We start from the raw sequence: 57,671 nt of genomic DNA on the forward strand, positions 1-57,671 counted from the left end.
CAATATGTTTCTAATTTAATATCAGGAGACAATGGGAGGAAATCGGCCATGTCAATTTCAATCGTTTTACACCACTGATTAAGAACTACAATACTTTTGAGATTTCCCCATAACCACAAAGTTATTGTTCCACCATACCCCATGCCAATAACAAGATGGGTATAGTCTCCTTTTGAAAGTTCATTTGCCAAAAGTTCTATTGGAAGTTCTTCATTATAAGAATAGAAAGTTTTTTCAATAACAGACAGCCAAACTATGTCCAACTCTTTTGGACATCCTAATGGAATATTGTCCAAAATATGTGTAGAAAGTGGCTGTCCCCAGCTTCCCTTGAAAGGATAACGCTTGGGGATTTCGCAACATTGTCCTTTACCGTCTTTCAGAAGGCCAAAGAGCAAATCTGCCGGATAGAGAGAATGTGCACTCCCTGTTATAAACAATGTGTTAGTGTGGAAATCCATAATCAGTTGAACTTTTCATCATTCTCTACATCAATCTTCAAAGTTGCAGCTTTCTTGCTTCCATTTCCAAGACCACAGAGATATACATCGTTTGCTCCTTTTGAACTTTTACCATGATAAATACGTCTGGATACCAGAAGACGGTTCTCATCAAGTGGTTTCATGGACAAGCCATTAACAATGCCATTATCAGCAGGTGACAATATCTGCTGATTACTTGAAAAGTGCAAATATTTACATCGTATGTGCCTGTATTCTTCATAGTTACCTGGTTCACAGAAGAAACGTCCGGTCTTTTTTGACGCTTCATATATTACATTATATAAGTCTTCTAAATCTTTTGGGGTCTCATACATACCCAGTGGTATGGAATTGAATAATTTGTCATTATTATTTGCCCAGCCTGCCATTATCCGAAGTGAAATGTTTGTATACCCAACATTTGAATATTTATAAATAGCGACATTGTCAATTTCTTTATTTCCCCACGTTTTTGTTTTGTCTACCAAGACTGTTTCTGAATCGTGCTTCTTTAGGAAATCAGATTTGGCACGTCCTGTAGATGTCTGGTTCTTACGGTCACATATCACGCCGTTATATGGCGCCCATCCTAAATTCCGTAATGCAGCAACACTGACATCCACAATTCTATCTTCCTGAGGGCTCGCATGTGGGAAATCATTGAGCAAACAGATATTACGAGTATCACTTTCTATTAATAATTTTCTCTTCGGGCTATTCACCGTATCACTAATGGAACGACAAATGTTTTGTGTAAGTATGTATATAGACTTGAATTCGTCCAGCATCTCATTCATCTCATCTGAGATTACCCGCATAAGAGTAAGATCTTGCCCACTGTTTTTCAAGTTCAGCCTTACTTTTTCTATTGAACCATTAATATCTGTGATAAAATCTCCAATCTTACTTGCAGTTTCAATGGAACTCCCGACTATATCTTTTGCACTATCAATTGCATCAGAAGCATTGTCCACCACATCTTTACCTGATTTTCTTCCCTTAATTCCTTCGATTGCTTCTTTTATATTTGATGCATCATCAAACATATTGTCTACAGCTTGCTTTATGCCATTCAATTCTTCGCTACTGTTTGTAACAACATTTATAGCTTTTTCTATGAGACTTTCTCTCTCCATTTTACCTATTGCATCTTGTGCAGCTTGCTCATCAACCGTTTTTATTTGATTGCCTGCATCAACAATAAGTTTATTTACATCTGTTGCTAACTGATAGCTATTAACAAGAGTTTCTTTTGCCGAAGCATAAGAGTTTCGTGCATTCTTTATAGTAGCCAATACTCCTACAACAGCACCGACACCGGAGGAAGTCACAGCAATACCTTGCATCGTTTTCCTGACATTCTTCACAAGGGCCAAAACAGAATCCAACGTTGCCTTTGCCGAACGTGCAACTTCCACTCCTTGCTTTATCTTATCATAAGCATCACTAAAGATTTCTTCTTTATTTGCTATATAACGGTAATTGATAATCTTAATTGAATCTTGCCCTAAAGCACAGCCTCCACCTATATCTGTATGGCATCCCGGCATAAAAATCTCAGTGCCTGTATTAAGAGAGTTTTCTATATCGACAAGAGCAAAATTTGCCCGATTCTCATCTAGTGCACATATATGCAACAAGTTGTTTGCTTTTTCTGTGGAATATAATCCAAAATCTGAAACATTGTCATCATGATATATTGATTTTCCATAGGAAGCAAATTCTTCTGCAGCAGCAAGATTCATCTTATCTGCCAATATTTTGTTTATCCCATCCCTTAATATGCCAATTGATGACACTGTATCAAAAATACCCAAGCATCTAACCTCTTTCGATTCAAGTTTTCCTGCAAAGTTTTCTTTTTTACTCGGCAAAAAGACATTTTCTGTCCCAGTGAGCAGTTTATAATCATTTTTGCATATATTGTAAGGTTCTTTGCCCTCACCGGAAGGGTTTAGGATATAGGTAAACATACGAGCGGTTGTAGCACCTCTGCTAAATCCGAACACATCGAAATGAAGCCTTATTACATTTATATTAGTGTTTTCATTATAAATTTTGTATATCCTTTTTATTTGCTCACATATTCTACGGCACTTTTCAACCACTCCCTTACTGCCTATTCCGAATCCTAACCCGGAAACTATACCATCAGGAGCTACCTTTTCCGATGGTTGATTTGAGGCTGGAGCATCGCTAAAATCTTCTTCAACACTTGTGACAATATTTTTTTTGAATCTTCCCAATTCATCTGTAAGTGACTTTAAATGCTGTATAACATTTAAGTCTGTATCTGCTCCACTACCTTCTATATATAAAGAATGATGGAACTCTCTTATATTACTTCCTACATTCTTTTTTGCTGTAGCATCATCCGTAGTTTTATATAAACTTTCCAATATGGCTACATTTGTGTAAGTTGAGCCTTGGGAAAAAGACATTGAGAGCGATTTGTCTTGAAAAAAATCATTCATCTTGCCAAGAATTCCCTCTGATTGCCCACCATTAGCTACGCGCTTCAAATTATTTTGCTGAAATGAGGATGTATTATCTTCGGCAATAGATGACCAGCTAAAATCCGTATTACCAGCTGCAATGCTATTTTCAAAAACATTGTCACCTGTTCCACGCACACCATACAATATGTCTAACTCACTTTTAGAAAACACATTTTCTTTTTGCTTTTCCCAATATGCCCGAGGGACACCTAAAACACTCTGTACTGTATCAAAAGAGGTATTATTGTTTTTATTAAAAACCTTCAGTTTCTTTTTCTTGTCTTTAAGTATCTCCTTACGACGAACAGTCTGTCCAATCATCGATTGAACCTTGTTATTATTGGTTCCATCGAAAAACACACCTATATAAACATCCGCCTCAATAGTCTGAGGGACATTTCCTACAGAATCAGCAATGCCTTTTGCTCCTACAAATCCGCTACTCATTTCTGTCCGTCCTTAGTGATTGTTATTATTCCACCCCAACAGCATCTGCAATAGGATGATTTAAGAAGTGCGGCATCACCTTTTACAAGTACATCGTTTTTGCCGTTCATCCAATTAGATTGCGTGCCTGGCACGCATGGCATAGGAGTGAGTTTGCCATGGGCGGCAGCCGTGGCAGCTCCGGTTGGAGGATATGCCGTGGTACGGCATCTTCCGAAAGCTGCTATATTATATAAGGAGATGTGGTCAGTGATGTTCGCCATTGGCTGCCCTGTAAGATAAACTGTACGGTCTGGATATACCGTAAGTCTGGCAGATGCAGAGCCAAAACTGCATTTCATCGTTGCTCCGGAGCATACATAAGAGTCCGCATTGCCACCTGAGGAACTATCGTCCTGAGATTCTTGGGGCGTTTCTTTGCTTTGTGGCGTTTCTGCCTTGGATGCTGCATTTGAGGTTTGCGAAGTTGCAGAACCGTTTTTTGCTAAATGCCCATCCTTGAACACCGCTTTGACATCGTCTGCAACTTTCTTGCCCGCTGCAATTGTTCCTTTAATGTCACCCTGCTTTAACGCACCTGTCAAACCACCCACATCGGCTGCAAGCACTCCGCCCAATGCCACATTATTTGCAGCATTAGCAGCCCCTTTAAGAATCTTCTGCACGCCCTCAACAGCTTTATTGGAAGACAAATTGCCTAAAGCATCAAGGGCTGCCAATCCGGGAGCACCTTGCATTGTGCCCTTGCTTTGGAAGAGTTGGACTATCTTGTTCAACGACTTAGCCATCTGCTCTGTCGACTTGACAATCTTATCAACTCCATTCTTGATTTTGTTAATTGCCTCTACAGGGTTCCTGTAACTTCCGCCGAATGAATCTATTCCGCTCTTGAAAGTTCCTATTGCATTTAGAATGTTAGGTGTCTCATTCTTTATAATGCTGCCTGTATTGAATACATTTGCTCCAAAATGGTCAATCGCAAATGTTTCAAGTATGTTGACCTGACTTTGATTCGTGCCTCGATTAAAAACGGTATTTACAGCCGCAGCCCATTTATCCCAGTTCTTGTCAAAATCCGTGAACAGTTTAGTAAAATCACCTGACTTGAAATCCGCGATTCCACTCACTGCCAAAGTTTTGGTAGCATCATATAAGTCAAGATAATCGCTACTGTTATTCTTTATGCAGCTTCCGAACTTGAATGCGCCTTCACCAAAATGTTCTTTGGCGAATTTTTCCAGCATATTGGTATGTCCTTCGCTTGTATCAGCATTGAAGGCCTTATCAAAGGCTGCCGCAAACTTGTCCCAATTACCATCAAAATTGGTTATCAGCTTTGAGAGGGAATCGGCAGACATCCCACCGGACATATCGGATGTCACGGATGATACCACATTCTTTCCCGCCTTATATACTTCGCTGCAACTTTTTATTTTCTCAGCCTCATCCTTGAACTCTGCTTTGAGTTCATTGGACAAGGTTTTAAGGTTGTTTGCTCCGTCCTTCAGACTATTTACCAATGATGGGAACAATGCTGCCATAAATTAAGATTAAACTTTTGTGCTTCGGATAGTGTCAGAGTACTATCTATTTCGAGATTTAATTTATCTTTGTTTTATTAGCCTTAATGTCTATCTGGTTGCCGGCATTAATGGCAATGGTTGCAGAAGCTTTCTGTTGGTGGGTAGTAGAATACTCCATGAATGCGGATTTAGCCTCCTCACGAATGTTGGTTGCTGTTACCTGCAAGTTGTTTTTCACCTGTTCATCCTTATTATCATTGACCTTGACAAACTGGTTGCTTTCTACGGTCAGCGAGTCATTGCGGTCTATGCTTGTGCTACGGTCATTGCCGGCATGTTCACGGATGTCATTATCGGCAGTGCGCTGCATATCATGACCTGCAGCCATGAAGATGTCGTTATCTGCACTGGCATTGATGTCGTGTCCGGCGTGCATGATTATATCGTTCTTCGCATATAATTCTATGTTGCCTGTTGACTCCAGTTTTATCAGCTTTTGGTCGGTGGAGAAAGTTAGGATATAGTTCTCTTTTTCATTGTCATAGATACGGATATAGCCATCATTCCCTTCATCATGTATTTCAATGGTGTGACCATTGCGGGTACGGATAGCCTTGACTTGGTTGCTGCTGTTATTGTTCGGCAGCCATGCTCCGTCCGGGTCACCTACACCATTATATAATGTACCCTTCACAAAAGGGCGCTCAGCATTGCCACCCTCAAAGTCAATCATCACCTCCTCACCAATTTCCGGGATGAAGCTAAAGCCTTTTCCTCCACCGGCATAGGGCTGGGAAAGACGAAGCCAAGGAGTCATCATGCTGTCGTCAAGCTGTGCCTGCCAATCAAACTGCACACGTATTCTGCCAAGGTTGTTAGGGTCTTCATTATCAGTAACCTTTGCGCGACAAGATGTGGCAACAGGATAGACATCACTGTCAGAATAGGGTGGGTAGTCGCAAGCTGAAGGGATTCCAACGAAATGGTTACTATACATGTCATCAGAGGAGAAATAGTGCGCCATTTCGATTATAAGGATTTCATCCTGGTCCACATCACTCTTGGCGTTAGTGGATGAGTTTGTTATATAGTTGTCCTCAATGACAAGTACCGCACCTATTTTCAACTTTGAGCAATAGGTATTGCCTGAATAAGTAAGCATTTGTGCCTTCTCACCGCGAGCCTGCGTTTTCGTTGATGCGTTGAGGACGGTTTCCCTGCCATCATCATCTGCAAAACCACCGGAATGCAGGTTCTGCAATGTCGGTTTTATGAACTGTTCCTGTGAAGCGGCAAACACACGTTCACTCAGACTGTTGTACTCACGCTGCATTTCCTCAACACCTTCCTTCTGATTGGCATCATAGGCATTGTAGGATGATGCCACATGGCTGAAAGCAACAGGCTGCAGGCGTAGTTCCACATTGTAAGATGAGATATCGTTCTTGGTATAGTTCAGTCGCACGGAATCTGCCTGCACAAGATTGCCGAACACAAGTTTGTCACCATCGTTGTACAGCCATTCTCCGTATCTGCGCGCCAAACGTTGCAGGAACTGATAATTGGTTTCGTTATATTGTACGCAGTAAGGAATTGTTTCCGCAAATCGTGCGTCAATACATGTTTCCAAATGCTGGCTGTAATCATCCACCACATCCTGAACAATGTCATTGAGTGTCTGCTTCTCAAATGACTTGCAAGTCGGGTTATCAAACAACAACGCATCCCAACTGCGCGCCTCTACGTTGACAACATACTCACCCATGCTGCGGCTTCCCGACGCTGACACTATCACACCATGGAAAGAAATATCGGCAGTCTTATCGACAGAACCGAACATGGATGACAATGTCTCTGTATAATCAGTGGAAACCTCAAGCATTATCTCTTTGCCGATGATATTGCCACAAACAGCAAATTCCGTATCGCCCAACATTTCCTGCGGTCCTTTGCGCATGGTGAATGTCAGTGAATCCGGAGACAATAATGACTGGTGCAAAGAGAAATTATCAACACGGAACGATGTTCCGCCTATCTCTATGTCATACTTCGACGACTGTACGCCATCGACAGACATTTTTATGGAACGAATAGTTGCAGACACGTTTCTTCTTTAATATTCAAGATTAAAAGACTCATAGAGCGTATTCAAAGACGACATGGCACTCATCACACTGTTTTGAGACCACTCACGGTTGAATGTCGCACTTTGAGCAGAGCCAATGCGAATTATCTCCGCACTTAATGTAATCGTAGTGTACATGAGTTTACTGTCGTTATCATTGAAATAATCTTTCAGTCCGACACAATAGGCGTTGCCGAACGCCACACTCTTATAGACAGCCTTGTTGTCATTGGAATAGATACGGAAGCGGAAGATTCCTGAATTGACCTGTGTCTTATCAAACATCCAACGATAGAAAAACAGGTCATCATCGCTTGTTGCAGGCATGACAAACTTTATCGTTCCACCCATCGTGCGTGAAGACGGCTTGCCTGTCTCGTCTGTTGACTGTGAGAAATCGAATTCACACTCAACAACGCTGTAAGTCTTGCCGGCAATTTTAAGTTTTCCTTGTATAGCCATATTTGCCAAAGTACAACCTTCAGCTTAGATGCCTGCAAGAATGCAGACAATCTAAGCCAAAAGTTATTATGCGACAGATTATTTGTCAATTGTCCAGCTGTTGTTATGAACAGCATTACCTACCTGAATTTCCTTAGCAGTGATGGTGAACTCTTCATACTGCTGCACCTCATTCTTGTCATCATAAGTTTCAGAGTACTCCACAACATATCCGTTCTTGAAGTTCAGACGCTTCATCTCGCCACCATCCTTGTCTGGATAAGAGATTACACCATTCTTGCTCATGTAGGTGTCACACATCCACTCAAGAAGTTCTGTGTTTCCGTCATTCTTGGATTTCACCTTCAGATGAATCTTGCCACCACGTGTACGTCCTGTAGGCTGTCCCTCCACATCTGTCTGCTGATTGAGCTCGTAACGCACATACATTACCTCACGCTCCTGAATGCCATCGGCATTGATGGTCACAGTTCTTGTCTCTGCCATAATTTCTTTCTTTTTTGTAGTTAATATTAATGTTTATTGAAAAAAGTATTTGCTTTATGCATTTTTTGTATTTTGTTCCCAATCCACACCTGCATTAGTGTTCTTGCCCGTCAACTCAATGAAGAAGTTCTGAGCAGCAAAGTAAGGTGTGATCTCCACATTGATTGTGATATCCTTTGTCTGAGGATTCTGGTCCACTTTCAGATTGGTGTACTTCTCGATAATACCACCCGGACCTTTGTAGTCACTGAGGAAGTTGTGGATGTCAGACGTAATCTCAGACTTGATTTGAGGAGTCCAAATCTCCATTGCATGGTCGTTACAATAGTTCTGGAAAACCTTTCCTATCCAATCGAACACGCGAACGATAGAGTACTCCTGCAATCCCTTTGATGCACCGTTGTAGAGTGTATGGTTGGAGAATGCCATCGTACGTCCATCCTCTTCCACCATAGGAATGATTCCTTGGTCGATAAGGGTTGCTATCTCTGACTTGCGCAAGTCCATACGAGCACCCTTCACATTGTCAAGTGTGCCATAGCGCTTGCCCGCTGCTGCCTGTGCGATAGTCACCTCTTCTGTGTTTGACATGCGTCCTGCCAATGCTCCGGAAGCCGGAATGTAAAGGTCTTCATCCTCCCCTGCCAATTCTGATTTTGCACGACCAAGGATATAGTTTGCAGTCATAACAATATTTCCCAAATATGGGTCAGTGCCTTGCAGACTTGCATCGTCAAGTTCAGTCTTCAGCATCTCGAAATTCTGACTGTCCTTGAAATCCGTCACCATAATGACCTTATTGCGATAGGCTGTCTGCGCCCACATTCTAATCACATCCGAACCACCGTTCAGTTCGCCACCGATATAACCCGGAACCACAAGCATACTATAATTGTTCTTCAAGCTAAGGCGGTCAAAATACTGTTCAAGTTCTTCTCGAACGGCATTCGTATCTTCCGAATTATAATCATGGAGTTCCTCTTTATCAACATTCATCAGTGTGATACAGTCAACCTTACCCTGACCAGCATTCGCAAAGAACGAATCAAGACTGCGGTATGTGACTTCAAGGTTGCGTATTTCGTCACGAACACAAAACAGATTCTCACTAAGATTGCGCTCCGCCTTCTCACACTTGTCTTTGCAGGCATCGATAATCTCCAGCGGATCACCTGTACCCTGCTCAAGGATTTCCACCCAAAGAGAAAGTTCATTCTTCAGGCGCTTCCGTGATTCCTCGTATGCCGAATCAGAGAGGAACACGTTCTTAATAGCCCTACGGCGAGGATCCATGTTCTCGACACCTTTGATAAGACCTTTCAACAACTGGAAACCTCCGAACTTATCCAATCCACCGAGACTGTTCTGAAGCAGTTCGGCAGGGTTCTCTATTCTTTCGCGCTCCCGGAGACCAACAGGCTCACCGGAAGTTACGGCTTTCATTTCTTCTGCTGCCATTATTATATAATATAATGTATAGGTTAATTATTCTGCACTTTCCAGTTCTTCGAGCAGTGCCCTCAATGCATTCTTCAAATCACCGCGTGCCGCATCGTTTTTCAGTGCGTTGCGCAGTGTCTTGTTCTTTTCCAACTGGCGGATTACTGAGTTATAAGCGTCTATCTTGGCCTTCTTGCCACTCATCAACTCACTCTGGGAAATAAGTTGCTCATCCTCGAAATCCTTGATTTGCCTAAACTCAAAGTCTTCGTAAACAGCACCGCCCTCTTCCGTAACAAGAGCAATGCCTTCCTTGCTTGGCTGATAGTGTTCGAAAACATCTTTCATGCTTTTCGCCTTGAAGCCTTTTCGGTCTTCGTCAGTGTTGGGAGCAACATCGGTAAACTGGTCAGCATAGAGTGTCCGGTTCTGTGGGAACTCTATGACACCGTCCTGTGCATTTTCCTCAACGACTTTTGAAATTACGGTTTTTCTTGCCATAGTTTTGTTATTATTTATTTGTTTATTAGTTGTTTTCAGTTCTGCTTGCCGTGGACAATCACTCGTCCGGTGAGTCAATCTCCCAAGCAATTTCTTTAGCCACTTCATTATATTTCATTGTGACAGTATCACCTGAATTTATGTCACCCGATATTATCAGTTTGGAGAGAGGGCGGCGGATTTCCTTACGGATGATGCCAAGGATAGGGCGTGCACCGTAATGGGCGTTGAAACCAACCTTGGTTATATACTTGCGAGCTGTATCGTCTATCTCCAATGTGATGTTCTGCTCTTTCAAGGCTTTCAGGAGGTTCTTGATATGAATATCGAATATCTTGTCTATCATCTCCGGCGTGATTGGAGAGAAAGGCACTATCTCCGTAAGGCGCGCAAGGAACTCCGGACGGAACTGTCCTTGCATCACATCAAGCATCTGGTCGTGAGTCGGCACCCGATTCTCTTCAAATGACTTGAAAATATAATCGCTGCCGATGTTGGAGGTAAAGATTATGAGAGCATTGGAGAAATCGCCGACACGTCCGAGACGGTCATGCAGCTTTCCTTCGTCAAGAATCTGCAGGAACAGGTCGAAAACAGACTTGTGTGCCTTCTCTATCTCATCAAACAGCACAACACTGTACGGATGCTGACGGATTTGGTTGACAAGCAGTCCGCCTTCCTCATAACCGACATATCCCGGAGGTGCACCGTAAAGCAGGGCGACGGAATGTTCCTCCTTGTACTCCGACATGTCGAAGCGCAGGATGGAAGCCTCATCGTTGAACAGGAAATTGGCAAGCGACTTTGCCAGCTCTGTCTTACCTGTACCGGTAGGGCCAAGGAAGAAGAAAGAACCGATAGGCTGCTCTTTCTTGTTCAATCCTGAGCGTGATTCATAAATGGCATCAAGCACACTCTTCACGGCGTGATTCTGCCCCACAAGGCGCTGATGTATGATTTCTTCCGCATTGCCAAGCTTCTCGCGCTCTTCCGATTGGAGGTTGCCCATTGGAATACCGGTCATCTTTGCCACCACGTTCTTGACATAGTCCTTACAGAGCTTCTGCTCCGGACAAGCGTCCATTTCCAAGTCTATCTTTATGGAAGCCATTGACCTGTCCAGCAAGTCCAAAGCTGATGAAGGCAGGCTGCGCTCCGGGATATAACGTTTGGAAAGGCGTACCAATTCCTCTGCAATATCTTCTTCGGCCTCTATCGAATGGAATTCCGCATAGCTTGGCATCTTGCTTTCAACAATCTCTTTGGCTGTCTGCTCGGTTGGCTCGTCCAATTGTATTTTCTCGATATAGGACATCAGCTCCTTATCCTTCTCTATGTCCTTGGTATATCCATCTATGGTGGAAGTGCTTATCAGCTGAATCTCATTCTTACACAGTGCACGTTTCAGGATAGGCAGGATGCCGTTCAATACTGACTGCTTGTCCTCTAACCTGTAAATATTCTCCACAACAAGCACAGCTCCCGGCTGCTGTTCTATATACGCCAGTGTCTTTTTGAAGCGGTCCTCTACCTCACCCTTGTAAGAAACACCTTGCACAAGGGCTATCAAATCAAGTTCGTACAGCACCATGTCTCTTACAGACGAAGGAGCATCTTCCGCGCTTGCTTTCTGAATCAGACCATATATGAGACTTGTCTTGCCAACACCGGTCTCGCCGACAATAATCAGGTTTGCCTTATCCTTTCGTGCAAGCACTTCAAGCATTGAGCGCACCTTGTCCTCCAAACCAATCACAGGCAGTGCCGGAGCCGTTACAGCCTCGCAAAAATATTCCTCACTTCCCGAAAAAGCTTCACTTGCAGACGGCTTTCCCGGCAACGAAGGTTTTGCACAATAATCATCCGACATTGTCCTATATATCATCTCCGGTGCCAACGGAAGCGTTTTCAGCTGGTCGGCACTAAAGCCCACCCCTGGCGATACAACTGCCGCCAACAGCAATTGTGTCGTTATTTCTCCCAGTCCACGTTGTTCAGCCTGGGACTGCGCTTCCCTGATAACGCTCTTTGCCTCATTGGAGAACACAACCGACTTCATCGGATAGGCGGACTTCTCTGCTTGACTGACTCTTATGTCTGCCCAATCCAAAAGATAATAATAATCAGAATCAAGGGTGTCTTCGATAAACCCGACAAGTCCCACAGACTTATGCAGCAAAGCCCGGAGCAAATGGGCAGGCTCTATTTGCGGGGACTTGTTATCTTTTGCAAAAGACTCCGCTATATGCAGCACATCTACAGGCAATTGACTTAATATCTCTGCGTATTTATCCATATTAATTATTTGTTTTGCTAATACATTTCACATCTGCTATATCGATAAGCACATTAGCACTGCCTAAGAAGCCAAGATTCACATATACCCTCGTCTTTTTAACGCCCAATTCCGCTACTTTTCCGACCATTCCCTTCATAGGCCCTCGGACAACTTCCACTTCTGTGCCCGCAACAAGTTTGCTTGAATCCATTGTCACAGCCTCATCATGCTGTGCCAGCATTCTGCAAAAATCCTCAATCTGCTTGTCCGGTATTACGGCATATTCCCTGGCACCGGGAGCTTTGAGAAGAGTATATACAAATGACAAATCGCGAATAACCCGAATATCTTCATTCGCCATTTTCACAAACACAACCATTGGAATCACAATGCGGTCAATGACTTTGTTCCTGTCACTCCAATAGTGAATTTCCTTCTGGATTGGAGCAAAAGCCTCAATGCCGAGAGAATTGATTCTCTTGGCGACTTTACGTTCACAACAATTACGCACCTGTGCCACATACCAACGTTTCGGACACGCTTCGCGGTTGCCTGTCCCATTTGCAGGCAAACCAACCGATGTCGTCTTGATAGCATCCTTATCCATTGTAAAGTGTGATTGCAGAAAATGTATATCTCTACAGCAGAGACAATCACTTTTGAGAAACAACTATGTAACAGTAAGTTGATGCACAGAAAACAGCATTATTGAAAAACAAAAGCCACCTGTCGGGCTCCGTCAGCAGTTGTTTTTGCGATAAATACATCACAAAAACAAGAATTCTCCAACAAAAGGCAATATTTTTTTGCATTAAATTTGTCTAAATTGAATAAAATGTTTAATTTTGCATTGTGGAGTATTGTCTCTGCTGTAGAGACAATCACTTTTGAGAAACATATTTTTTTATTGCACAAACAGACTGTCAAGATTACAAGTCATCCAATATTTTCCTGTTTGCCTTATCCACCTCCGCAGTATTTATTGAATCCAGATAAATTTGCGTCGTCAGCTCATTCTCATGCCCTAATCCTTCACTGATCACCGCTATCTCTATCCCTTTGTTATGAGCAATGGTTGCCCAGGAATGGCGCATAACGTAAGTAGACAATGGTATTGGCAGCTGAACCATCCTGCCTACTTTCTTCAGATTACGGTTGATTGCCATGAGCTGCCTTCTGTACTGCTCGCGTTCGGAGCCATCTTCAGTCTTGATTATCGGCAACAGATATTGCGTGTCACTGGGATATTTGGAGAAAAGCGCATCGGCTTCCGGAGGGATTTGTACCGTCAGCAGCTTTTTTGTCTTCCGGCGTCCGTAAACTATACGCCCACCCTTCACATCTTTCTTTCGCAGAAATGCCAAGTCTATGAAACTAATGCCACGCAAATAGAAGCACAGCATAAGCATGTCACGGGCATATTCCAATGCCGGGCGAGTGCCAAGAGGCAGACGCCTTATCTTCCTAATGTCACCTATACCGATAGCACGCTTTATGGTTTTATCGACTCCGGTATACACCCTGCAGAAAACATTGTTGTCAATCGTCAGCCCTTCTTCTACGGCAACCTTATATGCAGAACGGAGATTGCGCATATAGAAGGATGTGGTGTTCCTCCTGAGCCCGTTCTTCAGCATGTAAGCCTCATATCGTGCCATCATCTCCTTTGTGATTTTATCCACATCAATGTCTATGCCGCCACGGAACTGCATGAAGCTTCTAAGCGAACACATCATGGTCTCGCTGCAACGGTCACGACCAACATCCCTCAATTCGGAACTTTTCCTTTGCAGAAACTCAAAGAAACTTTTCCCATTGTCACTATCCGTCCTGAAGGCATCCACAAGTTCTTCAACAGAATAATCTCTTGTCCCGAATGCCTTGGATATAATGTGAAAACGCTCTATTTCCCACTCACAATGCTGCATAACCGCTTTGACATGGGCATAGCGGTTGCTTGCAGAGTCCGGCAATAGTATTGTTTCCGAGTCGTCACACCATTCTCCTGAAAATATCCGATGTCCTATAGTTACCCTGCGAACCGTACGGTCATGTATTATCTGAAAGAACAACACTCCATGCTTACCGGGCTTGGAAGAAGCCCTGAATTTCAGTTTAATAGAATCCATATCAAAAAAACGCCTTAATTTTTATCTATATAACTCTCACATATTTTTATTATAAATGAATTACTGACGGATATTGACAAAAGGTACTAAATGCAAAGTTACAGTTTCTTGATAAGATAATCGCATCATCCAACAATTATCTTCACCGGAAAAGCAGGCATTCTTTTATCTGATTGTATATCAACAAATTAGCACAGAGTATTCTCCATACAACCAAAGTGTTACCTTTTGTGTGGTAAAAGGTAACACTTTACCATGCGAAAGGTAAGGGGTTGCAGTACGAAAGGTTACCTTTCACAAAACCATGCATAACGGCATGCTTTGCGATGCTTAATCCTATGACAAAACAACAGACAGGGCAGGCGGATTATGATATGACAAGACAGCACCGGAAAGATGTTAAAGGACATAGCTAACTAATTATTTTAGTTAAATAACTAATAGTTTTAGTTGATTTCTTCGGATAAATTTGGAGATAACGAAAATTATTAGTTACTTTGCCGGCAGAAAACAAAAACAACCACAATAAAGCATTATGAAGACACTTACAGCTAAGGAAGAGGAGATCATGAACCACATCTGGGCAAACGGCGAGATGTCCATCCGTGAGTTGCAGGCTCTCTACGAGGAGCCAAAACCGCATGTCAACACGCTCTCGACCCTTGTGCGCATACTTGAGGAGAAAGGCTTCCTGAGCCACCGCGCGGTAAGCACACGGTGCTACAAATACTTCGCCGCCGTCAGCAGGGACAAGTACCGCAACCGCTCACTGACAGGGGTCATCGACAAATTCTTCGGGAAGTCATACCTCGGAGCTGTCTCCACACTTGTCAGCGAAGAGAAAATCTCTGTTGAGGACTTGAAGGAACTCATCAGGCAAATCGAAGGGGAATAAGGCTTATGGGAGAGTTTCTTGCCTATTCAATCAAGGTTTCCATGTGCCTTGTGATGTTCTACATCTTCTATAAACTGCTGTTGAGCCGCACCACACTGCACACTTTCAACCGCTTCGTGCTCCTTTCACTCGTGGCATTGTCACTGATTCTGCCATTCGTCCACGTGACTGTCGGACATGAGACGCAGCCGATGGCAGTGGGGACAATCGCCATCGACCACCTGATGTTCAGCATCATGGAGCAGCAGGAGGAAGCGACTTTCAGGCTTAATGCCACGCATGTCGCCCTCATGGCATACATCATCGGTGTGGCAATCTTCACCGCAAGGATGATTGTCTCGTATATCGGAATCTACCGGATGATGCGCAAGGCGGAGGAAACTATAACGACTCCTGACGGCATAAGGATACATATCCTCCGTGATGACACGCCGCCGTTCTCTTGGTTCGGCAACATCATCATCAGCCGGAGCGACTATGAGTCAAACAGCCACGCCATCATCACTCACGAGACGGCGCACATCCGCCGGCTGCATTCCGCCGACATCCTGCTGTGCAATGTTCTTGCCGCAGTGCAATGGTTCAATCCTGCCGCATGGTTATTGAAGTCCGAGATGCAGGACATCCACGAATATGAGGCCGATGAGGCAGTCCTCGACAGCGGAATCAATGCCACAGCCTACCAGATGCTCCTTGTGCGCAAGGCTGTCGGCGACCAACTGTTCGCAATAGCAAACAACCTTAACAAATACTCACTCAAAAAGAGAATAACAATGATGAAGACCGAGAAGACAAATCGTTGGGAATGCGTGAAGGCATTAGTAGCGCTCCCATTGGCAGCCGTGGCTGTAGTGGCTTTCGCCAATCCTGAAATGGAGAAGATGGAGGAAAGCATTGTAGAGAATTCCGAGACACTCGTGCGTGCCGCTGACAAGCATGTCTTCAGCCAACCGGCAGAAACCGAAAAACCAACCGTTGCCGCAAAGGAGGAAACTCCTGCCGTGAAGGAGGCGCAGCCGAAGGATGATGACAAGGCGTATAACGTCGTGGAGGAGATGCCGCAGTTCCCGGGAGGCCCTGCAGCGTTGATGAAGTTCCTTGGCGAGAACATCAAATATCCTAAAGAAGCTGGCACAATATGTGTGACAGGACGCGTCCTGGTTTCGTTTATCGTTGACACTGACGGTTCCATAACAGATGTGGCTCTCATGAAATCCTTGTCTCCGGAGTTTGACAATGAGGCTATGCGTGTAGTGAAAGCCATGCCGAAATGGATTCCGGGCAAACAGAAAGGCAAGCCGGTGCGTGTGAAATATGCCATACCTGTTGTCTTCCGAAGTAGCGCAGCGACAAAGTCCGGCAGTGCATCGCAGGCTGTTTCCGTAGGCACAAATGACACAAAAGCCCCGTTGATCATTGTCAACGGCAAGCCAATCAGCGAGACTGAGTACAAGTCCATCAAAGACATTAAGCCTGATAACATAGAGAAAATTGAGGTCCTGAAGAATGAGGAATCCACCAAGCAATATGGCGAGAAAGGCAAGAACGGCGTGATTATTATCACATTGAAGGGATAAAAAAACAAAGCTAAGTAACTGTTGAAAATTAGTTTATACTAAAAAAACAACTGCGTCTTAGTACACACATAACTTAAATATAAAGTAATTTACAATAGTTACTTACCGTCTCCACCCTTTCCGAGTGCCCTCTTAGGGGTTTTCCACGCACGATTAGGGAATTTCCGTTTGCCGTTCCGGAAAAAATGAGTATCTTTGTGCCGGATAATAAAAAGAAACACACAAAGATTATGAAGACAAAGAACATCATTATGGCAGCATTCATTGCAGCAACCATGAGTGCATGCACAACGGAAAAGACAATCCTTAACACTGGCGGTGGACTCTTCGGAGAGTGGAAAATAGAGCAGGCTATGGGCAAGAGCACTGCCGGCGGCGACCGCCCTGCCACTATAAATTTCGGCAATGACGGACGCATCAACGGCAATGCCAGTGTGAACTCCTTCTTCGGAGGCTACACAAGTGACGGCAAGAACATGTCTTTCACCCATATCGGCATGACACGGATGATGGGTCAGAGCATGGAAATCGAGGACGCTGTCACACAGGCTATCAACACCACCGCGCGCATCAGCATCAATGGCAACAGCGCACAGGTGTATGACAAGGACGGCAATGTCATCATGAAACTGACAAGAGCTGAGAAAAAGTAAGTTTTATTTATACGCAGAAAAAAGAGCGGCAGGCTTGCACAATCCCTAAGGACTATGGCAGACCATGTTGCTCTTTTTTTGTTAACATATCACAAAAAAGAACTTATTCACCGCAAATTTGCGGTGAATAGCAATATTTTTCACCGCAAATCCGTATCTTTGCATAAGATAAGCGGCATCTCTGCAATTTGAATTACATTAACTTTTTGGCGTATGAAACCAACAAACAGACATAAAACATACATTTGGCAGCATGAAGAATGGGCTAAATTCCGCTGGGATTCAGAAACATTGCTTGAGCCTTTGAGCCACTTGAGCCAATCGCATGGATTGCTGCTTGGACGCATGTCTATGCTTGGTTTTCATGAGAAAAGCAGTTCTGCACTGGCAGTCATGTCAGAAGAGTTGGTCAGTTCCTCAGAGATAGAGGGCGTCCAACTCAACCGCGACTCCGTAAGAAGCAGCATTGCACGCAGGCTTGGAATAGATTTCAATGGGCAGTTCATGGAAGACCATTATGTAGAAGGACTTGTTGATGTCATGCTTGATGCACTGCACAACTGCCATGAACCGTTGACTGCTGAACGATTGTTTGGCTGGCATGCTGCAATTTTTCCTTCCGGACATAGTGGAATGTACAAGATAACTGTCGCAGACTGGCGAAAAGGAGAAGAAGCCATGCAAGTCATTTCGGGAGCTTTGGGACATGAGAAAATCCATTACGAAGCGCCACCGTCGGCAGATGTACCTAAAGAGATGGAAACATTCCTTACATGGTGCAACACGGCGAGCATCTCACCATTCATAATGGCTGCTGTCTCTCACTTGTGGTTCGTCACTATCCACCCGTTTGATGACGGCAACGGACGTATCGGGCGCACACTAACCGACATGTTCCTTTCACGCCTTGACAAAGAAGCATGTCATTATTATAGTATGTCTGATGCCATAAACAAGAACAAGAAATCTTATTATGAGATTCTTGAGGAAACACAAAAGGGAGGGCTTGACATCACAAAATGGCTGTTATGGTTCTTTGCTTGTCTTGAGGATGCCATAGGGCGTGCTTCCGACACTGTTGAAAACACATTGCAGAAAGCCACATATTGGGACAAGTTCCGCAATACAGAAATCAATGAGCGGCAACGGAAGATAATCAACCGGCTGTGGGACGGTTTTGAAGGAAAACTGACATCATCCAAATGGGCAAAGATGTGCAAATGCTCGCAAGATACTGCATTGCGTGACATAAACGACCTCATAGGCAAAGGAATGCTGTGCAACAGTGGTGAAGGAGGGCGCAGCTCAAGCTATCTGTTAGCAAAATAATGGGAAATGCTGTGAGTTTTCTTAAGTCAGTCCACAAAAAGAACAGCGCAGATAATGCGAAAGACAAATCCATACATAACGATTGGAAATAATGTCGTTTGATTTTGTGGACTAACTTATTTTCATTATTATATGTCCGGCAGGCACATGCAGCATTTGGCTATGCTGTTTATTCCCCAAAAAGCTGTGCTTTTATACAAAATTACATCTTATGCGCACAGATTTACATATATCTTCCGCTTGTTTTTGCTAATTTTGCAGAATAATAACATATTAACCCTGCACTCTCTTCCATACAAGGAAGAGATGCATTGACTATGTAAAAAGAAAAACTTATAGCTAAACCAAGAAAAGAATATGAAAAAGATTTTGTTGTCGGCTGCCTTTGTTGCTTTCTGCATCATGGGAGCCAACGCCCAACGAATGACCGACAAGTTGAATCGGGGACTGGTTGCGGTAAAGACTGACAAGGGGGTGTTCTGCAGTTGGAGAATCACAGCCGAGGAGTACTACGATGTTAAATACAACATCTATCGTGACGGCACAAAACTGAATGCACAGCCATTGGAGACATCCAACTTCATGGATGCCAACGGCTCTGCCGGCAGTACATACACCGTAGAGGCTGTTGTGAAGGGAGTGGCACAGGCCAAAAGTCCTGCCGCAAAGGTGTGGGAGAAAAACTATAAGACGATAGTCCCGAAGCACGACCCATCACTTACCAGCACTTATGTGCCTAACGATGCTTGTTGCGCTGATGTGGATGGCGACGGAGAGTTGGAGATTCTCATGAAATATGACAACCAGAGCGAGATTAGTGCCAGCTATCCACGTGACGGCTACAATGGCGAGTACTCGCTGTTTGAGTGCCTGAAGCAGGACGGCACTGTGCTGTGGTGGGTGAACTGCGGTCCGAACATGGGAGACTTCCAGAACAATGAGCAGAACATCGTGGCTTTCGACTGGGACAAGGACGGTAAGGCGGAAGCTGTGTTCCGTGCTGCTGACGGCACGACGATTCACATGGCTGACGGTACGACACATGTTATCGGTGATGCTTCCAAGAACTACCGTGCGGCAACAGGCGGCGGTGCCAACTGGTTCATGCATGACGGAGCGGAATATCTTGTCTATGTGAACGGACAGACAGGAAAGCCTTATCAGGTGAAGGACTATCCGCTGAAGAGACTTGAGGAAGGCGAGACTGACCTTGACAAAGCTTGGGGTGACGGCTACGGACACCGTTCGACAAAGCATTTCTTCGGTGCACCGTTCCTTGACGGCCGTAACGCAAGCATCTTCCTTGCACGTGGTATCTACACACGCCATAAGATGATAGCACTTGATGTCAACCCTGCCACTCATGAACTTGTGGAGCGTTGGCGCTGGAACTGCAACACTCCGGGGTCTCCATGGTATGGACAGGGCTATCATAACTTCGGCATTGCAGACGTCGACCTGGACGGAAGGGATGAGATTGTCTTTGGCTCTATGGTCATAGACGACAATGGTCATGGTCTTTCCACAACAGGACTTGGACACGGCGATTCACAGCACTGCAGTGACTTTGACCCTTACACCCATGGCTTGGAAATATTCGCCTGCAACGAGGACAATCCTAACAACAATTTCCGCGATGCGACAACATCAAAGATTTACTACCGCACTACGGGTGGAAACGATGACGGACGCGCCAATATGGGTAATTTCCTTAACGATTATCCGGGAGCACAGGGCGTGACAAGCCATGATGGGAATCTGATAAGCTCTGTCACACACACTGGAATTGCCGGTGACGACAAGGCATCGGTTCGCATCACACAGAACTTCCGCATATATTGGGACGGCGACCTTTGTGAGGAGTCATTCGACTATAACAACGGAAAGAACACTCAGGGTGCTATCTTCAAAGCACGCGAAGGAAGAATAGCGTTGCTTGAGGGCAGCAAGACAAACAACGATACCAAGGGTACGCCTTGCTACCAGGGTGATGTTTTGGGCGACTGGCGTGAGGAGGTCATCATGCGCGACGGTGACAACAACATCCGTATCTACACCACAGACATAGAGACTCCATGGCGCAACTACTCTCTGTGGCATGACCATCAGTATCGTAACGCCATGGTATGGCAGATGTGCGGATACAACCAGACACCGCACCCAAGCTATTTCCTTGGTGAATTGGAGGGCATAACAAAAGCTCCGGCACCATTGACAATGACAGGACGCACAGAGATTGGCAACGGTGCGACCATTGGCAGCAATGCTAACGACAAGCACATGATTATGTGCGAGACAGGCAACATGACTGTCAATGTAGCGGATGGTGCCACGCCTTACATCCTGACTGTCAATGCTCCGACATGGGTGCAGGGACACGACAACAACAATAATATCACCACTGAGGTGTTCACACATACCATAACAGGCGGTGCATTTGCCGGTGAGATGCGCCTCATAAAGCAGGGTGACGGCATCCTTACATTGCCAAATGTCACAGAGACTTACAGCGGTGAGACAGACATTTGGGCAGGCACACTGAATTTTGACGGCACATTGCAGAACAGTCCGTTGTGGCTGAACCGCTTTGCTGTGCTGAACACCAACGGCGGACGCTTTATGAAAGGCATAAAGATGGATTATGCCGCAGAGGTGAACATCGGCACTAATGACAAAGCCAGCTCTATGGAGACAACAACCTTGACTATGGGCTTCGGCTCACGGCTGAAGGTTGACATCTTCGGCGAGGGACTGCAAGCCGACATGATAAAGGCGGAAGCACTGACCATTGAGAAGAAAGACTGGACTAATGGTCCACAGTACCTTGCCCCGGTCATTGAACTTACAGACCACAACATGCAGAGCGGAAGGTATCTCATTGCCGAAGTGGCAAAGATAGAAGGAAACCTTGACGACCTGATTGTTGAGGGTATGGATGGCTACAAGAAAGTTTTTGCCTACGAGAATGGCAAACTCTATCTTGACATCACTGTCTATGAAGCAGGCAACGCGACTTGGACCGGCAGCGAAGACGGCAACTGGGACATCGACGGTACGCAGAACTTCGTGGATGGCACATCCGGTGAGAAGAGAACATTCGTGCCTGGTGATGATGTGACTTTCGATGACAATGCCACAAATACCACTGTTAATATTGCAGCAACTGTTGCACCGGGCAATGTTGTTTTCAACAATGAGAACAAGAACTACACTATCAACGGCGAAAGCATCCTGAGCAAGGGCACTCTGACAAAGAACGGTGCAGGCAGTGTGACGCTCAATAACATCAACACATTCGACAATGGTGTTGTGATTAACGGCGGCAAGCTCGTTGCCAATGTGTTTGCAAACGCAATCGGTACTGACCTTGGCGCGTTAGGCGACATAAATACAAGAGTAGCCATTAATAACGGTGCAACACTTTCAGCCAATGAGAGCACAACATTAGGCCAGCCTGTTTCTATCGGTGCAGGCGGAGGCACAATTGAAGTGGCAAGCGGCAAGACACTGACAATGGGCAGAGGCATTGCCGGAGCTACACAAACATTGACAAAGACCGGAGCAGGAACACTTGCACTCAGTAACAGCAACAGTGTGACAAAGCTTGTCATCAACGGTGGCACAGTACAGGCTTCCGAGAACAGCAGCAGTGTGCAACAATGGCCTTCTACAGTAGAACTGAGAAACGGCACAATGCGCGATGCTGACAACATATACTCTTACTCTTCAAACAATGTCAACATCATTGTGCCGGAGAAATGCACAGGCCACTATTACCTTGACGGCAGATGCGACTATAAAGGCAAACTGACAGGTGCTGGTTCTATCACTGTCTATGCAAGAAGCGTAAGAAACCAATTGCAGGGCAACTGGTCAGCATTCGAGGGTACAGTAACAGCAGCTTACTCTAAGAGCGGTTCTTACGACCCAGACTTTATTTGGGACAACGCCTATGGACTGCCTAATGGCACTCTTAGCATCAATTCCGGAGTTGTCGTAAATGCTGGTTCACGACAGATGACAATAGGAAACATGAAGGGCGCAGGAGAGCTCCGCACTACGGGCAATGTCACTATCGGCGGACGCAATGAGACAATTTCCTATACTGGAACATTCGCCGGCATGGCTCTTACCAAGACCGGTGACGGAGAATGGAAAGTGACAAAGGCATTGGGCACACCTAAGAGCGTGACCGTCAACAAGGGCATCATGTCATTACCTGCCGCAGCCGGCAGAGGTGTACCACTGCCTGATTTGTCGTCAGCCAACACTATCACTCTCACAGGCGAGACAGTAAAGATGCGCGGTCAAGGAACAGTAGCTTCCATCAGTGTACAGAATGGCGCGATGTTAGAGCCGGGCTACTACACAGGAACATCCGCAACTCACTACGGACTGATTACGGCAACAAAGAATGTAAATATTGCTGAGGATGGTACACTCAGCCTTTACATCAACAATGCACCGAGCAAGACCAATGTCAACTCTTACATGGACATTGCAGGCAAGATAACACTCAACGGCACATTGAAAGTAGGAATGAATGGCAACTATTCTCCTTCTGTAGGCGATGAGTTCACGCTTTGGACAGCCGGTTCATTTGAAGGCACGCCTAAGTTTGAGCTTCCGTCATTGCCAACAGGCATGGCATGGGATTACTCCGCTTTAAGCACCTCCAAAGGTGTGCTGAAAGTTGTGGTTGCAACATCTATCAACAGTATTCCAGCCAACGAGGTTGCCAAATGTGATGTCTACACCATTGAGGGTGTGAAGGTTGGCACACTGTCCGCAACACGTGCCAAAGTTGAAGCCGTGGCAAAAGAGCAGTTATCACTTGCCAGTGGCACTTACATCATAAGAATGACAGCTAAAAGCTGTAGCGAGACAATAAAGGTAATTGTAAGATAAAGCCTTGATATATTCCATAAAGAAATCAGTGCTTGAAGCAAACCATATTTAGGCTTACTTGCAAGACACTCCAAAACAGTTTGTTAAGGTGCGTATGGAGTAATTATCCATACGCACCTTTATTGTCCTCCCATACATAATAAAAGATGTTAAAAACATTGTATTTGGATAATTTTATTATAAAAGGATTGCATTTGTCTCAGGTTTTATTCTTATCTTTGCAACGCGTTTGCTGTGTTTGGTCATGCAAAACGAGTAGGGTTTTCTCTACAAGTTCGCTAAAACCAGCATTGCAACATGGACTAACAAATCCGACACTAATTGTAAAAGCCAGACGTGTTCTTGCATAACAATGTTGTGGAGGCTGCTCACGCCGAGCTGGCAGATGGTGGAACTCTATTATTAATACTAAAGTGAAACCATCCAAAGAGGAATGGGTGGGAAGCATTAGTCCAAGACATATTGAAAAGGCGTTTACTAACGCTCTGTTTGAGACGAACCGAATCTAGCAAATTCATCAATTGAAGTCTCGAATGTAGCAACGGTAGATGTCCCGGGTGTGATTACATCAAGTTTGTGAGTAACCCATAATGGAAAGTACCGCTTTGGTGGTACTGTAATGTTGTTTTTTCCATTAGGTTGCCCACGGCTATGTATATTCATATCGGCGTGGGCTCTGACGTTGTCTGTTCGACTTCAATAGGCAATGCTAGAGCCTCGGTTCGTGGAATGGGCAACAGGACGATTCCACGCTTTTTTGTGTATGTGCATTTACGCATGAAACACACGATGAAAGAGACCGATATGAATGCATTGCCAAATGCAGCAGTCAGCCCCGTAACGACAACTCAAAAAGTTGACGACGCCGTAGGCGTACAGAAAAGATGTTGGTTTGTTGCCATTGTCAACAATAAGACAGAACGCCAATGCGCAAAAAAATTAGAAAAACTTGGCTACGAATGTTACGTTCCGACACAAAAGGAAACACATGTCTGGCGCACCGGCGTAAAGAAAATCATAGAAAGAGTTGTTCTGCCCTCTATGATTTTTATACATACCACAGAGGCAGAACGTAAGCATCACATTGTAGCCCTCCCCTATATCAATCGTTTTATGACCAATCGTGCCGGTTCAAAAGGCAAGTTTGGCAAGTATCCCATAGCAGTTATTCCGGATGACCAAATACAACGGCTGAAATTTATCCTTGGTCATACCGATGCTCCCATTGAGTTTGAACAAACAACATTTAGCCTCGGCGACAAAGTGCGTGTCATCCGTGGTAGTCTTGCTGGAGCAGAAGGTTACATTATAGAATGTTTTGATGCTACATATTTCGCCATTCGTGTGGGGTTTCTTGGTGTTGCAAAAGTGCGAATAAGCCACAAGGATTTGGAACTTATAAAATACTGAGTATTATTTGCGATATTCTAATAACAAAACTAAAACAGAAAATATATGCGTTGTAAAAATTGTGGCTGGGAAAACCCAGATGGAATTTCAAAATGTGAAAGATGCAGTTCCCAATTGGAACGAACAGCTCCTTCAAACACAGGAAATGAAAACAAGCAAATGGCAGAGGCTTCAATCAATCTCAGAGCCACCATTAGAGAATCTGCAAGTGGTTATCCATTTAGTGAATCACAAAACACCCAAACGCACAATGAAACAAATTGCAATGAACGTATTTGCCATAATTGTGGATACAATATGACTTCCGGCATGAATGTCTGCCCACAATGTGGCGCTCCACAAAAGAAGCAATCATCAGCCCCCTTTGCAAACAAGTCCATAAAGGAAAAACATTGCACTAAATGTGGCAGTGTGTTGATAGCAGGGACACGTTTTTGTCCTGCATGTGGGCAGCAGTTACGTAACAGTGGCACAGTGAACGCTTGGGATAATCCACAAAGTAATGAGTTTTGTTCATTACGCCCGATAGCGTGGAGCAGAGAGAACACGCAATACAATGCCATATCCTATTCAGGTGAACGCATTGTACTTAATCGTGCTAATACAGACCCCAACAATCAGTCAATCACTTCCCATGAACAAGCCGTATTGACAAACGACGGAAAAGACTGGTATATTGAGGACTTAAGTGAACAACATTCCACAATGTTACGTATCTCGAGAAAAACGAAGTTGCAATCTGGTGACATAATTGCTCTTGGAAACCGCCTCTTTGAGTTCAAAGATTAAAATGAAGAAACAACATATCGTTTGCGACCGTTTGGAATTTCATTGCGGAGACCACATCGACAATGATTACAAAGTGGAGAAACTGCTTGGTGCAGGAACTTTCGGCTGTGTATATAAAGTGGAGGGAAGCGATGGAACACCATACGCATTGAAACTTCTGAAATTATGGGAGATACCATCGGACGAAAGAGCGGAGCTGCTCAAACGTTTCGATATGGAATATGATACGGGGCACATTGAAAGCAAATATCTCGTACATTCCTATGCAAAGGGAGAGGTTGGCGGCAACCCATATATCATTATGGAATTTTGCCCTTGTGGCGATTTGATGACTACAGCAGAAAAAGGGAGTGTTGATTTTACAGCAGTGGGGCATGACGTGCTTTATGGACTACGCGACCTTCATAGACGAGGTAAGGTGCATAGAGACTTGAAGCCGGAAAATGTATTGATAAAGCAAGACGGTTCTGCAGTACTTACAGATTTTGGAATATCAGGAGATCAGAACAACCGGTTGACACAACGAGGAATTTTCGGTGTGCCGCAACAGCAATTCGGCACGTTCCCATATATGCCACCGGAACAAATAAATCCACGGCGAGGCAATGCCACCGTACTTCCCACAACCGACATTTTCTCCTTTGGAGTGATGATGTACCAACTCATTACATATGAGCTTCCTTTTGGTGATTGCGTGACAGAGGCTGATTTACCACGATATATTGACAGAGGCAAAAGAGGACTATGGAACCGCGAATTACTACACAGAACCTCCATTGGAAAACAATGGGAAGGTGTTATAGAAGGATGTCTTGTTCCAAACTTCAAAGAACGTCTGCAAAATGTTGATGAAGTATTGAAACTGATGCCACCACCCAAAGAACAGAATGCTTATACTTCCGCAATCCACGATAGTCACGACACATGGGGCAACATCCGCAACGGTGTAGCATTACATATTATGCAGGGAGAACAACATGGCACAAAATTCTATCTGGACAATATGATTAGTGGTGGATGCCGAGTCCTCACAATGGGAAGGCTTGACGATGGAATAGAAAATCGAATACCAATAAAGGATACAATCAACGGTTACATTTCGCGCTGTCATTGCACACTTGAGCAGAATGCAGAAACCCGCCAATGGCTTATCCGCGACGGCCAGTGGCGCAACCGTCAATGGAAAAGCAGTATGAATGGAACTTATGTAAATTCGACAGAGATAGACAGAAACGGAATCTTACTTCACATTGGAGATATAATAACAATAGGTGATGTAAAATTGCGAGTAGAAGGATTTTAACAAAAAAAGGAATAGTATATGTCACAACCAACTCAACGTTACAAACGCACACTCAAAGGTTCCATTGGCTCAGGAATGCAGTCATTGATGGGAATAGGGCGACGCTTTTACATTCTTGAACACAAAGTATCGTCAAAGTATCATAAAGCAGGCGAGAACCAGCAGATTATTGTTGACCAAATAGAACTTGGTCGTGCCTCAACTTGCCAAGTCAGATTCGACGAATCTTTCCAAACAGTCTCGCGCCGCCATGCAGCCATTGTCAAGGACGGTGACAATTGGAAATTAGTGCAATTGTCACAAACAAACTCGACTTTTCTCAACGGCCATAGGGTTCAAAAAGAATGGTACCTACAGAATGGAGATGAAATACAACTGTCTGTCAATGGACCTAAAATGGGCTTCATCACGCTTGCCGGAAAAAAAGGCACGGTAGGCTCACTTTGTCTTACTCGCCGCATGTCTCTCTTCAGACAGCAAGCATTGCGACCTTATAAATACGCAATAACAGCATTATCCATTCTTCTCGTTTTGTCGGTAGGAGGATTAGGTTCTTGGAGTTATATGAAAAGTACAGAATATGAAGCATTAATAGCCAATGCACAAAGCCGTCTTGACAAACTGAAGAGCAAAAATTCAGAATTAGAAAAGCTCATTGCGGATGCAGCTGTAGAACAAGCACGTTTGGATTCTTTGATCAAGGTAAAGAAACGTCCGATTTACAAGACTGTTGTCAAACATGTTCAGAACAGTGGAGGCGGGAGTGGTGATGTCGCTAAACTTCAGCCATTTGAAGATGATGTTTATTTTATCAGTGCAATGGTTGTTGCAGTACACAATGGAAATGTATATGGCCTCGAAACGTCCTCCGGAGGTTATATCGGTTGGACCGGCACCGGCTTTTTACTGTCTGACGGTCGTTTCGTAACAGCAAAGCATTGTGTGGAAGGGTGGAAATTTGACTCAACAGAATCATTAGGAAAACAAATCAAGACATTAAAAGATGAAGGTACCCAAACATTGTTCCTTGCGGGATTAACTGGAAGTAACGGTGTAAAGCTAAAAACACATATGATAGCAACCTCACCAACAAAAGGGGACTTGAAATTCACATCTGATGATTTCCGCTTCACAAGAAGCGACGAAAAGCAAGTATCTATCGGTGATGGACTATCAATAACAAGAGCAACAGGAGCAGGCGGAAGTGATTGGGCGTATGTAAATACAGGCAAGACGGGATCCATACCGGCCGATGCCAGCCTTTCATCTTCACTTCCTGCAGCTGCGAAATTAGAGATTATGGGATACCCTCAAGGGCTAAAAGCTACAGGAGGTTCCTGCCTCTATGGTTCTTGCCAAACAGCTAATCGCGGATTGAACGGAGGTCTTATTCTTATATCTGCAAAAAATTATGAACATGGCAATTCTGGCGGTCCTGTATTTTATAATGACAACGGAAAATACAAAGCAGTTGGAATTGTTTCATTTTCCATCTTCGATAATATGGGAGGTATGACACCTTTGTGTAATTTAAGATAATAATGAAAAAATATTTGATTTTTCTCGTGGCATTATGCACAGGCTTTAATGCAAATGCCCAATTACTTGGCTCTGTAAGTTTTGACCCAAGCAATTTATCACAAGTTGATGATAGCACATTTTTTAGTGTTCGATTGATTGAGGATGCTATTCGTCCTGCTTTCTTCCTCTCTCGCCAAAAATTCCAAGTTAGAGATAAAAAAGATGGGAATTTATACGGACTTAACGACAAAGAGGAATTCGGTATGGAGATTTCACTTGGAGTGATGATTAAGGATGGCTATATTGTACCGGACAGGGCCATCCGTCCATGGGAATACAACTCCAAGTACGAAACATACAAGGATGGGTATGTTCCTGTTATGTACACTTCTGAATATTCAGCTGTTTCAGAAGATGCGAAATACGACACTTTGGACATATCTTCTCCAAATGAGATTTTGCAAAAATCCCTCTACTATATTCCATCAAACTGTTTTTCAAACAAGGGATTAACGGTTGACTGCTCAACAGGTGAGAAAAACGGTTGTATTATATGGATTGGCACAAAAAAGGGAACAGACTTAAACAAGTCTGCCAATGTTCAATTAACTTGTTACAGCAAGACTGTTACGGTAAGCACAGAAGGAGTCGCTGACATTGAAGCACCTGACAATCAAGATATTCTCGGAGGTATCTATGTGTCACCTGTCACTACCGGCATTGGAGTTATCGAATTGCATATTTGTGGTATTCTTATGGATAATAATGGAAAATGGAGTGTTTGTTTTCCATTCATTGGAAAAGAGAAACTGCTGAAATCAGAACAGAACTCGGATAAAAAAGATAAGGAAATCGAAAACAATGATACTCTAACACCAGTTGCCGATGCCCATAAGCAAAAAACCATAAAGGAAAAGAAATCAAAGAAGAGCAAGAAAAACAAACAAAATGAAATCAAATAGCATAATATTTCGTATGGTAGCATGGAGCGATGCTGCCGGCAAATACAACCCTAACGCTCCACTCAACGGCAATGAAGACAATTTTTATGTCGACGATGACTTGAGCGATGCAATACCAAGCCATATAACAGCAGACAAGGAAATTTCTCTCTCTGAATGCGGCATGCTGATGGCTGTGGCTGATGGTATGGGTGGTATGAATGCAGGCGAAATAGCATCAGAAATAGCCCATGACACTGTGGCAGAATATTTCGCACCTGGAAAAATAACACCAATGCTGGCTGCAACTCACGAGAACCGTAGTCGGTATATGGAAGATGTGATACGCGAAGCCGACCGTCGTATAAAAGCCGATGCACACCAGAACCATGAGCATGAAGGAATGGGCTCTACACTTATTATGGCATGGCTGGCCGGCACAGAACTATCCATTTCGTGGATAGGTGACAGCCGTGCATACCGCTTCAACCCTGACCGAGGATTAGAGCCACTGTCAAGAGACCATTCGTATGTGCAAGAACTTGCGGACAAAGGTATACTGACTTACGAACAGACCTTTGAACACCCACAAGGAAATATTGTTACACGCAGCCTTGGTGACAATAGCCAAAAAGCGAGACCGGAATCTCGCCTGTTTAAAGTACATGACGGAGACATAATCCTATTATGCAGCGATGGATTGAGCGGTGTACTCCGCGACAGTAAGGCATCTGACGAGGAAGGAAATCTTTATCCCGGTGAAAACATTGAGGATATAATCCGCGAAAACTCATCCTCGTTGAGCAAATGTCGTGAGGCTCTATGGGCTGCAGCAGAACGTGCCGACTGGTACGACAATGTCACAGCGATACTTTGTGAAATTCGCAGCGGAGCAGGAAAGTGCAATCCAATACAAGAACCATCCGGAGAACCTACGGATTCCAACGCGAAAGTAAATATATCACATAAAACATTTGATGGATTAATAATCAAGATACCTCGAAAAAAGTTTCTGCCTATCACACTCTTGCTGTTATTTGTAATTATCTGTATCAGTTGTGGCTTATTGTATAAATTCAAGAATCAGATACCAGAGAAAATAATGACCGCTCCTGATACAACAATTATCTCGCAACCAAAAGACAGTGAAAATACAGCCAAGCCTATTAACGCAGCCCCGGTCAAAGCCAGCAAGAATATTCATGCAGAGAAAAAGAAAATTGCGGTTGACAGAGAAGCACAAAAGAAGGATACAGTAAAAACAGAACGCAAAGAAACACTTCCTTTCAAACTTGAACCTATCAAGAGTCAAGATACAAGCAAAACAACTCCTGCCGGAGACAAACTAAAATTAATCAAACGAGGACAGAGCAACAAGTAACCAACACTATGGCAGAGATACGACAAAATGAAGAAATCAATGGCAGATATGTGCTGAAGCAAAGCAAAGGAAGAGGCACATTCGGCGAGGTGTGGTTGGCTCACGACCTTGCTACTGACGAGGATGTTGCCATAAAATTTTATGTGGCTCTTGACCATAAGGGACGAGAGGAGTTCATACAGGAGTTCCGTATTGCAGCAAAACTACGTCATCCGAACCTCCTTGTAACGAAAGACTTTGGCGAATGGCATGGACATCCCTATTTGACAATGAAGTTCTGCGACCAAGGTTCTGCAGCAGACTTGATAGGTACACTCAGCCCATGCACAACGGACGAAATGACTATATGGCGATTTGTACGTGATGTGGCATCCGGTCTTGCGTACCTGCATTCGGTAAAACCTGACCCGATAGTACATCAGGACATAAAACCTGACAACACACTTATTGATTCTGACGGAACTTTCCTTATAACAGATTTCGGCATAAGCAAACGTATACGTTCTACCATGCGCAAACAGTCTGAAAGGGCTTTGAAAGCAGGTGCACCGGCCTATATGGGTCCTGAACGTTTCTCTAATCATCCAGAGCCGATACTTGCCAGTGATATATGGTCACTTGGAGTATCTATCTATGAATTGGCTGAAGGCGAATTGCCATTCTGTGGCATGGGAGGTGGCATGATGCTTAAAGGCGCAGAAATGCCATCGCTCAATGAGGGATGGTCAAGAAGCCTCAGCGAAGTGATGCAATGGTGCTTGGAGGAGAAAACATGGAACAGAGCAAAGGCTTGCCAAGTGCAGGAGGTTGCAGAAACGGTTTTGAAATCAGGCAACATGACTTCTGTCACTTCACTTATTTCAAGGATGCGAAATGGGGCACAACCCGAGTCTCCTAATGACGAAACGAAGAAGAGAGACCCACACGCAACAAAACCAAATATAGATGATAGAGACGGACAAAATGACCATACTGCCTATGACGAGGGGAAAACAGAAGGTTTTGTGCAGAGAAAAAAGCTGCTATATGCAGTTATGGCAGCATTCATCCTAATAATCGCAATAGCCGTTGCGTGGTTTTCATATTCACAAGTAAGAACGCCACAATCCACAACAAACAATGATACAGTCCATACCGTTACCACTATGAAAGACTCCTTAGCGATAACCAAAGCTGAAAACGAAAAACCAACTGAAGCTCCGGCACTTCCTAAAACCGTGACACCAAAAGAGCCAAAATCCAAGGATGTTATGGTAAAAAATACAGATGCAAAAGATGAACACAGTTACAATGGAACTCTAAGTTTAGGATATGCCACATGGCGAGGAGGTATCAGAAACGGCAAACCGGATGGTGAAGGCACGATGACATTCAAATCTACTCATCGCATTGACACTCGCGACCCAAGCCGACGCACAGCAGAAGCTGATGACAGAGTGGATGGCACATACTCCAACGGACATCTTGTAGAAGGGCGGTGGTTTAAGTCTGATGGGACAACAGAATATATAATGCTTGGTGAATAACTGATTATGAAAAAGTTACTATTTTCGATTTCCTGTATATTGTTTGTCTACATCAATAGTACAGCCCAAAATGATAATTCGCAACGCAAAGCAATAGAAGACGCTTTCATTGCCAAAATAAAAGAGTATGCAAAAAGCGATTTCCTTGGCAAGGTAAGTCCTGACACAACTGTATTTGGCAAAGTTGAGGGGAAAGATTATTACGTCTTGCCGGGTGACACCTACATAATCGATGAAATATCGTCAGCTACATATTACAGCCATGATGGCAAGGCGTTTCATCCGCTATGTAACAAGCGTTTTCCTTCCGAAACCATAGCCAACCGACTGTTGCTGCCCAACATGGAGTTGCCTAATGGGAAAATGAAACTGACATTCCAGAAATACCGCTATGAGACAGACAGTGTCCAAATACAGTTCAAACAATTCTACCAGTTTTGGGTACATGAGAAATATGACGCATATATCGGCATAGAAAGCAAGAATAGCAAAGAAATGAAAGTCGATGTTTTCCTTTATAACACTGCAAACAAATGGCTGCACATATTCTCTTTGAACTGCCCTATCAAGAACGTTGCAGACGAGGGATTAACAATGAAAGGTGAAGCATGGCTGTTCATTCCTACCTCCAATCTCCGCAATCTTATGGGTAAAGAACTTCCAAAGGATTTTATGCAGAAACTATTGCGAAAAACAAAAAAACAATCAATATGAGGACTATTGTATTCTTATTTTCAGCGATGTTATCCATTGCCACAGCAGCACAGGAGGTGCATTTCCGTTTCACCGATGGCATCTACAATGCAGGACTGAAGGCGAAAATGGAACGTAATGTCTCAGCACTGCTCACAGAAATAAACACGGCTGCCGGAGAAGGGCGCAGCCTGAACATTAGCAGCTACACCACATCGGAGGCTGCAACACGCCTTGCAAGGACATGGGAAAACTTCGGGTTCGTTTGTCCAAGTGAGGCAAAAAGCATCTGCTATGGGCTGGCAAGCGGTTATCAGGCACGTGGCATACAAGCAACACTGACACGACAGCCTGAGGATTATAACGGGTCGAGAACACGCGAACTCGCAATCTCGTTCGATAAGGTGGGAAACATAACAAGCGTTGTTTTCACATCAAGCAACAACCGTCTGTCCATACCGAAAGGAGAGAACGAGGTGTACGATGCGAGACGGCGCAATGAAATCCTGAAATTCGTTGAGGATTTCCGTAACTACTACATTGAAAAAGACCTCAATTCACTGCGCCAGATATACAGCGATGATGCCCTCATCATCACCGGCAAAGTGAATTACACAAGGGAAGAACGTGGAGATTATGCAGCGAAAGTCAAGAAAAAGACTACATACACAGTACAAAAGAAGGAAGAATATTTGAACAATTTGGCTGCAATGTTCAGGAGAAACAAATACATTGATGTACAGTTCGATGACATAATTATTTCACCTGCCAATTCTGACGCGATGCCAAACTATTATGGTGTGAACCTTGTGCAAAACTGGACTTCTGTCAACAAGAAGGGAGAAAAATACCATGATACTGGCTATATCTTCCTATTATGGGATTTCAACGAAGACCCACCTGTCATCCATGTGCGTGCATGGCAACCGAAGGACACTTCCGATGATGACTTCATCATGTTGGACGATTTCAGATAATAACAATTCACCTAATATAAATTTTCAAAATCATGATTAAAAAACTTTTTTCAAAGGCTACGCTCCTATGCCTTGGCTTGATTATTTTCGCCGAACAGGAGACAATGGCTCAACAAGAAGTGGCAGCGCAAGAACTGCAAGTAGTTTCATTTACGGAAGCTGACAAGAGTGACTTCGACACTACAACACCGTCGAATTTCGCAGGAAAACTGAAAACCTCTGCCCTCGTCAAGGTATTCATGCCAGGAGAAATAGAGTCTACCGACCCTAAGCCATCAAAAGAAATTGAACGCAGACGTACATCCACAGGCTATGCCTATTATATATGGATGGAACAGCATTCAAACCGTATCCGTATCTTGCCAAAAGGGAATAAATTCCAAACAAAGGTGGTCAATTTCTATGAATATGGCATTCCAAAATATATTCCTATAAAAGGCAAAAAAGGCGGTCTGCAAGCCGGAAAAGTTTACCATCTTGTGCTACGCGACCCGTCACCGATTTATATAGACACTCACTTGCCGGGGACATACGCTACAATAGATAACGGCACGCGCAGGATTCCAGCTGATGCCAACGGGCGTATCACATTGAAAGACCTTGCTACCGGTGATCATACGGCAAACATTTATGCGAGTGATGGCAGCACACGAGGTTCTGTAATGATAAAAGAGTCGGACAAGGTCTACGAACACGATGCACGAAAAAAAACAAGACTAAGCATCCGCACCAATCCCGTAGGAGGTGAGATTCTGATAAAGGATGGAGAGTTTACCGAAAAGTATGACCGCAGCAAAGAATATGCCCACAAATCATACTTAGTGATTGCTAACATCAACAATAACGAGGTACGCCAAACAATCACTGTTGATGATAATCACACATCGTTCATCATCAACAATACAAAGACATTTGACATCACACCTATCTATAATGGAAGCGCCGATTACGCAACAGTCTACGAGGATAGGAAAGCTCTTGTCGCAGGAGAGGAAAACAATGTTATCCTCGATGGCAAGACATATCGCATAACACGACCGGTTGGCTCAAAATTCAGGTATTATGCATCCCATAGCAATGGCAAATCCAAAGACATCACAATCAATGTGGAGAATGGAATGAATACAGACTATTTGTTAAAAATCAACCCTCGCAATCCTTTCCGCTGGCCATGGCAAAGACCATATGAACCAGCACCAATGGGAGTTGCTATTGGATATGTACAAAAGCAAATGGTGACAAAGGGAGAAGGTGAAAAACTCAAAGAAAACGGTGTTTGGAATGATGGTGTGGACAAATGGCTGTACGGCATGCAATTCGGTTTCTATGCACAGCCTTGTTTCTCATGGGGATTAGGTTTGTACACAGGTTTGTTTTATGAGGCTTATCTTTCTTCAAATGGTAGTGGCAATTCTGATGAGTACGAGAATTTCCAAGAACATAACCTATCCCTGCCTGTCCATGCTTTGTACCGTTTCCCCCTTGGAAAGAAATGTGCCCTAAGCCTACATGGTGGTCTTGGATTTAATTACGTCGTTTATGGAGCATATACAGCAGATGGAGTTGAAGACAATTCTGATTTTTACGGAGAGGATGGATGTCCAAAGAGGTTTAATATGGCTTTGGAAGGCGGTGTGGATTTCCGCATAGGCCCTGTACAGATTGGATTCACTTATTCAAAGGGACTCACTGACCATGGAATATATTCATCTATTGGAGACTACAAAACAAATTACAACAAACTGGGTATCAATGTCGCATGGGTTATTGGTGATATCTATAATTGGTAAGAAACCAACCTTGAATATAAAGCAAAATAGTTTTTGAGCTATGATTTGAGATCACATGTCTGATTATAAATGAGAAGAGTATAGCTTTAGTATAATAAGGCTATACTCTTCTCATTTATAATCCTGAGGCAATTCTCTCAGCTTCAGCACGTGCGGGCTTGCCGGTTGCAGTCATTGGGAGAGACTCTACCGAAGCATAGAGGCGTGGCTGCCAATAGGGAGGGAGTACGCGTTTGCAGACATCATGCAACTCTTCGGTGTCAGAAGATTGAGTAAGCAGGACAACAATCTCTCCGAATTTTGCATCCTTACGCTTCGTTATCATGAACGGAATGGAGAGAAATTGGCGCAACTCACGCTCCACTTCCTCTATCTGAATCTTTATCCCACCGCTGCATATCACATTATCCTTCCTGCCAAGAATACGGAAACGACGCCCGTCGGGTGCAATCTCCGCACGGTCGTTGGTAACAAGCGACGACGGACATACTGCCGGTGCATCGATGACAAGGCAGTCATCGGCATTAAGACTTACACTGACATTCTCAAACGGCGTGTACCATTGGCTTGCCTCCGGACCATTTATCCTACGCAAAGCGATATGGGAGAGTGTTTCTGTCATGCCGTAAGTGCTCCAGACTGCATTTGGAAATGTGCGCAGTTCCTTTTCCAACGCTTCGTCAATGACTCCGCCTCCTATTATTATATTACGCGCACGCATGAGTGCCTCGCGTTCCTTTGAACAACGAAGCGTATTGTAAACCTGCATCGGAACCATTGCCACAAGAGAAAAAGGCTCATCTTCGTGCGTTCCGTCATCAGTCACAAGCGACGAGAACGGATGACCTGAGGGCGGCACACTGACAAGGCGGAGTCCGCAAACTATCGAACGTACCACCATCATCTTCCCTGCAATAAAGTCCAACGGCATGCACAGCAAGGCACTTTCCCCGGCTTTCAAACCAAGGAAAGAGCATGTGATCCGTGCGCTTGCCTCCATGCGTTTCTTCTCCACCCACAACGGTTTGGGCTTTCCTGTAGAGCCGCTTGTGTGGACAAGCAGCTTATCGGCAGGCGAATGCCAGTCATCTATAAACTCTTCTACTGTCATTCCACATCACAGTTTTATCGCAGGACAGACGGTGTTCGTCTCAAAATTTCCCATATACCACAGCTTGTCACCACGGATTTCCAACGGCATCGGTATGTTATCCGTGAAGAGCATGCCGGTCCCCAAGCCTTGCGGCATCGTTATTCCCGAGCCATAGGTATGGGCAGTGAAATGAGCGATGGCGTTAAGCCCTACATTGCTCTCCAACGCACTTGTCACCCAGCTCCCTATGCCACGCTCACGGGCAAGGCGAATCCATTCCTCCGCACCGCTCATTCCTCCATGCAGGGACGGTTTAAGAATAATGTAAGCAGGGCGGATTACATCCAAAAGTTCCTGTTTTCGTTTGGTTTCATTCACCCCAATCAGTTCTTCGTCAAGCGCAATGGCAAGCGGAGACTCCTTGCAGAGCTGTGCCATAGCCTCCCATTGTCCTTGGCGGACAGGCTGCTCAATGGAATGAATGTCATAACACGCGAGCTTTTCAAGTTTCCCCAAAGCCTCCTGCGGAGCGAATGCGCCATTGGCATCCACGCGAAGCTCTATCTGCTCCTTTGTGAAACTCTCACGGATATGGCGTATAAGCTCCAGTTCATGGTCGAAATCTATTGCGCCTATCTTCAGTTTGATGCAACAGAAACCTTGGCGCATCTTCTCTTCCATGCGCTCAAACATCTCGTCAAACGTTCCCATCCATACAAGTCCGTTGATTGGAATGCCTTCTTCACCACGTCCGAACGCTGTGTCGAAAAGCATCGGGGAGCACGCGTTGTGATTCATAAGGGCAGTCTCCAAGCCGAAAAGCATGGATGGATAAGGGCGCATCAGGTCGTAGTCTATGCTGCCGGAAGCCTCAAAACGGTCGCACATCTCACGCAATACGGAGGCATAATCCGGAATATCATCGCAACTGAGGTTAGGCAAGGGCGCACACTCCCCAATCCCAACCCGTCCGGGCTGCTCATCGGAGGTTAACCGCAAGAACCATGAACGCCGCGTGGTATAGGTTCCACGCGATGTTCCTGCCGGTTGCTTGAAATGGAGGACACGCTCCGTTATGTTTATCTTGTAAGTCATTGATTCCTTTTTTACTCTAATATTCAAAATGTTTTATTGTCCCGCAGATTTCGCAGATTTACGCAGATAGTTGTTTGTGGCATTATCTGCGGAAATCTGTGGGAAAACATCAATTGAAAACGTTTTGCGCATCAACCACACCATTCTGACATCTGCGAGAATCTGCGGAATCTGTGGGAAAAACATTCATTGAAAACGTTTTGCGCATCAACCACACCATTCTGACATCTGCGAGAATCTGCGGAATCTGTGGGAAAAACATTCATTGAAAACGTTTTGCAAACTAACCACACCATTCTGGCATCTGCGAGAATCTGCGGGAAAAACATTATCTGTAATCATTCACTCTGCGATGGATATTAGCATTTATGTCATCGCATGTAAAATTCACTAGTATACCAACTCGTTTGTCAGTCAAGCGTAGATATGTCATCAATTGCTTGAAAAAGAGGTTCTTTGTTTCCTCTACAGACTTTAACTCCACAACTACCTTGTCCTCAACAAGCAAGTCCAGTCGGTAATCAACCGGCAACCGCTTCCCGTCATAAAACACCTCAACCGCTTTTTGACTCTCCACCTTCAATCCACGCTTGCGCAACTCATAGACCATGGCTGCCTCATAGACATTCTCCAACAAGCCGGGTCCAAGTTCATTATATACATTGTATATCGCTCCACGTATATGATACGTTATTTCATTTTCCGTCATACTATTTTCTTTTATTGTCCCACAGATCTCGCAGATTCCCGCAGATAGTTGTTTGTGGCATTATCTGCGGAATCTGCGGGAAAACATTACTACGGTAGTTTAGGATATTTCTTGAAGTCCGGCTTGCGCTTCTCAAGGAAAGCCTTGCCGCCCTCCTGCGCTTCATCAAGGAAATAGTACAGCATCGTTGCGTCACCTGCCAGTTCCTGAATGCCCGCCTGTCCGTCAAGTTCGGCATTAAGTCCGGCTTTTATCATGCGAAGAGCCAGTGGACTGCGCTCCATCATTGTCTCTGCCCACTCCACACACTCATCCTCAAGGCGTTCCAATGGCACAACTTTGTTCACCATACCCATCTCCTCAGCCTCTTTCGCAGAGTACTGACGGCACAGAAACCATATCTCACGCGCCTTCTTCTGACCAACAATGCGTGCAAGATAGGACGCTCCGAAACCGGCATCAAACGACCCAACCTTCGGACCTGTCTGTCCGAAAATAGCATTTTCACTCGCTATCGTAAGGTCACAGACAAGGTGCAAGACATGCCCTCCGCCAATGGCATAGCCGTTGACCATGGCAATTACCGGCTTTGGCAGACGGCGAATCTGCATCTGGACATCAAGCACACTCAGGCGTGGCACACCATCACCGTCGATATATCCTCCACGTCCCTTGACATTCATGTCACCTCCCGAGCAGAAAGCCTTGTCACCGGCACCTGTGAGAAGCACCACACTGATGTCCTGCATCTCACGGCAGAGCGAGAATGCCTGCGACAATTCCCATGTGGTCTTAGGCGTGAAGGCATTGCGATAGCGCGGACGATTGATTGTTATCTTCGCTATTCCGTTATATTCCTCAAACAGGATTTCCTCGAAATCCCTGATTTTCTTCCATTCTCTGTTTTCCATTGTTCTATATAATTGAGTGCTTTAATTTTATGCAAAAGTACAACAAATTACGGACAAAACAAACAAAACAATGAAAAAACTCACATGAGCACACCACATTATGCATTGCTCACAAGAATCAATTCCCCATTCTCGTTTTTAATATTTTTGGAATGGAATCCAAAAATCTTATAATAATTTTGGAATGGAATCCAAAAATCTTATAATAATTTTGGAATTACAGTATTTTATTCCTACCTTTGTGGCATAAAAAACATGTCGCAACAAAGTGGAGATTATGATAGAAAGAATTCAGAAGAAAATAATAGAGTCCATGCTTGGTAATGGAAAAGCTATCATGATAATGGGAGCCAGACAAGTTGGCAAGTCTACACTATTGTCGGAAATTTTCGGGAAACGTGACAGAGTGATGTGGATGAATGGTGACGATACTGATGTCCAGCAACTGTTTGCAGATATAAGTTCCACACGTGTGAAGGCACTTTTAGGCAACAGTGACTACCTTGTCATCGACGAAGCACAACGCATAAAGGACATTGGACTCAAGTTGAAACTCATCACAGACCAAGTTCCAACCGTGCAGGTTGTGGCTACCGGCAGTTCATCATTTGAGTTGGCTAACCAAGTCAACGAGTCGCTGGCCGGACGCAAACGCACTTTCCAAATGTTCCCACTGACATACGGCGAGTTGGTCGCACATACAAATCTGCTGGAAGAGCACCGAATGATTCCTCACCGAATGCTGTACGGCTACTACCCGGAGGTAGTCATGTCACCCGGTGATGAGCGTACCGTACTGCGTGAACTTACTGACAGCTATTTGTACAAAGACATCATGATGCTTGACAACATAAGCAAACCTGACAAACTGATGCGCCTGGTACAAGCGCTGGCACATCAGATTGGCGAGCAAGTGTCATACAACGAGGTAGGGCAACTCATCGGGCTTGACCCCAAAACGGTAGAACGTTATGTCGATGTCTTGGAGAAATGCTATATAGTATTCCGTATCGGCAGTTTCTCACGCAATCTTCGCAACGAACTGAAAATAAGCCGTAAAATCTATTTTTGGGATCTTGGCATACGCAATGCTGTCATTGCCAATTTCCAACAAGTGGAAAACCGTTCCGATACTGGCGCGCTTTGGGAGAACTTTGTCATTAGCGAGCGTATGAAACGCCACTTCATAAATGGTGATTTCGTCAACACATGGTTCTGGCGCACGCAACAGCAAAAAGAGATAGACCTCATTGAGGAGGCAGACGGCAAGCTGTATGCTTTCGAATTCAAATGGAATCCTGCAAAAGCACAACGCACAAAAGTGCCGGAATCCTTCATAAAAGCATATCCTGATGCAGTGTTTTCTGTCATATCACCAAACGAAGTGGATGATTTCCTGCTTTGATGCAAGTAAGTTAAACTATCGCAACCAGACACTATTAAAAATAAAAACAGTGAAAAGTTCGTTTATTGCAGAACTTTTATTAATTTTGCAGTCACAACGAATATTAACGAAATGGCATGACTGCCGTTCCACATATCCACAGATTACGTATGATAGCATTCCCTTGTTGCAAAATAAACCTCGGTCTGAATGTCATTGCGAGGCGCGCCGACGGTTACCATGACCTTGAGACAGTGTTCTACCCTATCCCATTGTGTGACGCACTTGAGATAACGGAGATGGACGAAAAGTTCCCTTCCGATGTGGCGTGCGACCTGCTGACAAAGGTCAAAACTGCCGGCAATGGCGAGGAAGCGGAGTCCCGGGAGCCATTATGTCCTGAGCAAAAGAACCTTGTCGTGAGGGCATACAACCTCATTGCCAACGACAAAAAACTGCCTCGCGTGCATGCCCATCTTTTCAAAAACATCCCGTCACAGGCGGGTCTCGGAGGCGGTTCGAGTGATGCGGCGGCAATGATTACGCTCCTCAACGAACAGTTCAGCCTCAATTTGAGCACCGAAGAAATGGAGCGTTATGCAGCAAAATTAGGTGCTGATTGCGCATTCTTCATCACCTCCCAACCGGCTTATGCCACAGGAATAGGCGACCGCCTGTCCCCTATTGGCGATGCGGCGGACATTCTTCGCGGCTACCACATAGTCTTGGTGAAACCCGACATAGCGGTCTCCACGGGCAAGGCATACGGCATGATTACTCCACGCCGTCCGGAGATGTGCTGCAAGGACATCATCAAACTGCCAATAAGCCAATGGAAAGGCCTGCTGACAAATGATTTCGAGGAACCGGTGTTCACCATGCATCCTGAACTTGGGGCGATAAAGGAACGCCTATACTCTCTCGGTGCGGACTTTGCGCTGATGTCCGGCAGCGGTTCCACACTTTTCGGACTCTTCAAGGACTGTCCGCAAGGCATCGAAGAAGCGTTTCCCGAGTGCTTTACGGCTGTCATAAAGTTATGACTGTGGTAATATACAAACCATAGAATGCAAAACAGAGGGTGCATCAAAATACAGATGCGCCCTCCATTATTGCTTCTCTTTCTGTAGTATTAATGCCAAAATACCACGGTAATTATAATTGTCTTGCCAAACATAGTGTTTTTAGAATGAGTCTGCCAACTCATCAATATATTTCAATGCGAAATCTTCTACACCTATATAATATATACCATTTTCATCATACCATGGGATTATTTTGTCCCGCACTACAACAATCTTACGGTGAAAATCTTTTATGCGTAGCAGTGAGTTGGTTTCCTGCAAGCGTTTGTCCTCGTCCGGAATAGCGAAGGCAGACTGTATGTAACAACGCTTGCTCCCTTTATTAGCAACGAAATCCACTTCCAGCTTTGTACGTTTATTATTCCCTTCCGCATCTTTATAGTTATATTCCACCACTCCCACGTCGATGTTGAACCCACGCATAGACAACTCATTGTAAATGATGTTTTCCATGATATGGGTTTCTTCCTGTTGCCGGAAATTAAGCTGGGCATTGCGCAAACCAATGTCTGTGAAATAGTATTTCAATGGGGTGTTTATATAGCTTCGTCCTTTGATATTATACTGATTAGCCTTGCGCAGGATATACGCCTCAATGAAACAATCAAGCCAAAAGCTGATGGTTGAGTCTGAGATTTTCTTCTGTTTTACTGTCGCAAAAGTATTTTCCAATTTCTTCGGATTGGTTAGAGAACCGATACAACTTGCCACGATGTTCAACAAATCGTCAAGTACCGAGATATCCTTTTGGATTTTGTTTCTGGCAACCACATCGGTCAGGTAAGTGTCCTTTATCAGTTTCTGCAAATACCGGCTCTTGTCCTCGTCTGTCTTTTCCGAGAGAATGCGCGGTAACCCTCCATAAGTGACAAACTCATGCCAAACGTGGCTCTTGTCACCTTCATAAGCATTGTAAAACTCTTTGTACATAAAAGGCCAGACATGAATTTCGTCACCACGGTCTTTGAACTCGGTCATAATGTCCGATGACAGCATTTTGGAATTGCTGCCTGTAACATAAACATCGGCATTCTTCAAGTCCATCAGTCCAAGCAGGATGTCTACAAATCCGATTTTCTCATCCTTGTCATCAAGCCAAGGGTTACGGATGGCTTTCACTTCCTGAATCTCGTCAAGCAGAACGTAATATTGCTTGTTTGGGTCAGTGATTCGCCAACGCACAAATTTGTCAAGCTCTATAGGATTGCGATAACGCGCATTCGTAACAGTGTCTAGTTTCATGGCTATGATCTGTTCTTCCTCAACGCCCGATTTCCTAAGATAATCGCCAAAAAGGTCGAACAACAGTACAGATTTGCCGCAGCGACGAATGCCTGTTACAACTTTTATTCGCCCGTTATCTCGGCGACTGATAAGTTTGTTTAAATAAAAATCACGTTGAATAATCATGCCTTTTATGTATTTTTTCAGGGATAACACTTGATTATATTGCGGATATCCGCATTTTTGTCAAGTGCAAAGATAGAAAAAAAGCCGTATTAAAACAAGAAAAATAGGGAAGAAATTGCATTTCTTCCCTATTTTTCCCTATTATTTCCCTATTTTCCTTATATCCACAAGAGTGAGAATACTGACCAACGGCACGAAGAAGTCACAAGGAGTTTTGAGCTATATATCGGTTTTCAGCCCTCTGTTATCACCGCATCGGCAGGCCGGCGTTGGTTTTCGTCGAAGATAAGTTCGCCGATTTTACCCTCAACTGTGAGCTTTCCGCTCGTAGGATTCTTTATCGAGACGACATCGCCCTTGATTGTTCCGTTCACGGTGGAGTACTCAAAGAGGAGGTTAGCGTCGTCACCGAAGGTGCAGTCCTCGAGGATAAGCCCGTCGACATAGCACAGGAGCTGCTCGCCGGTGAGGTGGCAGCGCACGAGACGGATGTTCTTGCCGTACCATGCGAGATACTCGCCATTGAGTTCGCTGTCGTAGATTGTCACGTTCTCCGCCTCCCAAAACGCGTCCTTTGAGTTGATTACGGCATTGTGTATCTCAACATTCTTGGCATATTGGAAACCGTAATTGCCGTCCTGTCGATAGTTTTCAAGGCGGATGTTCTCCGTGTGCATGAAGACATAATCACAATTCCCTATGGAGACATTGTGCATCTCCACGTCCTTGCAGTCCCAAAGAAACTGCTCACCGTTAGGAAAATCAGTGTTCTCGACATAGATTCCCTCCATACGACGGAAGAGTTTCGGCGCATCAACCTTACAGTTTGTCATGCGGCAGTTGCGCGAATACCACAGGCTGGAGCGCGCACTCTCCGCGAAATAGCAGTCATTGACTTGGAAACCGTTGGTCTCCCAGAAGACATATTTTCCCTCAAAGGTGCAGTGCTCCGCCTCAATGTTGCTTGTCTCCTTGATGCTCGACTCGCCGACATGTATCGTAACATTCTCAAGTCGCACATCATGGACAGCGTACAAAGGGCGTTCACCACCGTATTCCTTATCTTTTATTATTGTCATGATAAATGTTTTTTACTGTTATTCTAGAATGTATTTTATGGTCACTCCCTTATCTTCAGCCTGAATTTCAGCCTCAGCAGGAACGCTATGCCACGGAATGTCAGTTCTATCGCCATGGCAATCCACACGCCATGCAGCCCCATTGTCGGTGCAAGCAGCAACGCTAAAGTAAGTCTTACGCCCCAAATGCTTGCAAGGTTCAGCACGCTTGAGCCCATTGTCCGTCCTGCTCCGACAAACACACTGTAAGTGACTATGGCGGCAGCGAAGCCTGGTTCCGCCCATGCCTCTATGCGCAAGACCTCCGTACCAAGGCGTATGACATCCGCATCGGAGGTCACAATCGCCATCATCTCCGGTGCAAAGACCCACATCACGACACCCATAAGTGCCATGATTGCCATGCCCAGCATGACAGAAATCCATGCAAAGCTGCGCATAAGTTCTTGTCTTTTCGCTCCCATACTCTGCCCTACAAGCGTTGTGGCCGCCTCTGCCACGCCGTAACCCGGCATATAGCACAGGCTTTCGACATTCACACCAAACGTGTTGGCAGCGATTGCCACGCTGCCCATAGGCGCAATGATACCCGAAATGGCGACCTGCGCGCCGGACATCACGCCGCGTTCCAGACTTATCGGCGTGCCAATCTTCAGCACATTGGACAGTGTGTCCCAATGAGGCTTGAACTTCTGCACCTTATCGAGTGAGAAGCGCAGGTTCCTGTCGTGTGCCACAAGGAAATACATCATCAGAACCATCGTGATAAAGTATGCCACCCATGTACCCAAAGCAGCACCGAGAACACCCATATCAAGCACGAAGATGAACAGGAAATTGAACAGCACGTCAAGCACACACATCAGAACGCCAAGCGCACTCGGTGTCTTCACGTTGCCACTGCAACGCAGACTGCCGGCCGCAAGACTGTTCATCATAAGCAAAGGCATAGCCAATGCAACGATGGAGAAATAGAGTGTGGCATTCCCACGTATAGCCTCTTCCGCCCCAAGCCACACTGGCAGATGCGGGGCGATGAGGAGTCCCACAAGCGTTATGCACGCACTGAACGCCAGTCCGCACGAGATGCCTTGCCTGACAATGCTTCTCGCACGCTTGGCATCGTTCGCTCCTATCTTGTGCGCCACCTGAACATAGAATCCTGTGGCAAGACCTGAAACCACACCTCCGAACAACCAGCATGTCGTGGACACAAGTCCCACGGCAGCAGCCTCATGAGTGCCGAGATGCCCAAGCATCGAAGCGTCGATAATCTGCATCACGACAGACGACAGTTGGGCTATCATCGCCGGCATACTCAGCATGGCGACAAGCGCAAGTTTCTGCCGCAAGGTCATCACTTGCGTGCTGTCACGAACCATCTCAAGCAGTTGGTCCTTTGTCATCCTTCCCAATCCGCTTCTCCCCTATTCTGCTTTAGGATACTCACAATGGAAGGCGTTGGTCAGACGCTCTATGTACCGGCGTGACTCCCACTTGGCCATCGGGAGGTCGTGAAGCAGGCAGTTGCCGCAGGTTGCAGGCGTTGTGCCGGGCACTTCGCCTTCAAAATCCACGACAAACTTGAACGCACGGAGCATCAGCTTGCGCATTTCCTCGCATGAGTGGCTGCCTTTCATGATGAGATAGTTGCCGGTCTGGCAGCCCATAGGTCCCCAATAGATTACCTTATCCTTCCATTCCTCATCGTTACGAAGATATGTCGCGACAAGATGCTCCATGGTGTGGAGCGCGCCCTGTGCCATTGGCGGCTCATGATTGGGAGCTGTCATGCGTATGTCGTACGTGGTGACGGTCTCACCGCCTACTTCATCCTGACGGGAAACATAGATTCCCGGCTGCAGATTGGTATGGTCTACTGCAAAACTTGGTATGAGTTTCATATCTTTTCCTTATTTGTTTGTTTTGATTCAGAGTGCAAAATTACTAAAAATAAGTTAGCCGGCAAAATTAATTGCATCCTAATCAACCGATTCACTCGAATCATTCGAATTAACCGATTTGTTCGAATCATTCGAATAATCCGAATCAATAAAGTCCTTCATGCAACCCGTTGTACTCCTCGTCACTCACCTTCTCCAGCCACTCGTTAGGCTCTGAGCCGGGCTTTGTGTTCTCAACCGCGACATGGGTGGCTATGTGCTGAAACCAAGAGTCCTTTGCAGCACCGTGCCAATGCTTCACACCTTCAGGAATGTCGATGATGTCACCGGCCTTCAGTGCTATCGCCGGCTTGCCCCACTCCTGATACCAGCCCTTGCCGGAGACACAGACAAGTATCTGGCGTGCCCCATGATGTATGTGCCAGTTGTTACGGCAACCCGGCTCGAAAGTGACATTACTGCATGGCAGGACTGTCGCCTCGCCATCCTTCAGGTTCTTCGGACGGAGGGGAGCAAGGTGACTGTTGCCTACGAAATACTGCGCATAGCCCCTGTTCGGCTCACCCTTCTGCCAATCACCGGCACAAGCGTCGGCAGCGGAATCATGCTGCGACAGCCCGTTCTCAGTAAGGAAACGGCAAAGCTCGTCCACCTGCTCCTGCGTGTTTCCCATGTTCACAGCACCCCGCTTGTGTGACGCAAGCTGTGGCGCAACGCCTTTCAATGCCGAGAGGGCTGCCACAGTGACAATCTCACGGTCGGCGTGGGACAGCTGGTCTCCGGCAAAAATGTCACCGAAAAGATGCGCCTTCAGGTAGTAATCGTCCTGCGGACAGAAATCATAGTTGAACGCTCCGCCAGACAACTGTGTCTGAACCTTAGTCCCAAGCTCCAATGCAGCCTTAGCATCGTCCCAGACAGCCGGGCGCGTCCATGGCTTTCCGTCCTTCCACTCCGGCTTTCTGTCGCTCAAAACCTTTGACAACACTCCCAAAGCGTTAAGGGAACGCGGGAAACCGGTGTAGGCATAAAGATGCGAGAACGCTTCTTTCATCTCGTTGACCGTGACACCTCCGTCAAGTGCCTTGCGCACTGCCGGCTCAAGACGTGCGAGGTCGCCCTGCGCCTCAAGACTTGCAACGGTGGCGAGATGCAGCTGACGCTCGATCAAGGTCTGTGCTTTTATTGTTGACATAACAAATAATATTAATAATGTTGTGAATATTCTGTTCATCGTTTCTTGTTGTTTTATAGCAAAACAAAATTGAATTGTGGAAACACGCATGCCTTTATTGCAAACGTTTCCATGCGAAATGTGGCTCCGCCACACTTTGCATGGAAGCGATTACGGCAAAACATGGGGATTATGCAAAAACACAATAAGTGAATAATTTGGAAACCACGAGTAATACACTTGCATATTTTCGCAAAACAATCCTGTCTGACGATATGTCACTTTTGCGCCTTTTCCTTGCACAAAAGCCTACTTGTCGATGTTTACAATCTCATACTTCCGTGAGCCAAGCCCGATTTTCTCGCCCCAAGTAAGGATATGTGTGCCATGCTGCTGCGCTATACGGTCAAGCAGGGGCTGAGGATTGTTGTGCGCGTCCTTATGGATTTTGGCAATAATGTCATAGCAAGCCTGGTCACAAGCGACAGGATCAAGGGAGGCGACTATGCCATAATCGGCAATCAAAGGCTTCTGCGGATTGGCATTGCAGTCACAATCTATGCTCATGTTGTTCATAACCGCGATATAGACAATCCGCTCGCCGTTGCCGAAATAGTCATGCACAGCCTGTGCGGCGGATGCCATAGACTCGACAAAACCGTCCTGGTCGTCAACATGGCTCCACATCTTGGCAACATCCGCTGTCACTCCCGCCGAATGGATGTACGCCTTTCCGGCAGAGGAAGCGACACCGATGCTCGCATTCTTCAGCACACCTCCGAAACCACCCATCTGATGTCCCTTGAAGTGGGCAAGGTTAATCATGAAGTCATAGTACGCCAGATGCTTGCCGACAATGTCGTATTTGATGTGCGTGGTGTCCTTCACAGGGATGTTCATGTCCCCTTCCTCGTCCATGATGTCCACAGGCGCAACAGCCGTGAAGCCATGCTTGCGGACGGTCTGCCTATGCGCCTCGGTGGTGTTCCGTGTGCCAGGATAGGCGGTGTTGCACTCCACAATGGTGCCATGCACCTCGTCCAGCAAGGGTTTGATGAACATTGGGCGAAGATAGCCTGTCTTCTGCGACTCGCCTGTGCTTATCTTCACCGCCACACGCCCGTCGGCAGTCCGTCCCAAGGCTTTGTAGATGCGGACAAGAGACTCCGGAGTTATCTCACGGGTGACATAGACCTTGCTCTGCGCATGTGCGCCCAAAGCGAGGAATGCCATAAAGGCAAAACTCAAATAGCGTTTCATTTTCTTATATATCATATCCATTAATCCTACAGGTATATACTCTGATAACCAACAACTTACACACAACACGCAACGCAACATGATACATGCTCCGGCGAAAGGTAACACTTTGTGTGGTAAAGTGTTACACTTTGCATGCCGAAAGGTAACCTTTTACGGTGCGAAGTGTTACCTTTCGCAAAGCGGTCTGTATGGTATCGTTTTTCCCTATGCCGTGCGGTACTGTGTCGGTGTCTGTCCCGTGCACCGTTTGAAGAAGCGCACGAAATGCTGAGGGTACTCAAAACCGAGGTCTTGGCTTATCTGCGTGATGCTCATTTCGCCGTCGCTGAGCATCTCCTTGGCGGTAAGGAGCAGGCGGTCGGCGATGAAATCCTTGGCTGTGCGCCCTGTCTCGGTCTTCACAAGTTCGCCGAAATAGCCGGTGGAAAGGCAGCATTTGTCCGCGAAATATGCCACATGAGGCAAACCATGTGTGCGTGCCTTCTCACGCACATACTCGTCAAGCATTTTTGTAAAACGCTGGACGACACTGTGGTTTATCTCCTCACGGGTCGTAAACTGACGGTCGTAGAAGCGCAGGCAATAGTTCAGCAGCAGCTCTATGTTACTGACAATCAGCTCACGCGTGTGCTTGTCGATGGCATGGTGCAGCTCCTGCTCTATCATTCCCAACACTCCGCGGAACACGTCCACCTCTTGTGCCGAAAGATGCAATGCCTCATTGCTCGAATAATGGAAGAACTCGTAGCGTGAAATCTGCCTGCCCAACTGCGTACGCACAAGGAAATCGGGGTGGAACACAAGGGCTGTCCATTTCGGACGCACACCGTTAGGCTCGACATGTATGGTCTGGCCCGGAGCAAAGGATGTCACCGTCATCTCGTCAAAGTCGTACTTCGTGCGCCCATACGACAGGTTGCAGCCTTTCGTCTCCTTCAGGAAAAGGGCGTAAAGCCCGTAGTGCATGTCGCACGTCTCCTCGTCTGCGGCATTTTCCCCATCAAAGTGTGCCACAGAGACAAGCGGATGGAAGGTCTCAAAGCCAAACCTGTCGTTGAAGGCCTGTACAGAGTCTATGTTTACTGTCTTCATTTTCTTGATTTCTTTATTCCGTTTTCTATGTAAATCCCATTCGCAGGAATCTTATCCAATGCCTTCCCGTCAAGGCTGCGGACAGCGGTGGTAGCGGATTTTGTGCCTGTTTTTATCTTCTCCACGGATGTTGCTCAGGCAAGAGAAAGGGTTATTGTGCAGTCGCCTGTGCCGAGTATGCTCCTTATCTCGGACGCTGAAAGGTTCTCAATCCTGCCAAGGCGTGTGAAATTCCACTCGTTTGTGTCGTAGTATATGCAGATGTTGTTTCCCAGATAGAGGATTATGTCACCCGGAACGGTGGTGATGTACTCATCATTGCGTGGGAGAGTGTGCCCTATATCGCCGACTTTCTCGAAGTTGCCATAGTCATGCGCATTGTAGGCCAGCGGCCCCTGCTCCAGCAATGCCACGAGAGCAGCAGCGGAAGAGTTGTCGGCAAGCGTGGCGGTCATTGACCTGCCGTTGACACTGATTGTTATCTTTTTCATTGTTCGAGTGTCGTTTTCCGTTGTGTTATAGTCCCTTTCAGGGCAAGAATCATCGGTCATCCCATTGCATGCCGCCACGGCATGAAGCGAGACAAGCATGGCGCAAAAGAGGAAAGCAAGTTTTCTCATGACACATTTCTTATCTTAAATATGTCTTGTAGAACTCACATATCTTGTCAAAAGGTATGACAGCAAGATTGTCATACAGGTCGGTGTGCACGGCATCCGGGATGAGCAGCAGTTCCTTGTTGCCTGCTTTTGCCGCCACACTCTCGCCGTTGCGCATCATGTCACGGTAGGCATCCTTGGAGAAATAGCAGGAATGGGCTTTCTCACCATGAATCATAAGCACTGCGGAACGTATCTCGTCACTGTATTTCAGTATCGGTTGGTTAAGGAACGACATGCAGCCGGTCTTCGCCCAGCCACCGTTTGAGTTGCCGCTGCGCGGATGATAGCCGCGTGATGTCTTGTAGTAGTTGTGGTAATCCTTCATGAACTGCGGAGCATCGGCAGACAGTTCGTCCGGCACACCGCCACCCTGCTCGTGGCTGCCTTGTGCGAACTCCTTCGTGCGTTGGGCGTTAAGTGCCAGTTTTGCCTCATGGCGCGCATCGGCATTGTCATCTCCGTCGAAATAACCGTTGGCGTTTACACGGCTCATGTCGTACATGGTCGAGGTCACAGTGGCCTTGATGCGTGTGTCGAGAGCAGCGGCATTGAGTGCCATTCCTCCCCATCCGCAGATGCCAAGGATGCCGATGCGCTCCCGATCGACGTCATTGCGGCAGGAGAGATAGTCCACCGCAGCCTGGAAATCCTCGGTGTTGATGTCGGGAGAAGCCATGAAGCGCGGCTCGCCGGCCGACTCGCCGGTGAAGGAAGGGTCAAAAGCCAATGTGAGGAATCCCCTCTCCGCCAGCGTCTGTGCATACAGTCCGGAGCACTGTTCCTTGCAAGCGCCGAACGGGCCGCATACGGCAACCGCTGCAAACTTCCCTTTTTCGCAGCTTGGGACATATAGGTCTGCCGCCAGCATGATGCCGTAACGGTTGGTGAAAGTGACCTTCCGATGATTGACCTTTGATGACTTTGGGAACGTCTTGTCCCACTCCTGAGTGAGCGTAAGAGTAGTGTTCATAACCTGTGTAGTGTTTAATGTTTGTGCTGCCACTGAGAGCCACAGCAACGACAGCAGTGATATTAATGTTTTCTTCATAAACTAACGGATAAAAGGCATCTTTTAGCCATGCCTTTGTTCCGAGTGCAAAATTACGCATAATATCATTACAATCCCATACCCCAATCATGGTTTTATTTACCGTAATTTCGGTTTTGGGCAATTTCCCTGTCATTCACCTTAGCATTCCTACATCTTATCATCCGCAAAATTAATGATTTTTCTCAGAAAACCAAGCATCTGCGGCAAGAAAAATGTATTCCAACAAACAACGCCGCCGTGGCAAACTCTGTCTTCAGAGCATTGCCACGGCGGCGTTATACAATCATATATAAATTGTAGAATGTTATAGCATTGCATTCATTTTCCGAGTTTCTCTTTCAAGATGTTCCACAGAAACAAGATGTTTCCTATAATGTATCGCCTCCACATTCGTTTGGGTTCGATAATAAGGCGGTACAGCCATTCAAGTCCATGTTTTTGCCACCACAGTGGAGCGCGCTTCGCTGTACCGGCAAAGAAGTCGAACACAGCACCGATTGCTCCGACATGGCAATGTATGTCCAGCTCGTCCCAATGCGAATAGACCCATTTTTCCTGTTTTGGAGCTGTCATTCCTATCCACAGCAAATCAGGTTCGGCAGCATTTATCGCTTTTATGATGTCTTTGTTCTCTTCCGGCGTGAACTCTGCTTTGTAAGGTGGAGAGTAAGTAATAATTTCTATATTAGGATATTCAACTGCTGCACGCTGTTTGATGAGTGACAGCACTTTCTCCGAACTGCCCATAAACATACATTTGCCACCATATACTGCCAACTGCTTCATTTCATAATCAAACAAGTCCCAGCCTGCAATACGCTCACATGGTTGTGACTTTGCATTCAGCCATCGGCATGCTTTCACCACACTTACACCGTCCGGTATAAGCACATCACCGTTAAGCAATGCCTCGGCAAACAAGCTGTCCTTTTGTGCAGTATTGTACGAATGGGCATTTATGGTATTGATTAACAGCTTACCTTTTGGCAATTCCCCTAATGCCTTCTTACTTTCCAGTATGTCAATCGTTTTAAGCCTTATCATAGTATTTTGTTGATTTTGCAAATTAATCAAGAGAATTAATTTGCATTGTCTGCGCTGTTATTTTTAAGATAATCTTTATCGTTTTTTATAATACTGTTTAACACTTCCTTCATCCTCTCTTCAAACTGATTAAGAGTGAATTCCTTTTGGTACTTTTCCTTGCCATTTTTTCCCATTGCTATTCGTTTTTCAGGATGCGCTATCATCAATTCTATCCTATCTGCCAATGCTTCTGCATTGTTCCTATGCACGATGAATCCGGTTTCACCGTCTTCTACAATATCGGGAATGGCTGCCTCGCTTGTTGAGATGCAAGGAAGGCTGTACTGCATGGCCTCAAGCAGCACCAATGGGAAACATTCCGCAGAATAGAAAGTTGGGAACACAAAGATGTCTGCATTCCTGTAGAAATTCTCTTTCTCGACACCATATTTCTTGCCTCTGTAAAAAGCAGAACCTTCAAGCTGTTTTTGGTGAATCAATGCAACAAAATCATCAGCACTTTGCTCTGGACAATCCCCACCAATGAAATCACATACAAAAGGCACCCCTTTGTCTTTTAGAATGCGAAGAGCATCAAGCAAAACATTGCATCCTTTGGTTGGAATAAGGTTGCTCAAATAGAGCAATCTGCAAACATGGTTGCTGTCCACAGCCATCTTGTCAGAACCTACCCTATCGATTGGAGCCACCCCATTAGGGCAAATGACAACCTGCTCTTTATTCACAACTTCGGAAATATCATCATACAGTCTCCATGACAGCAACATCACTTTGGAATTCTTATATACAAGACGGTACAAATGCTTGTAGACTTTCCTATTGCAGTAATTATGCATGCCTTTGTTGTGCTGGTGAATCAAGACCTTGCGGCCAAATAATTTGCAAAGCAATACGACTGGGGCATCTTTCAGGAAAGGAATGCCAAAACAAGCTATGGCACAATAACACAAATCGTAGCGATTGGTCAAAAGTTTCCAAAATACAGTAAAGCATATCCCCACCAATCGAAGAACCTTTTTAAGATTGAGGCTTTGTATCTCATCCATCTTTCGTGAGGTGGAAAGATTCACAAAATCGCAATCAAATTCCTGGTTGATTATTTTACTGTCCTGAATGAATTTACTAACCATTGCACTGCCATGGACAGGAGGAGGCAATGGTGTAATAAATAAGATTTTTGGTTTCATCGGAAATTTACAATTAGTTTCGCATTACAATTATTTTTTATACCTTTTGCAATACTTTATTTCCAAACTTTATCCATAGTATATAGTACTAAAGATGAAAACTATAACCGAAACTCACTAGCAGACGCATGTAGTTTCTTGCATTATCCAAGGGAACGGAAAGGTGAGGGTGTACCCAAAGATCTCCTCCCTCAAATCGGAAACCGCAATTAATCCGTTTTTCGCATTGCCTGAATTCCGGCATGTCTGTATATCCGGTTTCCAGATAAGCATATTTGAAAAGCCTTAGCGAAGCAGCTGTGGAAAAACAAACGTCGGATTTATAAAAAGTGTCATAATTATACATCACGGCACCTTTCAGCTTCAACCAAGACAAAGGGCTGTAAGTCAGACCTCCCACAACTCCCGCACGCTTGTAATTATTTCGATACTGCGTACCACCATGCAAACCTGCATCCACTTTAAGTCGGAGCCATTCATGTGAATAACCCAAACGTACGCTCACAGATTGCAATTTGAATTTTGTTAAAAACACAGTATGCTCAAACATAGCCTCAAAACCATGCTTTTCCTCGAATCCAACCCTCACATAATGGTTATCACGAAGCCCCACAAAGATAGTTTGGGAACTTACAGAAACGACCATGCACATGATTAGAATGGCTGTCGTAAAAATTTTCTTCATTGAATCGACCTTAATAAAAGGGCTGACAGTAATTCATAACCTTTATAATTCAGGTGCAAGCCGTCTGTCGTATAGTTTGGGTTCAATTCGCCGTCATGTTCAAATGCGTCATAAACATCAACGTAAGTTGCATGACCACATGCCTTCAGTTGTTCAGATACGCTCCTATTAAAAGATTTGATAACAGAACTATACTGCCTGGCTTTTGGTAATAAAGAAATACAATAGATCCGTTCTGTCTGAATGTCACGGACAAGATTCATATACCGTTCGCACACTTCTGGCACTTTCTTCTCATCAGTAAACGTCACATCATTGGTACCGACCAGCAAAATAACAGAACAACTGGAAACATTGTATATCTTCGTCCTGCAATCTTCTATTTTCATACCAGCTATCCCTCTATTCTCTATATTCATAACCAGCAGATAATAATTTACATTCCAATGCTCACACAAAGAATCACCTATCAATACATAATGTGTTTCTTGCGCATCACCACAAGAAATGAAACAAAAAGCCAAACAGTGCCATGCACACATGTTTCATTCCACCATGATGTTTTAGATATGGCTTATTTCCTATGATACTCACGGTACTGCAACAGTTTTGCAAGCATCCACCAAGTCAACGAGGTGTACTTAGCAAAATTCATCAACTTTCCTATCGCATCCTTACGGAAATATGCCCCATACCGCAAAGCCTCCAGTCTGCTCAAAGCCAATCTGCTGGAAAGCAGCTGGCAATAAGTCAGGTTGCGGGATATGCGTCCACGGGCTTTCAAATATCCCAAAGGTAATTCTTTTGGCAAACGAGTAATAATGCGTTTTTCCCAATCACCAATACTTGGCGCATTATTCCAACGAATCATCATTTTGTTCAGCCAGCCTTGGCTACGAGTCACGTCGCCTCCGTCACTCACAAACAGGATTTCAGGAATGAAGCCCCATTGCCCATAAGTTGACACCAAAGCCCAATATTCCAAATCCTCCGTGATACGAAGGTCGTTTCGCATACCTCCAATAACATCTATCACCGCTTTTCGAATAACAACGCTACCGGTGCATACATGCATATACTTTGACAAAAATAAAAAGAAATCGTCCAAAATAAATGGAACATCATAGGAATGACAACAAGATGGAGACTCATACGCCCCTGACACCGTAATATGACGCTGTGCAACATTGACTGCTACACATTTCTCATGTTTATCCAAAAATAAAACAGTCTTCTCTATAAAACCATTTTCCCAATAATCATCTGCATCCAAAAAAGCACAATAACGACCTTGTGCAACCTCCAGGCCTTTATTGCGAGCAGCAGAAGGGCCGGCATTCTGCTGTTGCAGCAAAACGATATAAGATTCCTTACGTGCCTTTATGAGTTCAATAGAATTGTCGATACTACCATCATCCACCAATATGACTTCCACACGATAACTAGTGTCCTGGCTGAAAATGGAATCTAAAGTACGGTTGATTAATAGAGCCGCATTATATACTGGAATAATTACTGATAAGTCTATCATAAGCCACAATTGTTTTCAAGAAAAGCCATAGATGCCAGCTTTTCTATCTTTATAATATTTTCTATTTTCTTCCAATCAAAAGAGACATCCATCGCAGTAGGTTCCTGACATTGTTTCAAATCAAATAATGTTAATAAACTCTCCATCCGTGAATTTACCTTGTGGCGGTGACGATTGAATACATATACTGGCTTATGGAACAAGATGGAAAAGGCCGTACCATGAAATGAGTTACTGACAAAAGCATCGCAGTTGTAGATTAATGAAAGAAATTCTCGTGGTCCCGCTTTTGAAAAATTACGGTCTGCATAACGCAGAGGGTACGTGTCATTAATGTTGTATATCTTCAGTCCATGCTCCTGTGCGTACTGCTTTGCAAATACTTTCAAAGAATCATTACCTTCAAAATCATACACCAATAGGTAAGGCTCTTTCTTCTGGAAATCCGTCATTAGTGATTTCCATTCCTCTACGGACAGCAGGAACACAGGATCAAGAACCCATTTCCCTATGATATTCATATCTTGAAGCAGTTGCAAACCATGTTTTTCTCTGACCGACACAGCATCAAAAGTTTGTAGATACCCTGCAATTCTGTCCTTCTCTGCCTGTGGGATATCAACATAGGAAAAGCTGGCCGCATAAGATGCCTTTCTACCTTGTGTTACGAAATCAAAATAGAACGCGGGGTCGCGTCCAGTCTCATAAAACACATTCCATATTTGGTCACTTCCTACTACATAAAGATCTGCTTCCGGCGTATCATGGCGCAGTTCTTCAAGCGTACGGTATTCCCGTGTCTGCTCCAGATACGAGGCGATAAAATGGTCAAACTGTCGTTTACGTCCCATTGTTGTCTGCCGTTGCAGGAATTTCATCACACGATATGCTGCACGCGTCACAGCATAGCGACTCAGTTTTGACTCAGGGTTTACCCATCGGTAATCATACTTTCGTGTCAGATATTCCGGTTGGTAATTAATCAACGCCGCATCGTGCCCCGCATTGCGTAGATAGGTCTGCAGAGCATAAGCCTGCAATGCAGCACCATAGTTATAAACATTGTATGTGGTGAGAGTGAGTATTTTCATATTGGTTATTTTCTTATAATCAAATTTTTCAGAACAATGTCAGGCATTGAACAGACAGCCGAGCATTTGAATCCGCAAATAGGATACAATAATTTGAATATTTTAGTCCGCCATGTCTTTTTCATCGGGAATTTCAGTTGCTTGTTACCAGCAA

Annotated in this window: 48 protein-coding genes (1 of these 48 only partly in view); 17 read left to right on the forward strand and 31 right to left on the reverse strand. The window is 45.0% G+C overall.

Annotated elements, in window-relative coordinates; translation table 11 throughout:
• Positions 1-463: 463 nt before the first annotated feature.
• The 10 genes from HPS57_RS12330 to HPS57_RS12375 form a co-directional block, all read right to left on the reverse strand.
• Complete coding sequence (locus HPS57_RS12330; protein WP_172183538.1) at positions 464-3,427, reverse strand: phospholipase effector Tle1 domain-containing protein; 2,964 nt, start codon at positions 3,425-3,427, stop codon at positions 464-466.
• Positions 3,424-4,968, reverse strand: a complete 1,545-nt coding sequence (locus HPS57_RS14255) for a DUF4280 domain-containing protein (RefSeq protein ID WP_216653411.1) — start codon at positions 4,966-4,968, stop codon at positions 3,424-3,426. The genes HPS57_RS12330 and HPS57_RS14255 overlap by 4 nt, the downstream gene beginning before the upstream one ends.
• A gap of 58 nt (positions 4,969-5,026) precedes the next feature.
• Complete coding sequence (locus tag HPS57_RS12340) at positions 5,027-7,054, reverse strand: type VI secretion system Vgr family protein (protein ID WP_172183540.1); 2,028 nt, start codon at positions 7,052-7,054, stop codon at positions 5,027-5,029.
• Between the two features lie 9 nt (positions 7,055-7,063).
• Entirely contained in the window at positions 7,064-7,537 is a 474-nt protein-coding gene (tssD, locus tag HPS57_RS12345; RefSeq protein ID WP_172183542.1) for a type VI secretion system tube protein TssD, read from the reverse strand.
• A 78-nt stretch (positions 7,538-7,615) separates the two neighbouring features.
• Positions 7,616-8,023, reverse strand: coding sequence for a type VI secretion system tube protein TssD (gene tssD / locus HPS57_RS12350; RefSeq protein ID WP_172183544.1), 408 nt, complete (start codon positions 8,021-8,023; stop codon positions 7,616-7,618).
• Positions 8,024-8,077: 54 nt separating this feature from the next.
• Complete coding sequence (locus tag HPS57_RS12355; RefSeq protein ID WP_172183546.1) at positions 8,078-9,481, reverse strand: hypothetical protein; 1,404 nt, start codon at positions 9,479-9,481, stop codon at positions 8,078-8,080.
• A 27-nt stretch (positions 9,482-9,508) separates the two neighbouring features.
• Positions 9,509-9,964 carry a hypothetical protein gene (locus tag HPS57_RS12360; RefSeq protein WP_172183548.1) on the reverse strand — a complete coding sequence of 152 codons (456 nt, stop codon included), beginning with the start codon at positions 9,962-9,964 and terminating at the stop codon, positions 9,509-9,511.
• Between the two features lie 58 nt (positions 9,965-10,022).
• Entirely contained in the window at positions 10,023-12,260 is a 2,238-nt protein-coding gene (locus HPS57_RS12365) for an AAA family ATPase (RefSeq protein ID WP_172183550.1), read from the reverse strand.
• Position 12,261: 1 nt separating this feature from the next.
• Positions 12,262-12,849 (reverse strand): UpxY family transcription antiterminator, encoded by a 588-nt coding sequence (locus HPS57_RS12370; RefSeq protein WP_172183551.1) that lies wholly within the window; start codon positions 12,847-12,849, stop codon positions 12,262-12,264.
• 322 nt (positions 12,850-13,171) lie between these two features.
• Positions 13,172-14,371, reverse strand: coding sequence for a tyrosine-type recombinase/integrase (locus HPS57_RS12375; protein ID WP_172183552.1), 1,200 nt, complete (start codon positions 14,369-14,371; stop codon positions 13,172-13,174).
• A 535-nt stretch (positions 14,372-14,906) separates the two neighbouring features.
• Between HPS57_RS12375 and HPS57_RS12380 the strand changes: the two genes are divergently transcribed.
• The 15 genes from HPS57_RS12380 (at position 14,907) to HPS57_RS12450 (ending at position 36,064) form a co-directional block, all read left to right on the forward strand.
• Positions 14,907-15,266 (forward strand): BlaI/MecI/CopY family transcriptional regulator, encoded by a 360-nt coding sequence (locus tag HPS57_RS12380; protein ID WP_172183553.1) that lies wholly within the window; start codon positions 14,907-14,909, stop codon positions 15,264-15,266.
• 5 nt (positions 15,267-15,271) lie between these two features.
• A complete protein-coding gene (locus tag HPS57_RS12385; RefSeq protein WP_172183554.1) occupies positions 15,272-16,843 on the forward strand; it encodes a M56 family metallopeptidase in 1,572 nt (523 codons plus the stop codon).
• Positions 16,844-17,073: 230 nt separating this feature from the next.
• The gene (locus HPS57_RS12390) at positions 17,074-17,496 is read left to right on the forward strand and encodes an META domain-containing protein (RefSeq protein ID WP_172183555.1); all 423 of its coding nucleotides are present in this window, start codon (positions 17,074-17,076) and stop codon (positions 17,494-17,496) included.
• A gap of 213 nt (positions 17,497-17,709) precedes the next feature.
• On the forward strand, positions 17,710-18,825 hold the full coding sequence (locus HPS57_RS12395) for a Fic family protein (RefSeq protein WP_172183556.1): 1,116 nt from the start codon (positions 17,710-17,712) through the stop codon (positions 18,823-18,825).
• Positions 18,826-19,182: 357 nt separating this feature from the next.
• Positions 19,183-23,733, forward strand: a complete 4,551-nt coding sequence (locus HPS57_RS12400) for a rhamnogalacturonan lyase family protein (RefSeq protein ID WP_253946555.1) — start codon at positions 19,183-19,185, stop codon at positions 23,731-23,733.
• A 789-nt stretch (positions 23,734-24,522) separates the two neighbouring features.
• Complete coding sequence (locus tag HPS57_RS12405) at positions 24,523-25,143, forward strand: UpxY family transcription antiterminator (RefSeq protein ID WP_172183557.1); 621 nt, start codon at positions 24,523-24,525, stop codon at positions 25,141-25,143.
• Positions 25,144-25,257: 114 nt separating this feature from the next.
• A complete protein-coding gene (locus HPS57_RS12410; protein WP_172183558.1) occupies positions 25,258-25,932 on the forward strand; it encodes a double zinc ribbon and FHA domain-containing protein in 675 nt (224 codons plus the stop codon).
• Positions 25,916-27,235 (forward strand): FHA domain-containing serine/threonine-protein kinase, encoded by a 1,320-nt coding sequence (locus tag HPS57_RS12415; protein ID WP_253946556.1) that lies wholly within the window; start codon positions 25,916-25,918, stop codon positions 27,233-27,235. The genes HPS57_RS12410 and HPS57_RS12415 overlap by 17 nt, the downstream gene beginning before the upstream one ends.
• Before the next feature lie 18 nt (positions 27,236-27,253).
• A complete protein-coding gene (locus HPS57_RS12420) occupies positions 27,254-28,774 on the forward strand; it encodes an FHA domain-containing protein (RefSeq protein WP_172183559.1) in 1,521 nt (506 codons plus the stop codon).
• 2 nt (positions 28,775-28,776) lie between these two features.
• A complete protein-coding gene (locus HPS57_RS12425) occupies positions 28,777-29,718 on the forward strand; it encodes a hypothetical protein (RefSeq protein WP_172183560.1) in 942 nt (313 codons plus the stop codon).
• Positions 29,705-31,078, forward strand: a complete 1,374-nt coding sequence (locus HPS57_RS12430) for a PP2C family protein-serine/threonine phosphatase (RefSeq protein ID WP_172183562.1) — start codon at positions 29,705-29,707, stop codon at positions 31,076-31,078. Before HPS57_RS12425 ends, HPS57_RS12430 begins: the two co-directional genes overlap by 14 nt.
• 8 nt (positions 31,079-31,086) lie before the next feature.
• A complete protein-coding gene (locus tag HPS57_RS12435) occupies positions 31,087-32,604 on the forward strand; it encodes a serine/threonine-protein kinase (protein WP_172183564.1) in 1,518 nt (505 codons plus the stop codon).
• Between the two features lie 6 nt (positions 32,605-32,610).
• Positions 32,611-33,318, forward strand: coding sequence for a hypothetical protein (locus HPS57_RS12440; RefSeq protein WP_172183565.1), 708 nt, complete (start codon positions 32,611-32,613; stop codon positions 33,316-33,318).
• Positions 33,315-34,274, forward strand: coding sequence for a hypothetical protein (locus HPS57_RS12445; protein WP_172183566.1), 960 nt, complete (start codon positions 33,315-33,317; stop codon positions 34,272-34,274). Before HPS57_RS12440 ends, HPS57_RS12445 begins: the two co-directional genes overlap by 4 nt.
• 32 nt (positions 34,275-34,306) lie before the next feature.
• Positions 34,307-36,064, forward strand: a complete 1,758-nt coding sequence (locus tag HPS57_RS12450) for a hypothetical protein (protein WP_172183567.1) — start codon at positions 34,307-34,309, stop codon at positions 36,062-36,064.
• Between the two features lie 115 nt (positions 36,065-36,179).
• Here the strand turns inward: HPS57_RS12450 and HPS57_RS12455 are convergent, their stop codons facing one another.
• The 4 genes from HPS57_RS12455 to menB all read right to left on the reverse strand — a co-directional run bounded on the left by HPS57_RS12455 (position 36,180) and on the right by menB (position 39,872).
• Positions 36,180-37,175 (reverse strand): AMP-binding protein, encoded by a 996-nt coding sequence (locus tag HPS57_RS12455; RefSeq protein WP_172183568.1) that lies wholly within the window; start codon positions 37,173-37,175, stop codon positions 36,180-36,182.
• Positions 37,176-37,181: 6 nt separating this feature from the next.
• Complete coding sequence (locus HPS57_RS12460; protein ID WP_172183569.1) at positions 37,182-38,252, reverse strand: o-succinylbenzoate synthase; 1,071 nt, start codon at positions 38,250-38,252, stop codon at positions 37,182-37,184.
• Positions 38,253-38,580: 328 nt separating this feature from the next.
• A complete protein-coding gene (locus HPS57_RS12465; protein WP_172183570.1) occupies positions 38,581-38,961 on the reverse strand; it encodes a GxxExxY protein in 381 nt (126 codons plus the stop codon).
• A gap of 89 nt (positions 38,962-39,050) precedes the next feature.
• Positions 39,051-39,872 (reverse strand): 1,4-dihydroxy-2-naphthoyl-CoA synthase, encoded by an 822-nt coding sequence (gene menB, locus HPS57_RS12470; protein WP_172183571.1) that lies wholly within the window; start codon positions 39,870-39,872, stop codon positions 39,051-39,053.
• A 277-nt stretch (positions 39,873-40,149) separates the two neighbouring features.
• Here menB and HPS57_RS12475 point away from each other — a divergent pair, with 277 nt between their 5' ends.
• Both HPS57_RS12475 and ispE read left to right on the forward strand, forming a co-directional pair.
• A complete protein-coding gene (locus HPS57_RS12475; RefSeq protein WP_172183572.1) occupies positions 40,150-41,277 on the forward strand; it encodes an ATP-binding protein in 1,128 nt (375 codons plus the stop codon).
• 149 nt (positions 41,278-41,426) lie between these two features.
• Entirely contained in the window at positions 41,427-42,299 is an 873-nt protein-coding gene (gene ispE / locus HPS57_RS12480) for a 4-(cytidine 5'-diphospho)-2-C-methyl-D-erythritol kinase (RefSeq protein WP_172183574.1), read from the forward strand.
• Positions 42,300-42,440: 141 nt separating this feature from the next.
• Here the strand turns inward: ispE and HPS57_RS12485 are convergent, their stop codons facing one another.
• The 17 genes from HPS57_RS12485 to HPS57_RS12560 all read right to left on the reverse strand — a co-directional run.
• Positions 42,441-43,751 (reverse strand): ATP-binding protein, encoded by a 1,311-nt coding sequence (locus HPS57_RS12485; protein WP_172183577.1) that lies wholly within the window; start codon positions 43,749-43,751, stop codon positions 42,441-42,443.
• A 233-nt stretch (positions 43,752-43,984) separates the two neighbouring features.
• Positions 43,985-44,830, reverse strand: coding sequence for a DUF3737 family protein (locus HPS57_RS12490; RefSeq protein WP_172183579.1), 846 nt, complete (start codon positions 44,828-44,830; stop codon positions 43,985-43,987).
• A 41-nt stretch (positions 44,831-44,871) separates the two neighbouring features.
• Positions 44,872-46,236, reverse strand: a complete 1,365-nt coding sequence (locus tag HPS57_RS12495) for an MATE family efflux transporter (RefSeq protein WP_172183582.1) — start codon at positions 46,234-46,236, stop codon at positions 44,872-44,874.
• Between the two features lie 21 nt (positions 46,237-46,257).
• Positions 46,258-46,734 (reverse strand): S-ribosylhomocysteine lyase, encoded by a 477-nt coding sequence (locus HPS57_RS12500; RefSeq protein WP_172183585.1) that lies wholly within the window; start codon positions 46,732-46,734, stop codon positions 46,258-46,260.
• A gap of 145 nt (positions 46,735-46,879) precedes the next feature.
• The gene (locus tag HPS57_RS12505) at positions 46,880-47,929 is read right to left on the reverse strand and encodes a carboxymuconolactone decarboxylase family protein (RefSeq protein WP_253946557.1); all 1,050 of its coding nucleotides are present in this window, start codon (positions 47,927-47,929) and stop codon (positions 46,880-46,882) included.
• A gap of 288 nt (positions 47,930-48,217) precedes the next feature.
• Positions 48,218-49,168 carry a DUF362 domain-containing protein gene (locus HPS57_RS12510; RefSeq protein WP_172183591.1) on the reverse strand — a complete coding sequence of 317 codons (951 nt, stop codon included), beginning with the start codon at positions 49,166-49,168 and terminating at the stop codon, positions 48,218-48,220.
• 207 nt (positions 49,169-49,375) lie between these two features.
• Positions 49,376-50,263, reverse strand: coding sequence for a helix-turn-helix domain-containing protein (locus tag HPS57_RS12515; RefSeq protein ID WP_172183594.1), 888 nt, complete (start codon positions 50,261-50,263; stop codon positions 49,376-49,378).
• A complete protein-coding gene (locus HPS57_RS14470) occupies positions 50,260-50,388 on the reverse strand; it encodes a hypothetical protein (RefSeq protein ID WP_256378296.1) in 129 nt (42 codons plus the stop codon). The genes HPS57_RS12515 and HPS57_RS14470 overlap by 4 nt, the downstream gene beginning before the upstream one ends.
• Before the next feature lie 9 nt (positions 50,389-50,397).
• Complete coding sequence (locus tag HPS57_RS12520; RefSeq protein WP_216653412.1) at positions 50,398-50,883, reverse strand: cyclophilin-like fold protein; 486 nt, start codon at positions 50,881-50,883, stop codon at positions 50,398-50,400.
• 10 nt (positions 50,884-50,893) lie between these two features.
• Entirely contained in the window at positions 50,894-51,973 is a 1,080-nt protein-coding gene (locus HPS57_RS12525) for an alpha/beta hydrolase (RefSeq protein ID WP_172183597.1), read from the reverse strand.
• A gap of 321 nt (positions 51,974-52,294) precedes the next feature.
• A complete protein-coding gene (locus HPS57_RS12530; RefSeq protein ID WP_172183599.1) occupies positions 52,295-53,020 on the reverse strand; it encodes a WecB/TagA/CpsF family glycosyltransferase in 726 nt (241 codons plus the stop codon).
• A gap of 35 nt (positions 53,021-53,055) precedes the next feature.
• A complete protein-coding gene (locus tag HPS57_RS12535; protein ID WP_172183601.1) occupies positions 53,056-54,210 on the reverse strand; it encodes a glycosyltransferase family 4 protein in 1,155 nt (384 codons plus the stop codon).
• A gap of 88 nt (positions 54,211-54,298) precedes the next feature.
• Complete coding sequence (locus HPS57_RS12540) at positions 54,299-54,895, reverse strand: hypothetical protein (RefSeq protein WP_172183604.1); 597 nt, start codon at positions 54,893-54,895, stop codon at positions 54,299-54,301.
• A complete protein-coding gene (locus tag HPS57_RS12545) occupies positions 54,892-55,437 on the reverse strand; it encodes a GDSL-type esterase/lipase family protein (protein ID WP_369811533.1) in 546 nt (181 codons plus the stop codon). The genes HPS57_RS12540 and HPS57_RS12545 overlap by 4 nt, the downstream gene beginning before the upstream one ends.
• Before the next feature lie 32 nt (positions 55,438-55,469).
• The gene (locus HPS57_RS12550; RefSeq protein WP_172183608.1) at positions 55,470-56,426 is read right to left on the reverse strand and encodes a glycosyltransferase family 2 protein; all 957 of its coding nucleotides are present in this window, start codon (positions 56,424-56,426) and stop codon (positions 55,470-55,472) included.
• Positions 56,423-57,517, reverse strand: a complete 1,095-nt coding sequence (locus HPS57_RS12555; protein WP_172183610.1) for a polysaccharide pyruvyl transferase family protein — start codon at positions 57,515-57,517, stop codon at positions 56,423-56,425. The genes HPS57_RS12550 and HPS57_RS12555 overlap by 4 nt, the downstream gene beginning before the upstream one ends.
• 5 nt (positions 57,518-57,522) lie before the next feature.
• On the reverse strand, positions 57,523-57,671 hold the final stretch of the coding sequence (locus tag HPS57_RS12560) for a Coenzyme F420 hydrogenase/dehydrogenase, beta subunit C-terminal domain (protein WP_172183612.1). It continues 787 nt past the right edge of the window; the window shows 149 of its 936 coding nt (coding positions 788-936); the start codon falls outside the window, past its right edge; it ends in the stop codon at positions 57,523-57,525.

Source organism: Palleniella intestinalis, from assembly GCF_013166595.1.
Lineage (GTDB): Bacteria > Bacteroidota > Bacteroidia > Bacteroidales > Bacteroidaceae > Prevotella > Prevotella intestinalis.

What these genes read in the sequence shown, in the direction of transcription:
- HPS57_RS12555 (WP_172183610.1), bottom strand. Translation starts at nt 57,517, where the DNA reads ATGAAAATACTCACTCTCACCACATACAATGTTTATAACTATGGTGCT.
- HPS57_RS12435 (WP_172183564.1), top strand. Translation starts at nt 31,087, where the DNA reads ATGGCAGAGATACGACAAAATGAAGAAATCAATGGCAGATATGTGCTG.
- HPS57_RS12380 (WP_172183553.1), top strand. Translation starts at nt 14,907, where the DNA reads ATGAAGACACTTACAGCTAAGGAAGAGGAGATCATGAACCACATCTGG.
- HPS57_RS12535 (WP_172183601.1), bottom strand. Translation starts at nt 54,210, where the DNA reads ATGAAACCAAAAATCTTATTTATTACACCATTGCCTCCTCCTGTCCAT.
- HPS57_RS12370 (WP_172183551.1), bottom strand. Translation starts at nt 12,849, where the DNA reads ATGGATAAGGATGCTATCAAGACGACATCGGTTGGTTTGCCTGCAAAT.
- HPS57_RS12460 (WP_172183569.1), bottom strand. Translation starts at nt 38,252, where the DNA reads ATGACTTACAAGATAAACATAACGGAGCGTGTCCTCCATTTCAAGCAA.
- HPS57_RS12360 (WP_172183548.1), bottom strand. Translation starts at nt 9,964, where the DNA reads ATGGCAAGAAAAACCGTAATTTCAAAAGTCGTTGAGGAAAATGCACAG.
- HPS57_RS12475 (WP_172183572.1), top strand. Translation starts at nt 40,150, where the DNA reads ATGATAGAAAGAATTCAGAAGAAAATAATAGAGTCCATGCTTGGTAAT.
- HPS57_RS12420 (WP_172183559.1), top strand. Translation starts at nt 27,254, where the DNA reads ATGTCACAACCAACTCAACGTTACAAACGCACACTCAAAGGTTCCATT.
- HPS57_RS12440 (WP_172183565.1), top strand. Translation starts at nt 32,611, where the DNA reads ATGAAAAAGTTACTATTTTCGATTTCCTGTATATTGTTTGTCTACATC.
- HPS57_RS12520 (WP_216653412.1), bottom strand. Translation starts at nt 50,883, where the DNA reads ATGAGAAAACTTGCTTTCCTCTTTTGCGCCATGCTTGTCTCGCTTCAT.
- HPS57_RS12485 (WP_172183577.1), bottom strand. Translation starts at nt 43,751, where the DNA reads ATGATTATTCAACGTGATTTTTATTTAAACAAACTTATCAGTCGCCGA.
- HPS57_RS12375 (WP_172183552.1), bottom strand. Translation starts at nt 14,371, where the DNA reads ATGGATTCTATTAAACTGAAATTCAGGGCTTCTTCCAAGCCCGGTAAG.
- tssD (WP_172183542.1), bottom strand. Translation starts at nt 7,537, where the DNA reads ATGGCTATACAAGGAAAACTTAAAATTGCCGGCAAGACTTACAGCGTT.
- HPS57_RS14255 (WP_216653411.1), bottom strand. Translation starts at nt 4,968, where the DNA reads ATGGCAGCATTGTTCCCATCATTGGTAAATAGTCTGAAGGACGGAGCA.
- HPS57_RS12490 (WP_172183579.1), bottom strand. Translation starts at nt 44,830, where the DNA reads ATGACAATAATAAAAGATAAGGAATACGGTGGTGAACGCCCTTTGTAC.
- HPS57_RS12500 (WP_172183585.1), bottom strand. Translation starts at nt 46,734, where the DNA reads ATGAAACTCATACCAAGTTTTGCAGTAGACCATACCAATCTGCAGCCG.
- tssD (WP_172183544.1), bottom strand. Translation starts at nt 8,023, where the DNA reads ATGGCAGAGACAAGAACTGTGACCATCAATGCCGATGGCATTCAGGAG.
- HPS57_RS12330 (WP_172183538.1), bottom strand. Translation starts at nt 3,427, where the DNA reads ATGAGTAGCGGATTTGTAGGAGCAAAAGGCATTGCTGATTCTGTAGGA.
- HPS57_RS12455 (WP_172183568.1), bottom strand. Translation starts at nt 37,175, where the DNA reads ATGACAGTAGAAGAGTTTATAGATGACTGGCATTCGCCTGCCGATAAG.
- HPS57_RS12355 (WP_172183546.1), bottom strand. Translation starts at nt 9,481, where the DNA reads ATGGCAGCAGAAGAAATGAAAGCCGTAACTTCCGGTGAGCCTGTTGGT.
- ispE (WP_172183574.1), top strand. Translation starts at nt 41,427, where the DNA reads ATGATAGCATTCCCTTGTTGCAAAATAAACCTCGGTCTGAATGTCATT.
- HPS57_RS12425 (WP_172183560.1), top strand. Translation starts at nt 28,777, where the DNA reads ATGAAAAAATATTTGATTTTTCTCGTGGCATTATGCACAGGCTTTAAT.
- HPS57_RS12495 (WP_172183582.1), bottom strand. Translation starts at nt 46,236, where the DNA reads ATGACAAAGGACCAACTGCTTGAGATGGTTCGTGACAGCACGCAAGTG.
- menB (WP_172183571.1), bottom strand. Translation starts at nt 39,872, where the DNA reads ATGGAAAACAGAGAATGGAAGAAAATCAGGGATTTCGAGGAAATCCTG.
- HPS57_RS12505 (WP_253946557.1), bottom strand. Translation starts at nt 47,929, where the DNA reads ATGTCAACAATAAAAGCACAGACCTTGATCGAGCGTCAGCTGCATCTC.
- HPS57_RS12510 (WP_172183591.1), bottom strand. Translation starts at nt 49,168, where the DNA reads ATGAAACGCTATTTGAGTTTTGCCTTTATGGCATTCCTCGCTTTGGGC.
- HPS57_RS12365 (WP_172183550.1), bottom strand. Translation starts at nt 12,260, where the DNA reads ATGGATAAATACGCAGAGATATTAAGTCAATTGCCTGTAGATGTGCTG.
- HPS57_RS12405 (WP_172183557.1), top strand. Translation starts at nt 24,523, where the DNA reads ATGAAAGAGACCGATATGAATGCATTGCCAAATGCAGCAGTCAGCCCC.
- HPS57_RS12540 (WP_172183604.1), bottom strand. Translation starts at nt 54,895, where the DNA reads ATGAAGAAAATTTTTACGACAGCCATTCTAATCATGTGCATGGTCGTT.
- HPS57_RS12445 (WP_172183566.1), top strand. Translation starts at nt 33,315, where the DNA reads ATGAGGACTATTGTATTCTTATTTTCAGCGATGTTATCCATTGCCACA.
- HPS57_RS12390 (WP_172183555.1), top strand. Translation starts at nt 17,074, where the DNA reads ATGAAGACAAAGAACATCATTATGGCAGCATTCATTGCAGCAACCATG.
- HPS57_RS12550 (WP_172183608.1), bottom strand. Translation starts at nt 56,426, where the DNA reads ATGATAGACTTATCAGTAATTATTCCAGTATATAATGCGGCTCTATTA.
- HPS57_RS12530 (WP_172183599.1), bottom strand. Translation starts at nt 53,020, where the DNA reads ATGATAAGGCTTAAAACGATTGACATACTGGAAAGTAAGAAGGCATTA.
- HPS57_RS12515 (WP_172183594.1), bottom strand. Translation starts at nt 50,263, where the DNA reads ATGAAGACAGTAAACATAGACTCTGTACAGGCCTTCAACGACAGGTTT.
- HPS57_RS12450 (WP_172183567.1), top strand. Translation starts at nt 34,307, where the DNA reads ATGATTAAAAAACTTTTTTCAAAGGCTACGCTCCTATGCCTTGGCTTG.
- HPS57_RS12465 (WP_172183570.1), bottom strand. Translation starts at nt 38,961, where the DNA reads ATGACGGAAAATGAAATAACGTATCATATACGTGGAGCGATATACAAT.
- HPS57_RS12545 (WP_369811533.1), bottom strand. Translation starts at nt 55,437, where the DNA reads ATGTGTGCATGGCACTGTTTGGCTTTTTGTTTCATTTCTTGTGGTGAT.
- HPS57_RS12385 (WP_172183554.1), top strand. Translation starts at nt 15,272, where the DNA reads ATGGGAGAGTTTCTTGCCTATTCAATCAAGGTTTCCATGTGCCTTGTG.
- HPS57_RS12525 (WP_172183597.1), bottom strand. Translation starts at nt 51,973, where the DNA reads ATGAAGAAAACATTAATATCACTGCTGTCGTTGCTGTGGCTCTCAGTG.
- HPS57_RS12400 (WP_253946555.1), top strand. Translation starts at nt 19,183, where the DNA reads ATGAAAAAGATTTTGTTGTCGGCTGCCTTTGTTGCTTTCTGCATCATG.
- HPS57_RS12395 (WP_172183556.1), top strand. Translation starts at nt 17,710, where the DNA reads ATGAAACCAACAAACAGACATAAAACATACATTTGGCAGCATGAAGAA.
- HPS57_RS12430 (WP_172183562.1), top strand. Translation starts at nt 29,705, where the DNA reads ATGAAATCAAATAGCATAATATTTCGTATGGTAGCATGGAGCGATGCT.